This window comes from Glaciecola petra, assembly GCF_031846345.1.
GTDB lineage: Bacteria > Pseudomonadota > Gammaproteobacteria > Enterobacterales > Alteromonadaceae > Glaciecola > Glaciecola petra.
The window spans coordinates 1,499,461-1,557,131 of the sequence record NZ_JAVRHX010000001.1 but is presented as its reverse complement, the minus strand read 5'-3'; the positions used below and the strand labels follow the sequence as shown (position 1 = coordinate 1,557,131).

Here is a 57,671-nt window from a genome sequence, read left to right as displayed (position 1 = left end):
ATAACAATTTTTTGCCTATTCCCGAAATACAGTTTTTAGCGTATGTGCATAATGCTGAGGATCAAATAAGAGGCGAGGCAGCCACATTACCATTTTTCTCAAACGGTCAATACACAAACCCAATGGTGATAAGAATAGCAGGGCTTGCCTATCAAAAAGGCTTTGGTGGTCATTTCCATAACGACAACTCGTTTGCTGTGTTCAGGGATATTCCAGGACTAGTGATAGCTTGCCCTTCTAACGCAAAAGATGCGGTTTTATTATTAAGAGAGGCGGTTAGATTAGCAAATGAAGAATCACGAGTGGTTATATTTATAGAGCCTATAGCACTTTATATGCAAAAGGATTTATTGAGTGCGGGCGACGGTTTGTGGACTCATGAATACCATGCGCCCAATGCACAGCAAGATAAAAAACAAGCACAAGGGTTAGCAATTCATGCTAGTCACGCAGGTGAGGACAAAAATGAAGCCCTCAGTATCATTACCTATGGCAATGGATATTATTTATCGATGCAGGCGCAAGCGCGTTTGCGCGATAGAGGTATTAACATCAGAGTAATTGATTTACGGTGGTTAGCTCCTTTGGACGAAATCGGCATAATAACTGCTGTGAAAAACACCGTAAATGTGTTGATTGTCGATGAATGCCGTCAAACAGCGTCGATTAGCGAAGCTGTTGTTACTTTATTGCAAGAGCAAACTGAAGGTCATAAGCTCAGCCGAATTTGTGCTCAAGACAGCTTTATTCCTTTGGGCAAAGCGGCCTATGAAGTTTTACCGAGTTGTGAGCAGATAATTGACAAAGTATTAGTTGAGCTTGAATAAATTTGGTTAATACGACTAAGTAGACGAAAATAAAATAATGACGAAAAATATAGAAAGTAGCGTCCAAAAAAACAAACAAAAAGTAGTGGTGATTTGCCCAGGTCGAGGCACCTATAACAAGGAAGAACTTGGTTATTTCAGTAAATATCACTCTGATAAACTACACATATTAGATACCATTGACGCTCATCGTGCTGAGCAAAATCAAATCAGTATCCAAGCCTTAGACAGCGCACCCAGCTATCAATTAAAAAAACACTCTGCGGGTGAAAATGCCTCTGCATTAATTTACGCTTGTGCGATAGCTGATTTTGCCGCAATTGACCAAGATAAATACGAAGTTTCGGCGCTGATTGGTAATTCTATGGGCTGGTATATCACGCTTGCAGCAGCAGGGGTTTTATCTGCTGAAAATGCCATTAAACTGATCAATACAATGGGAAGTCTAGTGAGTGAGAAAGGCGGTGTGTCTGAAACCACCGGACAATTGATCTATCCCATCGTTAATGAAAATTGGAAAATTGATAACGATAAGATAGATTTGCTACAAAATGTTTTAGATGAGGTGAGTAACATACCTGAATGTGAAGCTTATTTATCGATTAAGCTGGGCGGTTATTGGGTATTAGGGGCTAATAAAAAGGGCTTGGCAAAACTAGAAAAGCTGCTGCCAAAAATAGACCAACGATATCCGATGAAATTGTTTAATCACGCGGCTTTTCATACACCTTTGTTGCAAGGCATATCAAAACAAGCAAAAGCCAAGTTGTCGCAAACATTATTCAAGGTACCACAATGTCCAATCATCGACGGAAGAGGGCATATTTGGCAACCTTATAGCACAGACACTGATGCTCTGTATGATTATACCTTAGGTCATCAGGTATATGATTATTATGACTTTAGTCGATCAGTGGAAGTGGTTCTGAAAGAATTTTCGCCTGACAAACTGATTGTTTTAGGACCAGGTAATACCTTAGGTGGTGCAATTGGGCAGTGTTTAGTTGAGCATAAATGGCAAGGTATAAGCTCAAAATCAGCTTTTTCTAAACGGCAAAAACAAGATCCCTTTTTACTGGCAATGGGAAATTCAGAGCAGCGTGCGTTAGTCATTAAATAAAACCTTATAAGCGCAAACAAAATAATTCATCTAATTCTTTTGTTTTAGGGCGCATTTAGCATAAACTTGCACCCTTAGATGCATGGGGCATTACTCGCCTTATCTGGGTGATAACTTAAATTGGAGAAGATAATCGTCATGGCTGCTTTTGGAACGGTATTTATGCCGGAAATGGTAATAGCAAAATTTGAAAATAATGTTTGGAGTGAAGCAACATTTGTCGACTCCAACAGCATTGCTATGCATCCTGGCGCACATGTGCTGCATTATTCAAGTACTTGCTTTGAAGGTTTAAAAGCTTTTAGGCATGACGATGGCAGTATCAATATCTTCCGTATGGACCAAAATATAAAGCGTATGGCACAAAGCAGCCGTTTGTTGAATTTGCCCGAAATAAACGAACAACAACTGTCTGACATGATCCAGTCAGTGGTTAAAAAATACGCAGAAGACGTGCCAGCGCCTCCAGGGTCGATGTACATTCGTCCCACGCACATTGGAACAGAAGCGTCTATTGGTAAAGCGGCTGCACCATCTGCGACTTCTCTTTTATACGTTTTGCTTTCACCTGTTGGAGATTATTTTTCTGGCGGAGGCAAACCTCTTAGGTTATTGCTTGCAAATGACGGTATGCGCTGTGCCGAACACATGGGCATGATAAAAAGTGGGGGTAATTATGCTAGTGCACTTGGCCCCATACTAGCCGCAAAGGCTGAATCTAATGCCGACCAAATTTTATTTTGTCCAAACGGTGACGTGCAAGAGACGGGGGCCGCTAATTTTATCCTTATCGACGGCAATGAAATTATTACCAAAGCCCTAGATAGTACCTTTTTACACGGTGTTACTCGTGCCTCTATACTGAGCTTGGCAGCCGATATGGGCATGACGGTATCGGAACGAGAGTTGTCGGTAGACGAATTACTGGAGCGTGCCGCTAAACCAGGTACAGAAGCAGCCTTATCGGGCACCGCAGCGGTATTAACGCCAGTGGGCACTCTTATTGTTGGTGAGGAAGAAATAGCTGTAGGAAGTGGTGAAACAGGACCAACTACCGTTAAATTACGCAAAGCATTAAACGATATTCAATGGGGCGCAGCCGAAGATAAACATAATTGGCTAACACGTTTATAGGCATCATCATTTAATCTTGGGTACTAAGGTGGGTCATCACGCATCAAGCTGTCACTGTCATCATGCATCAAGCTGTCATCACGCATCAAGCTGTCATCACCGCGTAGGCGGTGATCTCCCATAAACCTGTCATCACTGCGCAGGCGGTGATCTCCCATGAACTTGTCATCACCGCGCAGGCGTAATGCTGATAGGTTAAGCGAATCGTCTTTCCTGCGGAGGCAGGAATCTGCTTATTACGACCTTTTGGTTCCCATATAGATAGAGGATGTCTAAGGAGATCTCAGCTTCCGCTGAGATGACTGTTGAGGTAAAACTTTTAACCGAACACATCACCGCGCAGGCGGTGATCTCCCATAAACCTGTCATCACGCATCTAGCTGTCATCACCGCGTAGGCGGTGATCTCCAATACCACGACAATCCCGAATGAGAACTAGGTTTCGGTAACATCTACCTTAATGCGGAGCTTTTGACCAGGTTGCAAATACTTGTTTTTATTGAGTTTATTCCATTTTTTAATTTCAGAAATACTCACTTTAAACTTACCCGCTATTCTGGCCAATGAATCACCTGAACGCACTGTGTAAGTAATGTTACGTACTATGGGTGCATTTGCATTAGGAGTCGGCACGTTGTTTGTCCATACTACAATGTCGGCGTCTATTTTTAAGGTATCGCCCGGTGCCATTTTATTCCATTTGGCTAAATCTCTCACGCCAACTTTGTGCGCCATGGCGATGTCCCAAAGAGTATCGCCAGTACTTACCTTATGCACTATTTTATGTTCAGCTCTCTCAATAGACTGTATTTTAGCCAAGCGTTGGTCAGCAGACAAACTGTATTCATCTAGTTGTTTTAACGACACAGGCACTAAAAGATAATCGCCAATAATGATGCGATTACCTTTCATATTATTAACTTGCTGTATTACTTTTATACTGCTTGAATATTTTTGTGCTATTACGCCCAAACTATCGCCTGATTTAACTTGATGACGTACCCAGTTCAAGCGATCTTTACTAGAGGTTTTTGCTAATACTTGTTTAAAGTTTTCGGTTTTATCAAGGGGTAATAATAAAGTGTGGGGGCCATCAGGATCTGTCGCCCAGCGATTAAAGCCTGGGTTTAGCCCCTGTAATTCACCAATGCTCAAACCTGCCATTTTGGCAGCGAGCGCTAAGTCAATCTGTGAACCTACATCAACAATTTCGACTACCGGTGTATTAGGGATAATTGGCCAGGCAAAATTGTATTTTTCTTTGTCGCTTAGAATTTTACTCAGTGCCAGTAGTTTTGGTACGTAGGCTCTGGTTTCTTTAGGTAAAGCTAAAGACCAAAAATCGGTAGCTTTACCTGCTTTCTTATTCTTTCTGATCGCACGCATTACACGACCTTCGCCACTATTATAGGCAGCGAGGGCGTGCAGCCAATCACCATCAAACATCTTATGTAAATATTTTAAGTATTTTATAGCACCCTCGGTAGACGCAATTACGTCTCTACGACCGTCATACCACCAGGTTTGCTTCATGCCAAAACGTTTGCCTGTGCTGGGTATAAATTGCCACATTCCTGAGGCGCGGCCGTGGCTGTATGCAAAAGGGTCAAAAGCGCTTTCTACAATTGGCAACAAAGCCAATTCCATCGGCATGTTTTCTTGTTCTAAGCGCTCTGTGATGTAATACAAAAATGGGCTCGCACGTTTTGATACGCGGCCCATATATGCAGGGTGTCGTAAGAACCACTTTTTTTGTGCATCTAAACGCGGCTGTGCTTCGGGAATGTCAAACGTAAACTGAGAAGATATTCGTTGCCATAAGTTAGTTTCAGACTCTTCTTCATCAACTTTTGCTTCAGGGACAAGCGGGATTCTAATGGCAATATCGTTTAATGGATGAATCAGCGCGGCAACGCCTTCTTGGGGCTGTGAATGCTCTACACTGCAAGTTGTTTGGTTTTCATTGGAAGTGTTGTCTGTAGCATCACAGGCAAAAATATCATTTTTAACACCTGTTGATTCAGCAACTTGATTGGTTTGCGGTATTGTCGAATCGGGGCCGGCAGATTGCTGGGTAAACTGACAGGCGCTTAATAATAAGCTAATGGATATTATTGCTATGTACTTCATATTCAACCACTTCAAAAATTTGACTTTGTACTGTAACCGAATTGCGCGCAAATTAGAAATTGTCTTTTTGTTTTCTTAACCTAGCAAAGTTCGCAATTGCCTTGTCTTGATTGCAATCCATATCACACCTTAAAAAGGGGTTGATGGCCAACTCCTGCGCTATGCTAGAGGGCAATGTAATTTGATCTGCCTCACGTTTACTATCGACCCATGCAGAGTAAGTCTTTAAGGCTTCATTATGCGGGTCGACATGTTGGGCAAAAGCCAAATTAGCTTGAGTATATTCGTGGGTACAATAGACGCCTAAATGAGAAGGTAAGTTCATTAGTTTTTGCAAAGAATGCCAAAACACCGGCGGCGTACCTTCAAACATTCTGCCGCATCCACCGGAAAACAGAGTATCGCCACAGAATAAATGCTGTTCATCGAAATAAACAATATGGTCGAGAGTATGCCCTGGGGTTTCTAATATCGACAACTTAGCATCAATTTCCGGTAAAACAATGCTATCACCTTCTATCAAATGCTGTGTGATTGAGGTGATTTTCGGATTATTTGGACCAAAAACAGGAATGTTGGGGAAAGCGTGCAAGAGAGTATCAATGCCCCCTACATGGTCAAAGTGGTGGTGAGTCACTAAAATGCCGGTGAGCGTAAGTTCATTGCTTTCCAAATACTCAAACACAGGTTTTGCTTCTCCCGGGTCAACCACCACCGCGTTTTGGCCTTTTTGTAAACACCAAATGTAGTTGTCGGTAAATGCGGGGATTGCAGTCACTTTAAATGTGCTTGAATATTGTTTTTTGCTTTCGTCAGACATTGCGTTTCCATATTCAACGACCACAGGTAAACAATTAAAATCGTTATTACCAAGCCCGCGTATTTTCATCTTTAACCTTAAGTCCTTTAATGATAAAAGATGTTGAGTCGAATATAAAGTTGCAAAATTCCTAAGTAAATACCAATATACAGAAAAGTCGGCGAGGAGAGTGGTTAATGATAATGCGTTCAGCGCGCAGTAAAGAACAACCCGTTTATCCTAAAAATTGGTTTGAGTTGAGCCAAGGCGAATTGGCGCGCATGGAATTAGAAAAAGCCTTAATGCCTATTACCGAACGTATTTTTGGGTATTATCTTGTAAAAATGGGCAGCTTAAGTAGTCAAGTTAACTTGCCTAAATGCCAAGTAAAGCATCAATACGCCATAGCACCTCATACAAACAAGAATAATCACTTGTGTGGAGAGTCGGCCAAATTGCCGTTTCAAAATAATAGTGTAGATGCTTTTGTTTTGCTCGGCGAACTGGATTTTGCGCAAGACCCGCATCAGATAGTACGTGAAATCGACCGTTCTATTACCTCTGATGGCAGAGTGATCATTGCGGGCTTTAATCCGTTTAGTCTGGCTGGGGTGATGAAATACTTGCCTATAAATCGCAAAAATATTTTGCATCAAGGGCGATTCTTTACCAGTGCACGAATAAAAGACTGGCTACAACTGCTCGATTTTGAAATTGTGCAACACGAGAACTTGCTATATTCCTCTCTTTTTATGCGTAAAAATTTGGGTAGCGAGAGTCGCATTCAAAAGCTGTGTAAGCGATATCTACCTTGGTTTTCGTCCATGTATATTATTGTGGCGCGCAAGCGCGAAATTCCTTTGTCGCCAATCAAGCCAGCATGGAAGCTAAAACCAAAATTTAGCGCTCAGCCAGTGAGTGCGTGTAGCTCTAATGCTGCGCGCGAATCGTCTTACTTTACTCGCATTCCTGGTGATGCACCTGAATGCGGTTCTAAAATATATAAATCTTGACCACCGGGCCCAGCCGCTAAAACCATCCCTTCTGACATACCAAAACGCATCTTCCGCGGTGCAAGGTTAGCAACTACAACCGTATGTTTACCGATCAAATCTTCGGCTTTATACGCTGATTTTATACCCGCAAATACTTGACGAGTTTCATTGCCTATATCACATTCTAAGCGCAGCAATTTGTCCGCTTTTTCTACAGCTTCAGCATGCACGATTTTTGCGATACGCAAATCGACTTTGGCAAAATCTTCAAAACTGATAGTATCGCCAATAGGCTCAATGGTGCTTTTAGCTTCTTCAGCCTCTGCGTTTGTAGTTGATGGCGTTTGAGGAGCTGCAATTTTCTTTTCAGCAGTGGCCTTTAAATGCTCCTTTGAAGCTTCAACCATCGCCGTCACTTTGTCGGTATCGACACGTTGCAACATGGCTTTGAATTTATTAATACTATGTCCAATTTTAACTTCTTGTATACTTTCCCAAGTAAATTGGTCATTTAAAAAGGCTTGAGCACTTTCAGATAACTTAGGTACTACCGGCGTTAAATAAACCATTAAAATACGAAACAAATGAATGCCTAATGAGCATACATCATGCGTAAACACTTGTTTGGATTCGTCTTTAATGGTGACCCAAGGGGCTTGTGCATCGATATAAACATTTGCTTTGTCGGCAAGGGTCATAATGTCACGAATGGCTTTATGGTATTGACGGTTTTCAATGGCGTCTGCAATGCTTTGTTCAGCGTCTTGGAATTCTTTCAGTAGAGACGGGTTTTCTATATTTTCAGATAGTTTAGCGTCAAACTTCTTGGTGATAAAACCAGCACAACGAGAGGCAATGTTGACTACCTTGCCAACAAGGTCGGCATTGACTTTTTGCACAAAATCTTCAAAGTTTAAGTCGATGTCGGTCACATTATCGTTGAGCTTACTAGCGAAGTAATAGCGTAAATATTCAGGGTTTAAATGCTCTAAATAAGTGCTAGCTTTTATAAATGTTCCGCGAGTTTTTGACATTTTTGCGCCGTTAACAGTCACAAAGCCATGAATATTCACGCCCGTTGGCTTTCTAAAACCTGCGCCTTCAAGCATTGCTGGCCAAAATAAACAATGAAAATAAGTAATGTCTTTACCAATAAAGTGATACAACTCGGTATTGTTACCTTTTTGCCAAAATTCGTCGTCGTTAATGCCATGTTTGTCGGCGTAGTTTTTAAAGCTGGCCATATAACCAACCGGTGCATCTACCCACACATAAAAGAATTTACCTGGCGCATTTGGGATTTCGAAACCAAAATAGGGCGAATCGCGGCTTATATCCCACTGTTGCAAGCCTTGCTCAAACCATTCTTCGAGTTTGTTTGCCATTTCGTTTTTGATGGCGCCAGAGCGGATCCACTCTTTTAACATGCCTTCAAACTGTGGCAGGTCAAAAAAGAAATGCTCAGAATCTTTCAATATTGGTGTGGCCCCCGACACAACAGAGCGTGGATTTTTAACCTCTGTCGGACTGTATGTAGCGCCACACACGTCGCAGTTATCTCCGTTTTGATCTTCAGCCCCGCAATTAGGGCAGGTCCCTTTTACAAAACGGTCAGGTAAAAACATTTCTTTTTCAGGATCGTATAACTGGCTTATGGTCCGTTTTGAAATGTAGCCATTTTCGTTTAACTTATTGTAAACAAGTTCACACGCCGCTTTATTTTCTGGCGAATGCGTCACGTAATAATTGTCGTAGGATATTAAAAAGTCGTTGAGGTCTTTTTCGTGTTCAGTACGGGTTTGTTCAACCATTTGTTCTGGTGTAATACCGAGTTCTTGGGCTTTAAGCATAACCGGCGTGCCGTGTGCGTCGTCAGCACAAACACTGTAGCACTCATGGCCACGTAAACGTTGAAAACGCACCCAAATGTCGGTTTGGATGTGTTCTAATAAATGACCTAAATGAATAGACCCATTTGCATATGGTAATGCGCTGGTGACCAATATGCGTCGTTTACTCGTTTGCATGTATACTTAAACCTTGATTGCTTGTGACTTTTTAGTAGCCGCAAATGGTAGCCGAAACTCGTGTTATTTGCACCTCGATTTAGGCATAATTAACACATAAACTTGCTTTTAGTGTCTATAAAATGAGAATACTGATGCACTTTCATTAAAAAGCCGACTAAACATAGAGGTAACATGTTTTTTTCATCAAAAATATCTGGGTTAAGTGAAGCTGATATAAATCAACTAAAGGCATACATTGGCGAACTATTAGGCTTAGAAAATCATTCAGATTTAACCCTTTCGCAAAATACCGAGAAAACTTGCTTAGTTCGTTTGCCCTTTGTGGCAGATTCGATTTGGACCAGCGTGGCAGAAAAAGCCAGCGAATTCGTGCAGCATACCTTTGCGCACAGCATTCGTTTTGAAAGGGAATACAATGTGCCTATTTTTGAAGCTAAACAAAACCATGTGAAAAACGTTAAAAACATTATTGCGGTAGCTTCCGGCAAGGGTGGAGTGGGAAAATCAGCAAGCGCTTTAAACTTAGCGATTGCGCTGCAATTGGAGGGCGCACGCGTTGGCATTTTAGACGCTGACATTTATGGGCCATCGATTCCAATTATGCTAGGCACCCAAAACCAACGACCAGAGAGCCCTGATAACAAAATAATGCAGCCGATTGTTGCCCATGGTTTAGCGTCTAATTCTATTGGATATTTGGTGCAAAACGATCATGCGTCTATTTGGCGCGGGCCAATGGCAAGTAAAGCTTTAAGTCAGCTATTGAAAGAAACCGCATGGCCTATGCTCGACTATTTGATTGTAGATATGCCACCAGGTACAGGTGATATTCAATTGACAATGTGTCAGCAATTACCCTTAACTGCCGCTGTTGTCGTTACTACGCCGCAAGATATTGCGCTTAGTGATGCCGCCAAAGGTATTGCGATGTTTGAAAAACTAGCAGTACCAGTGCTAGGTATTATCGAAAATATGAGCTATTTTGAATGTGGGAATTGTCATCACAAAACGGCAATTTTTTCAGAAAAAGGCGCGCTTGGTTTATCTGAAAAATACGCTTTACCCTTGCTAGCGCAAGTACCTCTCAATCCTATTATTAGAGAATATGCCGATTCAGGTAAGTCCTTACTACACGAACAAGTGCAACACGATATTTCTGTTATTTACCGCCAATGCGCTATTGACCTATCGCGGCAGTTATGTGAAAGCGTTAAACTTTCTGCTATGGCGAGTAAATTAGCCGGTAGCATTCAAGTAACACAGCTAGACGCTTAAATAAACGGTCTAACATTTAGCCAGTTTTTGCCCTTGGTGCTTGCAAGAAAGGGCGCTTCACCGCATAATTTAGGCACCGCTCAGCTTGCCTTTGGCAATCAAATTATCAATCGACAACCATATAAGAAGTAAATCATGCGTTTATGCGACAAGGATATTAAAAAACATATAGCAGAAGGAAATATTGTGATTTCTCCTGCGCCCTCAGAAGTTAGCATAAGTGGCGTAACGGTAGATGTGAGGTTAGGCAACAAGTTTCGCGTATTTGAAGATCATCAGGCCCCATTTATTGACTTAAGCGGCCAAAAACATGAAGTACAAGCGGCACTAGACACTGTCATGAGTGACGAAATAGTCATTGATGACGACAAAGCGTTTTTCTTGCACCCGGGCGAATTGGCTATTGCGGTGACTCACGAATCAATTACTTTACCTGCAAATATGGTCGGTTGGTTAGATGGCCGTTCTTCTTTAGCACGTTTAGGCTTAATGGTGCACGTTACTGCACATCGAATCGATCCCGGTTGGTCGGGCAACATCGTCCTTGAGTTTTTCAACTCAGGTAAGTTACCTTTGGCCCTTAAACCCAAAATGAAAATTGGTGCGGTTAGCTTTGAATTACTGTCTGATTATGCTGAACAACCTTATAATTCTAGGGCAGATGCTAAATATCGCGGACAAGACGGCGCTGTTGCTAGCAGAATAGGTGCTGACGATTAATATTCAATCGACAGGCTCTACCAAGGAGTTCTCTACTCCAAATTACGACATCGTGGGCGATATCCATGGCTACTGCGATGCATTTAAGCGCCTGTTGGTTAAACTTGGTTACGAAAAGTTAGATGGCGTATGGCAACACCCAACAAGAACATTAATTTCTGTAGGCGATTTAATTGATAGAGGACCAGGGCAAGTCGAAATTGTCGACATTCTTCGCGATATGCAGCAAGCAGGCAAAGCAATAGTGTTACTTGGTAACCATGAACTTTATGCAATAGCGTGGTATGAAATGGATGAAGAGGGCACTCCAATGCGCCCTCACTCACCAAAAAATTTAAAAGAACACCAAGCCTTTTTAGAGCAATCCAGTTATAGTAACGACTGGTATTTAAGCACTATTGCTTGGTTAAAAACCTTGCCTTTGTTTTACGAGAATGATTATTTTCGCTGCGTGCATGCTGCCTGGCACGATACCCACATAGCCAAGTTAAAAGAACTAGCCGACGATAATAACGCCATTAGTAGTAAAGTGTGGGAACAACCAAAACGAGTGTCGATGGATTTTTTCAAAGCCATAGAATATTGCTTAAACGGGCCAAAAATACGTTTGCCTGAAGGCTGCAGCTTTACCGATTCTGCTGGTCGCAAGCGTTCAAAAATGCGTGTAAAGTGGTGGGGCTTTACACAAATGCCAACGTATCGTAATACGTGCATTTCGGTACCGGACCCAAGCGAATTACCTGACCAAGCTATTGATATTGCTCACCAACCCAAAGTAGATTTCAAAAAGCCAATATTTTTTGGACATTACTGGATGCAAGGTCAGCCTGTGCTAATGAACAACAAAGTAGCTTGTTTAGATTGGTCGGTCGTGCAAAAAGATGGTGTATTGGCAGCCTACAGATATAGTGGTGAAAGCGACTTAAAACCTGAAAATCTTGTTTGGGTGCCGCATAAATAGACAGGTACATCACAAAGCTTTAAAAACGCTGGATATTTACCAACAAATCAATATAATACGCGCTTCGGTCGGTGTGTGGCGCAGCTTGGTAGCGCACTGTCATGGGGTGTCAGGGGTCGGAGGTTCAAATCCTCTCACACCGACCAATAAATTCATAAAAATCAATAGATTAAATCATCCCTCTCTTTTTGTCACTACTCAAATAATAATCTGTGTAGCATATATGTAGCACATTATTCGCATTAGTTTATTTCAAGTAAATTATTTTCAAACACGCATAAAAAAGCCCCTCTGAGTATCCCACACAGAGAAGCTTAGTATCGTTTACAACGACCAAAATGGATGCAATAAAAGAAAATTGCATTCACAATATTGCATAAAAATGCAGTATTTGCCACATTTAATTGCATATATATTCATTATATGCACATAATATTCACTCTTGATGCATATTTACCCACATGTGAGAGTGTTTACAATGAAAAAATTAATAGAATTACGTCAAAAGAAAGCTGAACTGATTGCTAATAGTCGTTCAATATTAAATGCCGCTGAAACTGAAAAGCGTGCATTGTCTGATGAAGACAATACAAAGCTGAAAAGTATCAACACAGATATTGAAGCTATCAACCAACAAATTACCCATGAAGAAAGTGTATCTGATCATGAACGTTCATTGGTATCTGGTGATCAAGCTGCACCCGATAATACACCATCAAATGAAGAACTTCGCTCATTTGTGCAAACAGGTGATGCACGGTCATTATCTGCGGGTGTGCAAGCTGATGGTGGTTATACTGTTATTCCCACAGTAGACAATCAAATACACGTGCTATTAAAAGAACGTTCAGTGTTTAGGCAAAACGCCACAATTAAAAGCCATGGCTCTGAAGTGTTTAAAAAGCTGGTATCAGTTGGCGGTACTTCGGTTGATTGGGCGGCTGAAACCGATACACGAAACGAGACTAACACCAGTAAGTTAGAAGAACTCGAAATCAAGCTTAATAGCTTGTATGCCTATCCTAAGACCACACAAGAAATACTTGATTGGTCGAGCTTCAATGTGGCTGATTGGTTAGCCAGTGAAGTCGCCGCTGAAACTGTCCTAAAAGAAGAAGCGGCTTTTTGGAATGGTGATGCAGTGAAAAAGCCAAAAGGCATTCTGACATACACGCGTTCAACCGATAATGATGCGGCTCGTACCTTTGGTGAAATCCAAGAAGCCTTAAGTGCGACAACAGGCGTTATTGATTTTGATGATTTGATTACCTTCTTACATGCCTTTGCTGTCCCATATCGTAACAACCTTAAATGGTATATGTCCGATAGTATGGCTTTGTCACTGCGCAAGCTTAAAAACAATGACGGTGATTACATATGGCGCGATTCAGTGCAAGAAGGTCAAGCGACGACCTTATTGGGTAAGCCTGTCATCATCTCTGACCAAATTGCTGATGATGAAGTGGTATTGGCTGATTTATCGATGGCGTATTACGTGATTGACCATTCAACAGGCACACGCATGATACGCGACAATATTACGCAACCGGGCTACGTCAAAATGCTCACCACCCGCTATGTGGGCGGCGGTCTAGTTGATAGTAATGCCGTTAAAATCCTCAAAAAAGCGGCATAAGACGATGAACTTTGAATTACGTGCAAGTCATGATTTCAAAGTGTCAGGTAAAAAGATTGTGGGTCGGCCTGTTGTGTACGGCTCACGATCTGAAGACCTAGGCGGCTTTACTGAAATCATTCAACACGGTGCGTTTGGTGATTCTATTAATGGCGATATACGTGCCTTGGTTGAGCATGATTATAAAATGCTATTAGGGCGCACTATCTCAAACACCATGAGTATACGCAGTGATGACCAAGGTTTATTGGTGGAAATCTCGCCACCTGATACCCGCACCGCTGATGAATTGATGGTATCGATTGAGCGTGGTGATATTCGTGGTATGTCCTTTGGTTTTTCCGTCCCTACTGGCGGTGATAATTGGGATTATGACCAAGCCCCGCCACTTAGAACGGTTACGCGTGCAGTATTACATGAAATTACTATCACCAGTATGCCAGCTTATAAAGCGACGAATGTGGCAGTAGCGCAACGTTCTATGCAAGTGGGACAAGTAGTGCATCATCAACAGCGTCTTGACCTATTGGAGCGTATCTAATGTTCAGTTTCTTTAAACGGTCACGCCCTAATAATCACGATTTATTGTTGAGTCTAAGCGCGGATACTACGTCAGGTCAGGCGGTTAATTCACAAACCGCACAAGCATTGCCAGCGGTGCATTGTGCCATATCGGTATTATCTGAAGCGGTCGCCAGTTTACCCGTGCATGTATACCAACAAACCAATGATGTAAGAACGCGTGCACAAAACCATCATATCGAACGCTTATTAAACCAAGCACCCAATCACAACGGTATGACGGCCTATGATTTTAAATTGGCGTTGATACGCTCTATGTTGTTGCGTGGTAATGCATACGCACGCATTGAATATGATGGCACGGGCAAACCCAATCAATTGACCTTATTACACCCTGATAGCGTGATTATTCGTAAAGACAATCAGCGACTATTGGGTTATCAAATCGCACTAGAAACTGGCAAGTTTGCCAATCTTTTGAAAGAAGAAGTGCTGCATTTGAAATACCACACTGACGATGGCATTGAAGGTAAATCTCCTATTCAAATATGCCGTGAAGCGATTGGTCTAGGATTAGCACAACAAGAGCATGGTGCAAGACTATTTAAAAACGGTGTTAAACCTTCAGGTGTCTTTGAAACCGATAGTATGTTTAAAGACGAGAATTCGATTAAGCGTCTAAAAGATTCGCTATCTGATGCGCATTCAGGGACAAGCAATACAGGTAAAATTCTATTGCTTGAACAAGGGTTGAAGTTCAAACCTATTAGCCTATCAAACCAAGATGCTGAATGGTTAGCGGCACGTAATTTCTCAGTGGTCGATGTGGCAAGAATGTTTAAGTTATCGCCTATCTTCTTACAAGACTATACCAACAGCACATACGCTAACTTCACTGAAGCCAGCCGTGCATTCTTGGGTCAAACTTTGCGTCCATTATTGACCAATATTCAGCAAGAATTTAGTAACAAATTACTGTCAGATAGGTACCGTACCAATACCATTATTGAATTCAATACGGCTGATTTGTTGCGTGCGAATTCAACTGAACGGTATGAAGTCTATGATGCGGCTATTCGTAATGGCGTGATGTCACCCAATGAGGTCAGGCGGTCTGAGAATATGCCACCACGTGAAGGCGGTGATGAGTTCAGTCAATCATGGATCCAAAAGGGTCAATCGGTGCAAGACGGTGGAAGTTAAACGTTGTGCATTCACCGGTTGCCCTTTGCGTGTTGATGTATCAATAGGCAAATACTGCGCTAATCATAATCAACGTCCAAAAGACAAACGATTACCAGCCCACTATAAAGGCTACGATCATACTTGGCGCAGATATAGAAAGCGTTATCTTCGCGCTAATCCATTATGTGTACGTTGCAAAGATTACGACATTATCAATCTTGCAACAGTCGTTGATCACATTGAGCCTGTTAATGGTGCAAATGATCCGTTGTTCTATGTTGAAGATAATCATCAACCGTTGTGCCGTGACTGTCATGCTTGGAAGACAAGAGTCATCGACAAGCGTGGTTTTGGTGCTGTACGGGGGGGATCTGCTACGTGAGCCTACCTACCGTGCTATCGCCGTCTCCTTCATATTTTTATTCACGACACTTTTTCATTAGGGGGTGCTAGGTGAGAATGCCAAGCTATTTAAGCGACTTTGCCAAATCTCAATGGCGGTTGTATGCGCCTATATTGCGAAAGCGTGACGATGTGAATGATCAGGATTGGGCGTGGCTCGAACTGTATTGTCAAAACTATGCAATATACCGACAGTCCATGCATGACATTGAAGAACATGGTCTATTTCTAATGATGAATGCGAACAAAACACGTGGTCAAAACCCTGCCTTTAAAGTATTGACTGAAGCACAAAAGTTGATGATTAAATTCGGTGCATTACTGGCTGATAAATTACCGATTGATACCAAACGAGATCCGCTTGATGAGCTTATGGAATGACTACGCCTTATCAATACAACGTGGTGAATTGTTAGCGTGCAAAACTGTTAAACAAGCCGTTGAACGCTATTTTACCGACCTGAAAAACTCCGCCTATCTATTCGATGAAGTAAAAGCCAATCGTGTTATTAAATTCGCAAGCCTATGTCCACATGTAAAAGGCCATTTGCGTGGTGAACGAATTGAACTGCAAGGCTGGCAAGCATTTATACTGGCGAATATTTTCGGCTTTATTAGAGTCGATAACGGGCAACGAAAATACAGAACGATTTATGTGGAAGTGCCACGCAAAAACGGTAAATCAAGTTTAGCGGCTATTATTGCGAATTGGTTTTTGTTATGTGAAAAAGGTCAGCAAGATATTTATACGGCAGCGGTATCACGTGACCAAGCACGCATTGTGTTTGATGATGCCAAGCAAATGGTTAAACTAGCCTTCGATGAACGCATAAAATCTTTTCAGCATCATATGGTAGAGCCAAAGTGCAATTCAATCATGCGACCATTGGCGGCTAAAGCTAATACAATTGAAGGCACGAACCCAAGTTGTGCAATTATAGATGAGTTGCATTTACATCCTGATGACTCTGTATACAGTGCTATAAGTTTAGGCATGGGAGCGCGTCAAAATGCGCTCTTATTCGCCATTAGTACGGCTGGTACAAGTTCACTGTCATTTTGTAAAGAACAGCACAATTATGTGAAACAAATATTATCTAGTGAAGCAATTGATGAATCGTATTTTGGGATTATTTACACATTGGATGATGAAAAAGAAGTCGAACAGCCTAGTATGTGGGGTAAAGCCAACCCGAATCTAGATATTAGCATTTCAAAAGATGAATTAAGTACGCAAGTTGATAGGGCAAAAGGTATGCCCACAACATGGGTTGAAACATTGGTAAAGCGCTTTAATATTTGGCATGAAGGCGAACAAGAGTGGATCAAGCTTGCTCAATGGAAAAAATGTGGTGCTGATATTGATTTGGACGCGCTAAAAGGTTCTGAGTGCTATCTAGGGCTTGATTTAAGCTCTAAAAGCGATATTACAGCAGTGAGTATGATATTTCCGCAAGGTGATAAGGTGGTGGTATCTGGCAGATACTATTTGCCCAAGTCTGTACTTGATGATCCGAACTGTAAAAACCGTAATTTCTATCGTGCATGGGTAGCCGCTGGACACCTTCATTTAACACCGTCTGATGTTATCGATTATGAATTTATCGAACGTGATATTGCTCAACTAGGGCAAGATTATGATATTAAATCATTGGCGTTCGACCCGTGGAACTCGACGTATCTGGTCACGCAATTACAGCAACAAGGTTTCACGGTTGAAAAAGTTGGACAGGGTTATCGTTCAATGAGTCCAAGTTGTAAGGAAATTGAAGCCTACACCAAATCTAAGCGACTCGTGCATGATGGTAATCCAGTACTAAATTGGGCTATGTCGAACGTAGTTTTGCAAATGGATCCTGCTGGCAATGTGAAACTCGATAAATCCAAAAGCCCAAATAAGATTGATCCAATTGCCGCGTTAGTTACTGGGTTTTTTAGTTACATGACAGATCTTGAAGAACAAAACATTTATCAATCACGTGGTGCTGTGGTAATTTAACCATTACTATTTATAAACAGTTAGTACTACTTTGAAAAATATAACTTTCATAAAAAATCCTCTTACAATTATAGCTTTCTTTGCTGGGCTTTCTGAATCCATAAGCATTGGTGTTTTGCCTTTTTTAGATAAAGAACTAGCTTTCTATTTCATTTGGTTTGTAATGTTCTTTCCTCCTCTAATAGTACTTTTGTTTTTTTATACATTGTATACAAAACATGAAGTGTTGTACGCACCTGCTGACTATCAAAACGAAGATAATTTCACAAAATCTTATTCAAAAGCTGATCCTAAGGAAATTCAAAATAAGCTACAGGAAGATGCAAAAATCGCATTGAATGAAGAAAAACAAACGGTGAAGGTAGGTGATGTTAAACTACCTCAGGAGCAGGTTAAATCTGGTAGTGACATTTCAAATATCCGACTTAGAAAGGAAGCTCCACCGCCTCCGCCACTGCCAGCTAGTCTAGTTAAAGAGACTGCCGAAAAAACTTCTGAGATCAAAAATTCGCTTATATATAAAATTGAAAATGAAAAAGGACTTAGCTTTCAAACCGATGTGGTATTTGATGATGGGTCAAAGCGGGAAATACTAGACGCAATGACATTTGATATGAAATTTGTGCACGTTATGGACGTCAAATACTATAGAAAGGTACCAAATGAAAACGAAATATACGCGCAAATAGATCGCCTTATTCATCTTAACTTTAGAAAGTACAAAAAGACTCCATTCTTTTATTTTTATTTCGTAATTGACGAGCCGAACATTGATTTCGACAAATTAAATACTATTGCAACTGACCGAATAAAAACGGTGATTCCGTCAACTTATGGGGCTATGTCATTTGTTCAGTTTGTTCATACCTCATCTATAACTGGTTCTTTGTAGCGATAAGTTAAACTTTTTCACGGACAAATTAACTGGGTGACAGGGTGACAACGGTGACAGTCCTTTTCAAACTTCCTGTTGTTGCTGTTTTATAAGTATGTATTTCTCCTTTTATTACTTTATTAAAGTTTTTAACTATATATGCTGTCACCCTTGTCACCAATTGACTGAAAGGTAATAAATATAGGGACTGTAGAGATGACAGCATCTTGAGTATTACTGTCACCCAGTTGTCATCCCTGTCACCAAATGTGCAATATTTGCCTTAGAATCTTCTCTATCAACGTCTACTGCATGAAAATTAGTTTGAATTGGGGGGCATAAATACAAACGATGATGTTTCGTTCTCTTGAAGCTGTCACCCTCTGTCACCCCGTTGTCACTCAAAAGTTGCTTAATTGCATTTAACATTTTGTTTATTTCGGCCTTTTTTGAAGCATCTAAATTAAGTAATTGAGCTATTTGAGTTGATGTTTTCCATGACCAAAACTTTTGATCACTTTGCCAATTTAATTTGTTGGTTGCTATTTCAAGTACGGGATCAATTTGAGTAAATTCTTTGTTCTGAGAATTAAGTAAAGATAGTTCTTGCTCATCTAAATAATGTCGCTCACCTTGACATACCAAATTGTAAAATTGCGCCCATAATTGTTGCATATCAATTTCGTGGTCAACTTTTATCGTTTCAATATCAATTGTCCAAAACCGTCTATTTCCTGTGTCGTCAGTCAGAAAACGACTATCATTTACACTAGCAAAAAATACTGTACGTCTCTTCCATTTGCTAGCTGATTTTGCATAGGGTACTCGAACTTCATCTTCAGATTTTGTAATAAAACTTTTAAGTTGTGCTATGTCAGACTTTCGAAATGTAGCGTCTATTTCACCTAATTCGACAAGCCAATACGACACAACTTGAGTAATGCTGTCCTTATCTGATGGTTGAAGTAAAGCCCCATCTTTTGTAAGGCCTAGCTCTTTAGGAACAAGACTATTGAACCAACGGGTTTTACCAATACCTTGAGCGCCTGTGAATACCAAAATCCCTTGAGCGGCTTCATTTTCTTTTATTGCTAAAGTTACCGCCTGTATCGCCCATCTGAACATCAATATTTGCTTTAACTTTGGATCACTTTTACTAACCACTGATTCATAGAAACTGTCGAGTCTATTCTTACCGTCCCAAGGTTTACTTTTTATGAACTTTAACACAGGGTTGAAAGGGTTTTTGTCTGCAATCACAACCGCTTGATCACGTATTTTAGCACTATTAGTCCAGCCAAACTTAATAGCTTCACTTTCTAACGTAGTCAATGAGCAATTAGTGTTGTTATCAATAGAAAATTTTGAATCTGGTATGAATATCTCAACTTCTTTTTTTATCAAGTTATATCGGACTTGATATCCAAGTTGGTCAATGATGTATTCAAGATTTTCAATTACAGGTGTTGGCTTACCTTTCGAGTTTACAAACGGAAAACCAAATAATTTGTCGGTTTTTGTTTTGACACAATTTGAATCTGGAACAGGCGGAAATATATCGATAACGGGGCGGTGCTTTCGCTCTATCTCTCCAATATCTGCGCCATCACTGACCGCCATCTGTCTCAGTGTGCCAATGGTAATCCCACCATTGGGATCAGCATTGTCAATTTGATTTTGGCACTCTCGTTCATTGTATCGTGCTGAATCGCGTTGACTAAATTCATGAAATAGTTTACCCGCAATCTGAAGTTCGTTTGGAAAGTAACTTTTAAGCGCAAAGGCAATATTACGCCATTGTTCATAAGTCTGGTCACGGGATTCAATATGCGTCAATAGCTCCCTGATATACTCGATTTGCCATTCGCTACCGTCCGATATTTCAGCTTCGCTATTGCCCGACTTATTTCTTTGTAGAACTTGCTCATAACTAAAACTAAACGCTTCGCAAATATCGTCATAGCTGTAATCTTCATCGCCAATTTCACCAATAAGTTTTGATAGGTATGGTTTATTTTTCCAATGAATAGAGCCAGCCAAACGCATTACACGTGGTAAATCAGATACAGTTGGATCTGCATGGAATTTCTTTGCTAAGTGGCGCTGAACCGCTTTGAATTGATCTAGAGGCCATTGCTCAACAAAAAAATAAAAATGATATTTTTGAGGGCTTGAATTTATGATGATTGAAGGCTTGATTGCCATTGATTTTATTAGTGTACCTAAGTCACTTATCTGACGATCCATATCAATAAATAGCGCTCTTACTCCATCAATGTTTTCAGTTGTTTGGTCTTTTGCATTTTGCTTTAAACGATTAACTACAAAAAAGGCGTCATAACCTTGCTGATTTAACGACAAGCATTTATCAAGCGATGTAATTCTAATGGGGTTTTGACCTTGTTTGATTAATCGAAAATGGTGTTCACCATTTTTGTCAATTGCGTCTAAAAATTGTTCCGCCATATTTTTATCAGGAAAAACTTGCGGAACTGCAACCGGCAAAACCGGCTGTAAACTTGGGATACTTGGTTGCATTTTGTTCTTCTTTTGGGTTTATTTCGTGATCGAAAGCTCAAGCATTCTGTTGAAGATTGAATCGAGCCAAATAGTTGTATTTTCGGCTACGATTGGATCAAGTTTCTTCCCTTCTTCTATGCAAAATAAAACAGCGCTGAAGAACATATACTTATCTTCTGATATTTTAATTTTTAGTTCGATATATTTATCGTCATCAATTTTTTTCATAAGAAGAAAAATTTTTGATTCGTCAGATTGGTTTGGTGTTGGTAAAAGAGTAAGCGACCCGTTTGTCATACCTGCCGAATAACTAACTGTTTTTCCGTCTAAATCTGATGTTTTCAAGAATCTGTGTGATAATTTAAGCATCCTGTTTCACTCCAAATTGTATTAATATTTCAGCAAGTTCAAGACCAAAAAGTTTATTCGAAAAACGGCGTAATCCATCGTATCCGTTTTGTATATGGGACGGTGCAAGTCCGTCTAAATATAATTTGTCCAACTCTACCAGCAGGCGGTCAACCTGTTCTTCACGAATAGTTTGAATTGTTATAAATCCAGTGCAACGAGCAAGTTCTTTTTGTGCAATTTTCAGTGATTCAATATCAACCATCATTCCTTCCAATGCTTCGATTAGTTCGAGCATTGCATGACTGATAATTTTCAAATGACTTGTTTTAATTCGAGTATTCGGTTTCATTATGCTTGTGCTCCATCTATTTCATATTGCGCAAGATTTTCGATCCATGCATCAATAGTTGATTGACGATAACGAACTGAGTGGCCAATTTTTAGATGCTTTGGCGCCGCAATACCTAACAGCTTTCCTGTAACTCGACTTTGACGAATAGTAGTTTTTGAGCAATTTAGCTGTACAGCTAACTCTGGGTCTTTTAACAAGTGTGACATTGTATTTACTCCTAAATAAATTTAAATACAATGTCACGATACAGGTGATTTAGTAGTAAACAACGGAGTAACTAGTTACTCCTTGAATATATCTCCTGTTTCTTTATAACAGGTAATCCATTTGTTGATAGTTTTACTGTCGGGTTCTCGGTTAAATTCTGTGTGAATATGCTCCTTTAAAGCTACTTTGTTTTTGATTTCACCAGCTATAAACTTAGTTATCAAGTCGGTTAAAAATATCTCATGTTCTTTCCATTGTGAATTTCTGCCACCTTTTGAACGTTTAAACTTTTCAGATTCAATTTGAGCAGATTTATGTATTCGATCGATCTCAGAATCGATATGAGCATCCACCGAATATTCTTCAAACTTGTCATTGGGTATCGATTGCATTATTTCTAATACGTTTGTTTTTGGTTGTAAGTTATTAAAAGCAAGTTTCTCTAAATAGACAATTAATTCTTCTGCTAGTTTGAGCGATGCCTCAAAATCATTTTTAGTTTTGCTTTGTTCGAGTTTACCTTTAGTCTGTTTGGCTAGAATCGCCCACTTTGCGATATTAGTTCCACTCATAATTTATCCCTCAATAATCGGCTGCATGATATCTGACCATAGTTCTAACGCTTCTCTACGTTCATTCATATAATCATGAACATCGTAAACACGAAGCATCCCTTCAAGCTGATGCGACAAAAGTTTTTCGCAGACCACAGCATTAACACCAAGTCTTGATAAATGCGTCCTGAATGTTCGTCTTAAATCGTGCGGTACAAACTTTTGCATATTTAATTCTGGTGTTTCGCTTATAAACCTTCGTCTTAGAAACTTGGCTGGCGCTGCACGATCTATATTACCGTTGTTAGTTGAACTTACAGATGGAAAAATAAAATCCGTTTCAAGGTCAACAAACGCATTTTTCAATTCTAACAAACAACTTTTCATTAGTTCGGTCAACGGTACAAGGTGCTCTTTTGTTTGATTCTTTTCACCTTTTCGATTTTCTTCGGGGAAACACCACATATTTTTCCTAAAATCGATATCTTGCCATTTTGCTAATGTCATTTCTTGTGACCGACAACCAGTTAAGATTATTAACTTGAAGCATTGCTTAACTTGAATGCTTGCTGTCGAAGTTTTCAACCAGTCATAAAAATATGTCAATTCATCCATTGTTAAACTTCGCGTTCTAGCTCTCTCTACTCCACCTATATCGTTTCGTTTCGTGTTCTGTAGAGGATTACTTGATAGCTCACCACGAGCGACACCAAAACGATATACTTGTTTTAATAAAACCAATGTTTTATTTGATTGTACTAATGAACCACGATCTTTAATTGGGTCTAAGCAACGCTTAATTGTAAGTTTAGGATCTTCTTCTAAATCTATTAATTTTATTTTTCCGATAGTAGGGCGAACGTCTGCATTAAAAGCTCTCTCAACTTCTTCAGGTCGTTTTCTGTGAAGTTTTGCGTGTATCACGAATTGATCTAATAAGTTGTTGAGGATAGGTGCCGACTTATCTTGAACTATTTTTGATTTATTTTTTATTTTTTTTGCACCAATGTCTTCACCAGCGAGTATTTTACCAGTTTGGATATTAGCCTGTTTTCTGGCTTCTTTAGTCGATATCGTGGATGCTGATCCTAACAAGAAGTTACCTTGCTTTCCGTTTCTACCGCCAATGCGATAATAAAGGTAGAATTTCGTGCTACGGGTACCATCGTTCTTTGTTTTGCCGAGCCTTACATGAAAGCCTGATAATTCAGTGTCGTTAATTCGCTTTATAGAGTCATCAACATTTTTAAGTATTGAGTCAGAGATTTTGAGTTTTACCGTTGACATTATTCGTCCCTAAAACTTGAAGAATAAATTTCATGTAGCACCTGTGTAGCACATTTTTTAAATTGGAAATCTATTTGTCATGAAATGCATTTATATGTATGTAGTTGTTATTTTATACTTAATATCAATTAAAACAAGGGTTGGTGGCTTATTGGCGAGGTGTGTATAAATTAATATAATGATTACTAAATATGTGTTGCACTGTCATGGGGTGTCAGGGGTCGGAGGTTCAAATCCTCTCACACCGACCAATTATAAAGGCCTTTAGCAATCACCCTATTTTAGCATTACCTTTCCGTTACCTTATACAGTACTTTTTATTGTCAAGCAGCCAACGCTACTAAAGACACGATTAAAGCTATTATCGAAATTGCCATTGTTCTGTAGAAATAAACGTTAGTTCTTAGGCTACTGGCATCTTGATTACAATTATCTACTATTAAACTTGTGCCTAACCTAATAGAATCAATTCTTGTTAGCACTGGTGATAGGGTATCTGTGCCATACATTCCAGATACTTTTACGTCATCATAAAAAGCGTCAACAGCTTCTACAAAATCAATTGTTAGAATTGATAAGTCGCGCTCGATTTCTTTTAATTTTTCAGAGCTAAGCATTAACTTAAGTGGTTTAAGTTCCTGTAACGCTAATAAATTTTTAATCGCTCTTTTTCGAGTTTGATCGAGAGCGTCTTTAAACACTTTTAGATCCATCATTTTACCTTCAATTCTGCTACTGGAACCGAGCCTGTAACTAATTTTGTGTAACTGCCTATCATAAATTACTCTATTGAGAGTTACATTATAACTGTTAAAAGTTTCCAGCAAAATCTGGGAAGTCCAGTCCTAGTTATTTAGTAATATATGCTTGTATTTGAAAACGACTTTTACCATACGAAGACTTAAAGATAAGAAATTAACAATTATCATTTAAATTCCTTTATTTTTTCTAGATATATTGGAATGTGCTTCATTATATAATTTGCCATTCCAATATCTGGTCCACTAAAATCATATTCTTCAGAATGACTGCTTGTGGTAATTCTAACTTTGATATCTTTAGAACTGACTATGTTTTCAAACAATGAAAAAGGAATTGTGACCGCAGAGCCCGTTATTGTATAACTATTATTGGTAAGAGTGTTATAGCCACTATCACTTAGTAATTTATCGTTAAATTTGAAAGTTTTTATATCATCTTGATTGATTACTGATAAATCTCTAAAGTTCAAATAAGTACGAGCACGATCGATAGTATAGAGCGTTGAAATAAATAAAATTTTATCGGGGTGGTCGCTCGACCATGAAAAACCAACCTGATACTTTGGGGTCTCCAATGTAGCATTGGACACAGGTGCCCAGCATTCAGTTATGTTTACTACCTTCGCACCGGTAAGAATATCCCTAAACTCTTTTACTTTGCACATTTCGGTAGTTTCCGGTACTAGACTTAAACAACCAGTCAAACCAAACAGTATAATGATTAATAAACCATGCCTTTTCATTAAATTCCCTCATTGCTTGTTGTTATGTTTTCGCATGTCCCAAGGAGCTCAACATTTTTAAGCTTATTACAGATACCAAGTATTTATTATCCATTACTTAAAAGTTTTATTTCTCTTGTTTTTGTCCAACTTTGACTTCAATAATAGAATCTATACCAAAGTAAATTTCTGAATTCGCCTAATACCTTATAAGAAGCGCGTTTGTTTCTTCTGGCAAATATTCTATATAAAGTTTACAAACCTACAATAAAAACATTTATATTCAATATGGAGTTGAGGCTTTCTTGTTTATTGCTGACTAGCACATCAGCCTTTATGGTAAATTTTTCTTCATCGTGAGTTACGTTAGACAAAGATACATTTTAAAGCTCATTGTTGCTGTAAGAATAAGCAGGGCATGCAAAGCTCGTGATCAAAATGACTGAAAATATAGCTATTAAATTCCTCACAAAAATTTCCTTTTCTATATCAGCAATTTTTTCTAATTCGCTTTCATAAGTCTGTGCAAATGCCTCTGAACGCGCAAGCAGTTGTTGATTTGATAATTTGCGACTAGGTGCTGCGCATGAAATGGTGAACATCGCAAAAAATAGTAATAAGATTATCTTAGGCGATATTACATTTTTTGAGTTTATGCTGATATTGAATGCTTTCAAATTAATGCTCTATTTTCAGATGTCTTTCTGCCTCAGCAATATTGCCGCTAAACATGATAACGCAGCTTCTTCTACTTCGTTTGAGTTTAAAGTTAATTGACCAATGATTTGTTGGCGTAATAAATTTGTGCAGGGTTCAAATGAAATAGCTGCTAGCACAGCGGGCGGTAAGTTCCTAAACACTTTTTGTTGCACGCCTTCTTCATAGATTTTACCGAGAGGAGCAAAAAGGTTCCTAGCTAATGATTCTTCTTGCTGTTGAATAGTTTCAGGTAGTTTAGCAAATTCTGGTTTACAAAGAATGGATTCTGGATAAAGCAAACCAAACTCCCACATTCTATGCCACAAGTAAATAAAGCGCTTTTTTAAGGTTTGTGATTCATCGTAATTGTCAAACAAAAATGCTGCGAGGCTCATTAAGTTTTGCTGATGCAGTTCTTGGACTAAGTCATTTTTACTTTTGAAGCACAAATATATTGTGCCCGTTGCAATCCTTGATTTGGAAGTTTCTTGTTTCATCGATAAGTTATAGAGCCCTTTGACCGCGAGCAGTTTTTCGGCTAACCGCAAGATCTTTATTCTTTTTTCTAGCATTAAATTGACACCAACTGAACGAACGTTCATTATCAAATAAAAGCGGGAATCGTCAAACTTAGACCCTTTTTAACAAACAATGCAAAGTGATAAATACACAAAAAATAGCGTTATTGAACAGTCGAAAAGTAAGATAATTAAAGTCCGACCATTTATGGAAACTTAATGTTAGAGCAATTACTAATTGGCGGGGTGACTATTGCAGTCACAGTTGTCATCCAAGTCGTCTTCATTGGCTTATTAGTAAAAGGGCTGAGCGCTTGTGGGCAAATGCTGAGTCGACCACCACATACCGTTAAATTCATTTGTTCATTAGTTTTTATAGTTCTATGGCTATTTTTAGGCTTATCTGCTTCAAGCTGGGCGTGGGGTTTTTTATTTCTTTTATTAGGCGCATTTGAGACAATGGAGCCAGCACTTTATTTCTCAATAGTCACATTTACAACATTAGGCTATGGGGATATTACTTTACCCGGTGAATGGCGAATTTTAGGCAGTATTGCGGCTGTAAATGGTTTGATTATTGTCGGTTTGAACACCGCCTTTTTGGTAGAAGCAATTACTAGGATTAGAAATGGACAAACGACTAAGTTACACAAATAAATTTACTTATCGCTGTCAGTAGAAGACTGATTGAAGTAGTCTTCATAACATTATATTTTTGCCTTTAGGGGTGTAGATTTAGATTTCGAAGTTACCGTTGATAGCGACAGTTTTTGTTGATGTAACAAATGCGTTTGTCATCGGTTTCGCAATTTCGCTTTAAATAATTTAATGATAAATGGATATCTTATGTTAATTAGAAAAAACCTCATTCTTACAGTCACACTTAGTACAGCTATTCTAGCGGGGTGCTCTGATGCTCCTGTGGTCGAAGAAACTGAAATGGTGAGACCTGCAAAATTACTTGAAGTGACACAAACGTCTAATATTCAAACCCTAAATTTCCCAGCGGTAGTTGAAGCGTTAAGTTCAAAAGACTTAACCTTTCAGGTCTCGGGTCGAATAGAGAAACTGAATGTAAGAGAAGGCGATACTGTAGAAAAAGGCGATGTGATAGCCACGTTAGAGAAACGAAATTTTATAAATGAATTGCAAGTCATACAATCACAATATGACAGCGCCAAGCTAGATTTTGAAAGAGCGGAAAGGCTCATCAGAGAAAATGCAATTGCACAAAACGTATTTGATCAACGTAAAGCGGCTTACGATGTTGCGGCATCGCAGTTGGACTCAGCAAAAAAGGCTCTTGAGGATACTGAATTAACCTCCCCATTTAGTGGCGTTATAGCAAGTAAAATGGCCAATGAGCTACAAGTTATCTCACCTTCACAAGTAATTGTTACATTGCAAACACAAGGTGCAGCAGAGGCATTGATAAAAATACCTGCCGCATTGGTTACACGCTCTAAGCAACTAGAGCCTATTGAAACGCATATTGTGTTAGATGCAGCCGATGGCCAAACTATTCCAGTAACCTTTGTTTCTAGTACCTTAGAAGCAGACCCGACAACACAAACCTTTGAAGCACGTTTTGGTTTTGTGCCACCTAATAACCTTGTGATTTTACCAGGTATGACGGGTAATATTTCTGCTACCTTTGCTTTAAGAAGTCAAGATTCGGTAGAAGGTCAAATAAAAATCCCACTAAGTGCTATCAATACTGATAGTAATGGTCAGTTTGTTTGGAAAATAAACAAGGAAACAATGGCGGTTACTCGACAGGGTGTAGAAGTTGGAACGGGTATTGGTGAACAGCTTGTCGTTTCAAGTGGCTTAGTCGCCGGAGATACAATCGTTGCAGCAGGTGGTTCGTACCTGACTGAGGGTCTTGTTGTGCGTTCAATGTCGTTGTAGATAAGGAAAAGTAATGAATATAGGTATTTTTGCGGTTAAGAACCGTCTAATTACGACCCTAGTTATTATTGCTTCTTTGTATAGCGGATGGTTCGCTTATGAAAATATGGCAAGGTTTGAAGACCCTGAGTTTACGATCCGTACGGCAGTTATTGTTACACAATATCCAGGTGCTACACCCGAAGAGGTAGCCAATGAGGTCACGGATCCCCTTGAAACCGTTATACAACAATTGCAAGAAGTAGATGAAATTAGATCCGTCTCATCGGCAGGTCTTTCAATGATCCATGTAGATATTTTATATGAGTTTTCACCTTCTAAAGAATCCCTCCAAAGTATTTGGTCAAAACTCAGAAATAAAGTTGCAGACGCTCAGCAAAGCATGCCTCCGAATGCAGGTACATCTATCGTAAATGATGATTTTGGTGATGTGTATGGTGTGTATTATTTGCTAACGGGCAATGGGTTTACGTATAACGAACTAAAAGAGTATGCAAAAAGTTTACGTACCGGATTATTAACCGTCGATGGTGTTGCAAAGGTCTCATTGTCAGGGCTACAGAGTGAAGCGATATACGTTGAAATCTCAAGAGAACGAGCGGCAACACTTGGTTTATCCATTAACAATATTATTCAAGACTTGAGTAATCAGAATGCGGTGATTTCGTCGGGGAATGTGAAAGTAGGAGACAGCCGGTTAACTATTCAACCCTCAGGTTCAATTGATTCGGTTGAAGCGATAAGTAACTTGGTGGTAACAACAAGCACTGAAGGCACCCTTGTATATTTGCGAGACGTAGCAAATGTATATCGAGACTACGTTGATCCACTATCGCATGAAATACGCTACGACCAGCAACCCGCTATAGGTTTGGGAATTTCAAATGTGACTGGCGCTAACGTTGTCGCTATGGGAAATGCGATAGAGCAAAAGCTTAAGGAATTAGAAAACCAACGGCCACATGGAATTGAGTTACATGAGTACTACCATCAAGGAAAAATAACTGACTTAGCCGTTTCAAACTTTGCCTTAAATGTACTTGCGGCGCTTGTGATTGTTTTGGTTACCCTATTTTTCTTTATGGGATTAAAATCTGCACTCATCATTGGTTCTGTGCTTGTTATTACCATTGCAGCGACCTTAACCACCATGTACATGGTGGATATTCCTATGCATCGCATATCCTTAGGCGCTCTCATTATTGCCTTGGGTATGCTAGTGGATAATGCCATAGTGGTAACAGAAGGAATATTGGTAGGAACGAAGAAAGGGGAAGATAAATTAGCGGTCACGAAACGAATTATAGAACGCTCAATTTGGCCTTTATTGGGTGGAACACTGGTGGGGATTATTGCCTTTGCACCTATCGGTTTAGCGCCTGGAAGTACCGCTGAATATACCGGGCACTTATTTTGGGTGGTCATGATTTCTTTGTTTTATAGTTGGTTATTTGCTATCACGATAGTCCCATTTTTAGCAAACTTAATGTTTAAACAAGAAAACCCCGAGCAAAGTGAAGAAGCAGAGGGTAAGTTTCTTTCTGCCTATAAACAATTTTTACGAACAGTACTCAACTTTCGCTGGATTCCTATTGGGGCAGCCGTCGTCCTTTTTGCCGCGTCGGTTTGGGGCTTTCAATTTGTTAAAGATGGCTTTTTCCCTGCCTCTACTACACCGCAGATTGTAGTGGATTTTTGGATGCCTGAAGGAACTGATATTTCGCGTACTAAAAAGGACATACTTACTTTAGAAAATGAGCTCGTTAAAATAGAAGGTATCGAGAACGTACAAACTCTAATTGGAGCAGGTGCATTGCGGTATATGCTTGTATATTCGCCTGAAAGCAATAATTCCTCGTATGGTCAATTTTTATTAAAAGTCGATAGTTACAACAATATTGAAAAGTTAGTCCCAGTTATCCAAAATCTCGTCGACACGGGCTATCCAGAAGCACAATCTAAGGTCTGGCAGTTTCAGCTTGGTCCAGGGGGTGGGAGTAAAATTGAAGCCGAGTTTAGCGGGCCTGATCCAGTTGTGTTAAGAAAATTGGCGGAAGAAGCTAAAGCATTAATGATAGCCGATGGTGGTGCGATTTCTGTACAAGATGATTGGCGTCAGCCAGTAGCTATAGTGCAACCTGAATATTCAGATTCGATAGGTCGACGCTTAGGTGTATCAAGAGAAGATTTGTCAAATGGGCTGTTAACTAATTTCTCAGGCCGTTCAGTTGGTGTTTACAGAGACGGAGATACTCTCATACCTATAGTGATGAGAGCACCTGAAAATGAAAGAGTTAGTCCAAGAGATATTGGACAAATACAATTGGTTAGTACTTCGACTGGGTCAACAGTTCCCTTGCGTCAAGTTGTATCAGGTATTAATACTGCGTGGCGAGATGCGCTGTTAAAAAGAGAAGACCGAGTATGGAAAATTAAGGCTCAAAGTGACCCAGTATCGGGCACCTTAGCGTCTGATTTATTTGCGCGACTAAAACCGCAAATAGAAAATATGGATTTACCTCCAGGATATAGCCTTACTTGGGGAGGTGAATCTGGTAACAGTGCTGAAGCGAATGACGCGTTAGCAAGCACAATACCACTTGGTTTCTTGGCAATGGTGTTGGTGGTGGTTGTTTTATTTAATGCCATTAGGCAACCATTAGTCATATGGTTAGTTGTGCCTCTTGCGCTTATCGGAGTAGTATCGGGCTTGCTACTGACGGGAACACCGATGGAATTTATGGCGATATTGGGTTTACTTTCTTTGTCTGGTTTATTAATTAAAAACGGTATTGTATTAGTTGACCAAATGGACATAGAAATTGCTGAGGGTAAAGCACGTTTTGATGCTGTTGTTGACTCAGCTGCAAGCAGAGTGAGACCTGTAATGATGGGTGCTTTAACAACCGTATTGGGAGTCTTACCCTTGTTTTACGATGCCTTCTTTAAGTCGATGGCAGTCGTTTTAGTGTTTGGATTAACGTTTGCAACGATTCTTACACTTGTGCTTGTACCCGCTTTGTACGCTGTATTTTTTAGAATTAAATCCACTGAAAGTGAGGTTAACTAGTAATGAAAAAGCTAACATATTTAGCCGTATCGATATCAATCGCGACCTCCATAGCACTTCAAGGTTGCGTCTCTAGCCCAGATAGGCAAGAAACGGCAAAAACCGCGGTAAATGAAAGCTTGGGAGATGTGCCAACTAATTGGTCTAGCATTGCCGAAAGAGTAGGCACTGTCGAATCTGGTTGGTTGTCTTCGCTAAATGATCCTCTTTTAACGTCGTTAGTTATGGAGGCACAAAAAAACAATTATAACCTTCAAGCCGCGGCACAAAATGTGAATGTGTCTCGTGCGCTAGTGACTCAAGCGGGTTCAGCTTTGAGTCCTCAATTAGGTTTCAGTACTGGCGGGTCTGACGCTGGCGCGCTCGAGGGTTCATCGAGTGGTTCGCTTAACGCCAATTTACAAGCCAGTTGGGAACTTGATATATGGGGGCGATTAGCCGCTGGAGAAAATGCTGCCGTGCAAAGCCTTAAAGCGGCTGAAGCGGAATATGTTTTTACTCAATATTCGCTGGCAGCGGGCGTTTCAAAAGCGTATTTTGTATCTATTGAGGCTATTAAGCAAACTGAACTTACGCAAATGACATTTGATGCTGTAGCTGAAACGATGCGTATTACAAAGGTTCAATTTGATAATGGTTTAGCCGATCAACAAGATATTGCACTTGCAAAAGCAGAAGTTGCGTCGGCTGAAGATGCATTAATAGCCAGCAAGGGCGCACAGCGTGATGCCATTCGTTCGCTAGAATTATTACTCGGTAGATATCCGTCAGCTGAATTAACGATTGAGGCTAAGTTACCAAATGTACCAGCGGCTCCAAGTCCAGGTATTCCCTCCGAATTATTGGAACGTCGACCTGATTTAATAGCTGCAGAGAGACAAGTAGCAGCAGCGTTTAATAAGCTGGACCAAGCGCAAGCTGCAAAATTACCAAGTGTATCGCTGACGGGCAGTTTGGGGGGATCATCTAGTAGTTTAAGTAGCCTGTTGAATCCAGCTAATCTTGCGTGGCAAGCTATTGGGAGTATTGCTGCCCCTATTTTAGATGGTGGGCGGTTAGACGCACAAGTTGAAGCCGCAAATGCGGAGCAAAAGGCAGCTGTTGCTAGTTATGCGCAAACAGCACTTTCTGCATTTTCAGATGTGGAAACTGCTTTGGACTTGGGTCAAGTTTTACGCCAACGTGAAGTTGCCTTGGTGCAAAGCTTAGAATCGTCTGAAGAAGCCTTGCGTATTGCTAATCTAAGATACCAAGAAGGGGAAACGTCTCTCTTAGAAGTATTGCAAATTCAGCAACGAGTATTTAGTGCTAGGCGCAATGTCTTATCAATTAATAGGGCCTTATTGACGCAGTTTATTGACTTAAATCTTGCATTGGGTGGAAATTGGCAATGAATATAAAACGGATGCTTTCAGTTTGAGCATTAACCGCGTTTACTATTGACTATTCAGCCACAAAACCATCCCAACGCTTCATGTAAGTAATAAAAGTGGGGCTTAAGCCTTCGTTTGCTAAATGAGCCTCACTAACTGGCAAACTTATCGGTTCAAATTCAGCGTTAGCGATAACGCGTTTTGGGAAGTCATGATGCAGTATGCCTGAGCGTCCAATAGTCACAAAGTCCACGCCTGCTTCTAATATTGAGTTTACAACTTGACCTGTATTTATATTGCCCGCTACCGTCCATTTAACCGATTTAAAATCAAGGTCAGAAAAATGTTCAAGCAGCGTTTTGTGTTTATGTACTTCTTCTTCAGGGTGTTTGCTTACATCCCAGAGGGAGAGGTCTAAAAAATCAATATGATGTTGCTCAATGAGTAATTCACAAACCTGTTTAATTTCGCTTAATTGCATACCAAAGCGTTCGGGTGAGAGGCGCACGCCGAGTAAAAAGTGGTCGCCACATTGCGCTCTAATGCCATCTATAATCTCAAAAAGCAGTCTTGCACGATTTTGCAGACTACCGCCATATTCATCTTGCCGTGAATTGATAGTGGCACTTAAAAACTGAGTAAGTATATAACCATGGGCACCGTGCACTTCAACACCGTCATAACCGCAAGTTTTTGCTCTTAATGCGGCAGCAATAAAATCATCGCGTAGTTCTTTTACTTCTTTATTAGATAGGGCTCGGGCATTGTATTTAGGCATGTCAGAAGCAGAAACCGCCATTTGGCCTATTTCTTCTTTGGGAGAGCGCATACCTGCATGATGCAGTTGTGCAACAGCTAAGCTACCGTGCGCTTTTATTTCAGTGGCTAAACGCGTATGGCCTTCTATTTGTGCGTCTTCGTAAATACCAAGTTGTCCAGGAAAGCCTTTGCCCACAAATTGCACATGTGAAGCGCAGGTCATCGTTAAACCAAAACCGCCTTTTGCGCGCATAGTAAGCCATTTGAATTCGTCTTCAGATAACTTGCCGTCGGCGTAGCTTTGCGTATTGGTAAGAGGGGCTAACATAAAACGATTTGGCATTTGCACACCACACTGGAATTGAAGTGGTAAGTTAGCAGTGCTCATATTTATCGATAATTCCTATTTTGTGTAAACGCTCGACCTGCTGCTACAAAATTAAAAATATTGAATAGGGTCTGCGTAAAGTCTAGTATTGATAATGATACCTCACTTAAGAATCAATTCATGAAAAAAGTACTCATATTTGGCAATTCAGGTTCGGGCAAATCGACCCTTGCGAAAAAACTCAGTAAACTTGAGGGCTTAGCTCATTTAGATTTAGACTCATTAGCATGGATGGAAAATCAGCCGCTTACTAGAAGGCCCTTGGTTGCTTCTGAGCTAGAGATCAAAAACTTTGTGAGTGCGAATGAAGCATGGGTAATAGAAGGCTGCTATTCGGATTTACTATTGCTTGCTACACCTTTTGCCAACGAGCTAATTTTTATGAATCTACCGATAAATATTTGTATTGAAAATGCGCGCCAACGTCCATGGGAGCCGCATAAATATCCCTCAAAAAAGGCGCAAGACGCTAACCTTGATATGCTAATAGACTGGATTGAACAGTACGAAACTAGAGACGATACATTTTCGGCTAAGGCGCATAAAGCACTTTATGACAATTTTGCTGGCACAAAGACTGAAATTGTTATTAATCAGTAATTGATTTAAGTCTTTGTGGGCTTAAGGTGCTTATCTAAAAATGCTAAAAGTTCTAAAAACATACGGACACTTTGGTCACCTTCTGAAAAGTGGTGTCCTGCGTCTTCAAAAATGGAGAACTCAAAGGGTATTTGTGCTTTCTCTAAAAGTAATTTTGCACGATATGCATGCTCTACGTTCACCCTACGATCTTCAACACCATGCACCAACAATAAGGGGCGCGATAAACTATGAAGTTGATACAAGGGCGATATCTCAAGCAGTTGTTCATAATCAGTTAAAGGGTCTCCCACGTACTCCGATAACCATTTTTGTTGTGCTTTTGAGATATTGGGATTTTTGAGAAACAAATTCATATCTAATACCCCAGACACACTGGCAGCACAAACAAATAATTCAGGGTGTTTTAATACTAATGCTGCAGACGCATACCCACCATAACTCATGCCCACGGTGCAGGTTCGGCGAGCGTCTATATCGTCACGACTACTTACCTTTTTTAGAGCAGCCGTGAGGTCGACCAACATTTTGTCGCCCCATTGTTTTTTCCCGGCGTCTCTAAAGTCAATTCCATTTCCACCAGAGCCCCTAAAATTTACTCTAAGTACCGCATAGCCACGTGCAGCAAAGAATTGTGCGCTACTATCAAAATAAGGTGAGTCATAAATATTGATTGGCCCTCCATGCGGCAACAACACTAGTGGGGCAGGAGTTTGTGTAGCGCCTTCAGGTAAAGTCAACAGATAAGGTATGTCCAATTCGTCAACGGTAACACTATCCATGACTTGCTTACTAGGTAGTGGGGACGTAATGCTCGGAAAACGACTAAGCACAGGTGTTTCAGTCTTATCACCAATGGCAATATAGTATTGACCAACTTCATTATGCGACTCTTTATACAGCAATCGAACACTGGCATCTTCGTTTTCGCTCGAAACTATATTGAGTTTTGCTTGTTGATTTTTATTAGCAATATCGGTGGTATCGTCTCCAAAATATAGTTCTGTGTACAAGCCTTGCTCAACAACTATTACGCCAATAGCTTGCTCATCATTACCATATATCAAGTCTTTAATAGGCAAGCCAGGTGAAGTATAAATTTGAGTATGTTCACCTGTTTTAAAATCGGCTAAATATAAGCTAATCGCTTGTTCTTCGTTGATATCCATCGCGTAAAAGCTGTTTTCGTCTTTTGCTTTTGCCATAGGCAATAAATTAGGTGACTCTTTGTCTTTTTCGTCTTCAAAAAAAGAAGCTGGCCAAGTTTTAATAGTGACTGGTGTAAGTTCTTTGCCTTTTGTTTCAGGTTTATCAGTAGATTCTGGGTCAGATTCATATTGATAAACAGCTAAATCCATACCCATGTCCTTGTTGTACAATAGTACGGCGCTAGGTTTAGCCGCTTCATTGAAAAACCATTCCATAACATAACCGTCGGCGGTGGCTATTACGTTTTTCGCAACAAATTGACCACCGTCGACTCTGGTGAGTTTGTTTCTTTTTTGTCCAACTTTAAGTAATTTTTGCACTTCAATACGATAAACTTTAGAGGTGCGGTTATTGCGTGAAAAGTAAAACACACCGGCTTCCTGAGGAGCAGGTTCTACCAAATATCCAGATGTTGATACTTGGTAAATTAGTGCTTTTTCAGTTTTGGATTTGACATCGACAATAATCAGGCGAGTACTCATGTTACGCTCGAGTAAGGCGGTTTCGATGTCGGATTTATCTATGAGTATTGTGGCGATATATTGATTGTCTATCCATTGCATACCACGCAACAAAGTGTCTTTATCAAATACTTCTGCTATGTCTATAGTATTCTTGATTTCTTGGGAATAGCTGTCATAAACACTTATTTCGGTAATGGTGTCACTCATTCGGGCAATCGCATAATGCTTGCCGTTTGGCGACAGCCGAATATTACTAGTCTCACGCTCACCAAATAATATGGACGCTAGATTGTCGGCAAAACTTGGTAATGAAAACACCATTAAGCATAACAATAGAATTTTTTTCATGCCTAACCCCCTATAGGTTGTTGTAATTCAGCATAAAAAGGGTCTTTGTATCCTATACCGTTATTGATGGGCCATACTATGCTGGAAGCGGTCACTCGCGTTTGCAAATCTTCTAGGTTTTTCGCAAATTGATTTAGCCAAAGCATATCAACCGAATCTTTTGTTCTTACAGCACTTACAGCGATAGTGCCAAGGTAATTAATACTTTGTTGTTGAATAAGGAAACGCCATTTATCACTGTTGTTAGTGCTAATTTTAAATGGTAAATCGTAATGTGGCACATCGACTCGCACAATTTGATAAAGTCCTTCGGGTAAATTTACATAAACGATCTCGGTGCGATCAGATAGATCAAGCCTAAATTCTTTGCCGTTAAACTTTAATTTTTCAGGGTCTTTATTTGCGTTAGCAAGGCTATTTTGATTAATTTCACGCACATATAAAATGGTGTTTGATTGTTTAATGTCGACATAAATTGCACCAATGCCAAAATCATCTTGTTTGCCTGTGGGTTGGCTTAACGAGTCGCGCACCTTCCAGTTTTGTTGCGCAAGGCTTTGAAACGAAAAAACACTCAAAATTAATATTGCATAAAACGAATAAAGTTGGCTTGAATACCTTTTCATTTACATCCTAGTTTATATTTGCACTTCAAATACATAGATTTATATTATTACACGGCGAGTATCAAGGTAAAGAGCATAATTTTTCTTTGGCTCTGTGTACTTTACATGCCATTGATTTGTACGCTAATGTAAAGGAAGTATCGCAATAGTCGCGTATTTAGGAATAATAAACAGAATAATAAGGAATACTATGTATCTTCGTAAAGCGTATATGTTTGCATCAATCGCCATTATTTTACTAATAAGTGGTTGCGCAAGCAGTGTTAATGTTGCTACACAAATCAGTCAACAACAAGGCTTAAACCCTGAAGAAGGAATACTTACAGCAAGAGTCATTAATACGTCTAGTTATTCACTTCCTTTTAATCAAATTTATATCGCGCCCAAAGAAGTCAACAGCGCAAAAGAAGTCAAACCTTTTATTGCATATGCAGAAGATCGTCCAATAGGTGACAGTGCGCTGTTTGCCGTATCTTTGCCGCCAGGTGAATATAGTTTGAGTGTAGTTTCTTCATTTGTTTTTAGAGGCAATGGTTATTATTCTCGCGCTGCTTTTGCCGATCCAGAGTTTGGTGTATTCAAAGTAGAAGCTAACAAAGTTACTGACCTAGGCACTATTGTTTATTATCCTAAACCAGAAGGAGAACGCTACGCTAATCTGTTAGCTAGGGTGCCTGGTACTGCAGAAGGTAATTTATTGGGGCGGTATTTTCCTCAATATGCCGCTAAAGCCAACAATGTTCTAAGTTGGGATGAAGACGAGCTTGAAGAAGATAGATTTTTAACATACGCCACGATCGCACAAAACCCATTGGAGTTCAGCGACATTGTTGCAGCGCCTGACGGCAGCATTTATTTACTAGGCAAATTAGGTGTGATTTTACGCTATTCCAGCGAAGACGGTTTTGAAACACTAGCGGTAGAGACCGATTTGGCACTTAATTCCTTTGATCAAAATGATGCCGGAGCACGAATTACTGGAGGGCATGAGGGCGCGTTATTTTATCAAGACCCAGGCCAAGATTGGCAAGCAATTAATATTCCTGAAAAGGTAACCGTTCATCATGTTTCGTTTTATCAAGAAAACCAATTTGACGTTGTATATAGCACAAAGAATGACGTTAATATTGTTCGCTATAATACTGAAGATTTGAACACACCAAGCACTTTGAATACTTATACTTACAGAACGGGTTGGGATCTTTTGCAAGAAAAACAAATAACCGAAAAGTCCCTTAAAAAAATGGCAAAACGCAAAGCAGCAAAGAAAAGAGAAATAGGGTCTGTATTTGTTTCAGAAAAAGGAGACAAGCGTGAAATTAGTGTGTCTGTTTTTATATCAGGGCAATGGGATTATTTTAATGCAGGTGACCTAGATGGATTTGCTTATCAACCAGACACATGGGAAATGCGCGAAGTAGAAGAAAATGACGAGGAGATGGATATAATATTAAATGCTGGCATGGCTGAATTGGGCATTAAATTGCCCGGGTTTTGGTCATGGGATGGAATGCCCCAATATTATACTCGAGCTAATGAGAATGCTACTTGGCAAGAAACGGCGACCAGAATAGAGTCATGCGATAGCGGCAAAGAGCCAAACGCTAAAGGTTACTGTGTAGTTAACGGCAAAGTGTATGACCCAAAAAGAAAGAGTTTTTCTTTTATCTCTAAACCTTGGTTTTGGAATGCGCAAGAAGGCTTAGCAATTGTTAGTTTTTCTGATATTTCATTTTGGTCGGGAGAACGTTCGCAAGAAACAAAAATACTATTAACCAGTGATGGCGGCGCAAGTTGGGAAGAAAGTGATTTAAGTTTGCCAAATGAGTACTGCGTCACTATCGTGACTGAAATTAAGGATAGAATATTGCTTTCTTGCGATGGCGCAAGTAGTGATTTTTATGAGTCTACTGACCTTGGTGAAAGTTGGCAACACATTCGACAGCAACAAGCGTTTTAATGTTATGAAATATGAAAAGACGAATAAAATGAGTAGAGTGCCTGCTAAAACCCTGTCTTTGTTTGTTATTATATTGTGCATGAGTGCAACTGGCGTCAGTAAAAGTATTGCCAATGATCGCAAGATAGAAGTGGATTCGACGGTCATCACTAACCATAAAACTGAAATTAAAGGCAAGCGGATATCTTACTCTGCGACAACCGGCACACAACCTGTTTGGAATGATGAAGGTGAAGCAATAGCAAGCTTGTTTTACACTTATTACCAGCGTACTGATGTAAAAAACAAAAGCAAGAGACCCTTGGTAATGTCGTTTAACGGTGGGCCAGGTTCTGCTTCAGTTTGGATGCATGTGGCTTATACAGGCCCGCGTATTTTGAATATTGACGATGAAGGTTACCCAGTGCAACCTTATGGTGTGCAAACAAACCCTTATTCTATTCTTGATGTTGCAGACATTGTGTTTGTTAATCCTGTCAATACTGGATATAGCCGAGTATTGCCCAACAAAAACGGTGAAATGCCGTCGAAAGATGCGCAGCAAAAAATGTTTTTTGGTGTTAACGCTGATATTACATATTTGGCTGAATGGTTGAATACCTTTGTGACTCGTAACGAGCGTTGGACTTCTCCAAAATATCTGATCGGCGAAAGTTATGGTACAACTCGAGTGTCTGGTTTAGCCCTTGAATTACAAAATCGACAATGGATGTATTTAAATGGCGTTGTGTTAGTTTCTCCGACTGAAATTGGCATAGAAAGGGAAGGGCCTGTCGAATCTGCTAACAGGCTGCCATATTTTGCAGCTACGGCTTGGCACCATAAAAAATTGCCCGACGACTTGCAATCAAAAGACTTATACGAAGTGTTAACTGAAGTTGAAGACTTTGCGCTCAATCGCTATTTGCCTGCTTTGGCGAAAGGCGCATACATTGGTGAAACAGAAAAAAACGTCACAATAAAAAAAGTAGCTCGTTATAGTGGTTTAAGTGAAAAAGCGGTTAGACAAAGTAATATGGATATTAGCAATGCGTTTTTTTGGAAAGAATTACTAAGAGATGAGGGAAAAACTATTGGCCGATTAGACAGCCGATACTTGGGTATTGATGAAAAAGAAAGCGGCGACAGACCCGATTATTGGGCAGAGTTGACGTCATGGTTACATTCGTTCACGCCTGCAATTAACCATTATCTCAGCGCTGAGTTAGCGTATAAAACTGACCTTAAATACAATATGTTTGGCCCGGTTAGGCCATGGGATAGAAGCAATAATAATAGTGGTGAAAATTTACGTTTGGCGATGGCACAAAACCCTTACTTAAATGTGCTTGTGCAATCGGGTTATTACGACGGTGCAACCAATTACTTTGATGCTAAATATACCATGTGGCAACTTGATCCTAGCGGAAAAATGAAGTCACGCCTTAGTTTTAAAGGTTATCGTAGTGGTCATATGATGTACTTGCGTCGGGAAGACTTACGTTTGTCCAATCAGGATTTACGAGAATTTATTAACAAGACGCTTCCTAAAGAAGGTCAGCCGGCGCAATACTCACGGTAAACCTGCACAATAAATATCGGTCATAAATGCTGATAAAATTATTATCTACACAACTAAGTAAAACGGGCCTTCTGCTTCCTTTTCTATTTTAAGTCTAATGCTTCGTATACGGCGTCTCTAAATTTCTTGTGGGCATCATTGTTAAATGGTATTACTTGCCCAAAAAATATTACGGTAACATCGTTGAGAGGATCGACCCAAAATAAGGTGCTAGCTGCACCATCCCATAAAAACTCTCCTACCGCACCATAATTCTCACTTTCATCAGCTGGTGGGGCAATTCGAACTGCTACATTTAAACCAAAACCCATTTGCCCTTTTGATGGTAAAAACTCTTTTTCGGTAATATCTTCAGGCAAATGATCTTTTGTCATTAACGCTACGGTTTCAGGTTTTAATATCTGCTGTCCATCGTATGAACCTTCATTCTGGAGCATGAGAGCAAATTTCATATAATCGTCGATGGTTGACACGAGTCCATGCCCACCATTTGTTTGCACGGGGGCTTCTTTAAAAAATCCATAAACATTTTCATCTGTATCTCTTACAAGCTCTCCAGTATCGTACTTAATGTAAACAGCACTGATATTTGATTTTTCCTCAGCAGGTATGAAATAGCGTGTTTTTTGCATATTGAGCGGGCTTAATACGCGTTCGTTCACGAGCTCAAGATAAGGTTTGCCGCTAACAACTTCAGCTAAGCGTGCTTGTACATCTACCGACACGCCGTATTTCCATTGTTCACCTGGATGACAATATAATGGAATAGCAGCAAGTTCTTGGCTAAATTGAGAAAGTGGTTTTTTAGGATCTAATATTTCCTTTTCATTCATGATATTCGCCGAATACGTTCCTTCCCAGCCATACCCAAAACATGCAGTATGTCGAAAAATATCTATGACTTTAATTTCACGATTAGCGGTAACTAGCTTAACGCTGCCATCTTCTTTTGTACCATCAACCACCAACATATTGCTATACTCAGGTAAATAAGTTGATAAAGGTGCTTCTAAGTCAAACAATCCCTCTTCGTACAAAGACATTAAAACTGTGCCCGTAACAGGTTTGGTCATAGAATAGATATTGACCAGGCTATTTCGGGAAAAGGGTGTACTACTTTCTTTGTCGGCTAAACCGAAAGCGCCAAAATACACTTCTTCGTTGCCCCGATAAACAAGCGCCGAAACACCCATAAAATCGTCGTTTTCAATAAAATTGGATAATACTCGATCAATTTTAGTTGTATCCATATTGTTTATTACCTGTTCAGAACCTTTGACCTCTTCTTTTATGTCATTGTCTTTTTGTTGGCATGCAAAGAGTGTTAACAAACTCATACCAGCTATAAAAAAGTAAGTAGCGAACTTCATATTGCATAGTCTCCGTATATCTTTAGGATCTGAGCTAAATCCATGATTGTCATATAGTATTAACATGAGTTAAGCTAGAAGTCACTCGCTAGTATTAACGATTGCAATAGCAATGGATGCTAATATGAAAGTACAATGTGTATCACTTGTTCTCAAACAATATCGGTTTTTATTTTCTTTTATATTTTTTATGTCTCTTGGATGTGGTTTGGCTTTGGCAGAACCAATAGAAGAAGAGAATATTATCCCGGATTGGTATCAAACGTTAACGCTTCAAGATGGTCGCTACATTAAAATTTTACCAGCAGAATACGAAACGTTTGTTGTTACCGAAGTCGTTGAGCCTGCAAAAATCGTCACCAGAGAAATTCCTGCGGTGACAAAGCAGGTGTCAAGACAAGTGCTCAAATCACCAGCCCAAACAATAGAAAAAAGTTTTCCAGCGCAGACCGAGATTATTCAAAAGAGAGTAGTTAAAAGCACAGCTAAAACGTCTAGTAGAACTATTCCTGCTGTCATTCGAAATATCAAAGCTATTGATCCTAAAACAGGTCGAGAATACATTAAGGAGCTTGTAGTTCAGCCAGAATATAAGCAACTAACTTCTATTCCAGCCGTATTTGAAACAGTAAACGAGACAATTGTTATCGCCGAGGCAAGGACTGAGAAAGTAAAAGTGCCAGCGCAATTTGAAACCCTTTATGAGACGGTCATTGTCACGCCAGCTTCTCAAAAATCTGAGAGCATACCCGCAGTGACCAAAAAAATAGAAAAACAGATTATAACAATGCCTGCACGTATGGCTTTGTTCTCAGTTAACGATGAATTACTACATATTTTTACAAGTCGGGCGGAGTTTTTGAAGTTTAAGCAAAATCCGAGTTCTACTGAGTTTGTGTATGACCCAGCGCCGTTTGAGCAAGTAGAAGAAACCCTTGTGATTAAGCCTAAACAAACTGAATACGCTATTTTGCCAGAGCAAACTGAAACAATGACAGAAACTGTGGTTGTGCAAGACGTCAGCACTAATGTGGTGACTATTCCAGCTAGCTATCGCACAGTAACAGAGACCGTGGTTATTCAAGAAGCCACTGTCGAACATATTTCAATACCCGCACAGTTCGAAACTCATAAAGAAAGAATTATGATTGAGCCTGCCAAGAATGGCCAACCGGCAAAAATGCGAACTGTTGAAGTAAGAAAGTTGGTGAGGCCTGCTAGTATTCAAGAGAGGGTTATCCCTCCGGTGACAAAACAAATTACAACACGAGTCATTGATAAACCCGCATCCTACCAAGAACGCACTATTCCAGCTTCTACATCGGCTCAAACTCGACGGGTTGTCAAAAGGCCTGAACAAGTTGTATCACGTCAATTACCTAAAGAAGAACGCACTGTTAAACGGTTTTACCTTAAATCTAATGACCAAGCATATAGCTATGTGCCTGAGCTTATACAAGACAAATTTGTTTGGCCAAGTTCGAATACCCTTACTGAGTTTATACCCCCACAAACTGAGGTTAAAATGGATATTCCTCAACAGGTATGTGGATATACTCAAGAAGGTACGCAAGCGAGTTTAATGCAAGTGCATGACAACCTATCTGCAGTGCTGAACAAGCACCGCTATCAAAAACGAGTATTCAAATATCCCCATGGTTTTGCCATATTAACGCTACCAGAACGCATAGACGAACAAGCAGAAACTATTTTTACGCCGAATTCCAATATACGTATTGGGCTTGATGAACATCCCATCGACAGTTTAGGCAGCTATTTTAGTATTTTGTTTACTAAACCAAAAACAAAATATCGTTATATTGCCTTTATTGTAAGTGCTATCGACAATATCGAAAGTAGTGGCGAAAAGGCTTCTCCAGAGGGATTACAAGCCATATTTGCGGAAGGAGGCTTAACAAGCGACCTGCCACAAAGTTTGCATGACTATGGGTTTACCAATGAATATAAATGCCAAGCGTGGGTGTATGAGTTTTCGCGAATAGACAGGGATGACCCTGTTTCTTTGACAGGAGATTTATTTGTGCCCGCCGCACCAAGTTTGAGTGAGTTTTTGCATAAGAGCGGTTCTCCTGTTTTACGAACATTATTTACCACTGAGCAATAGGGGGGATTAACGAATGATTGAACAACGTAAAAAGCTCGCTATTTTGTGGTTTAGTGTTACCGGTTTATTCTTTTTAGTATTATTAATAATGAGTATAACCGACCGTTTAAATGGTAGTGAGATTGCCCATGCGTGGACAAAGTTTTTTGGGCCATTGGCTTTGCCATTGGGGATGATAATATCTACGTTTGTTAAAGATGAAAAAGCAGGTGTTAAATCTAAGCCAGCAGCGAGCCCTTTTTTGTTCAGAATGACTTATATATTGTCATTTATCTGTGTGTCCTTACCGCTGTTATTTTTACTTTACTTTCCTTTTGTAGATCCAGAAAATCCGATCGCGTACATCAACAGTCGCTGGGTAATAATTGCTGCGGTAGAAACTCTTCCATTTACCGCTATGGGGTTTTTCTTTTATGGAAATTGGGTAAAAAAGTAGCGCTTTTTAAAGCGCTATTTTGTGTTTAAACAGGCAACAATTTTATGCTTTAGTGCGCGCTACCCAAGCGTATATTTTTTCTTCAAGAATTGACATTGGAACAGGACCATCTTTCAAAATTTCGTCGTGGAATCCTCTGATATCAAACTTTTCGCCTAACTCAGCTTTGGCATTTTCTCTCAGTTCCATAATCTTGAGCTTGCCAACGAGATAGGCTGTAGCTTGGCCAGGCATTGCAATATAGCGCTCAATAGCTTTAGTCGAATCGTTCTCAGAATTTGGTGTGTTTTCGACAAGGTACTGGATTGCTTTTTCGCGGCTCCATTGCATTTCATGTATACCTGTGTCAACAACCAACCTGCAAGCACGCCATAGTTCCATCGCTAAGCGTCCAAAGTCAGAATAGGGATCTTGATAAAAGCCCATATCTTTGCCTAGTTCCTCTGTGTAAAGCCCCCAACCTTCAGTATAAGCAGTAAATGAAAGGTACTTCTGAAACTCCGGAATGCCCTCGAGTTCTTGGGTAATAGCTCGTTGCATATGATGTCCTGGAATGCCTTCATGATAGGCTAACGCTTCCATTTGGTAGGTGGGCATATCGGCCATGTTATAGAGGTTTGCATAATAAGTACCAGGTCGACTCCCGTCTTTGGCAGGACTTTGGTAAAATGCTTTTCCAGCAGATTTTTCTCTGAACGCTTCAACACGTTTGACTATCATCCGTGCTTTGGGCGTTAGGCCAAAATACTCAGGGATTTTAGCTTCCATGATATCGATGTATTCTTTAGCCTCGCGCATATATCGTCCACGGCCTTCATCGTCTGCAGAATAATAGAACTGCGGATCATTACGCATAAATACAAAAAACTCCGCTAAACTGCCATAAAATTCTACTTTTTCCATTATGGCTCGCATTTCTGTATGAATACGCTCCACGTTCTCAAGGCCTAGTTGATGCACTTCAGCTGCATTAAGCTCTGTTGTTGTAAACCAGTTTAAGCGATTTTGATACCAAGCCTTGCCTTCGGGTAGTCGCCACACACCATCTCCTTCAGGTGATAGCATTTGATGTTTTTCTAGTTCAGCAATCAATTTTTCGTAGCCTGGTTTTACAGAACTAAGTAAGGCGTTCGAAGCTCTGTCGAGCAAGTCTTGTTTCTCACTTTCTGGAATATCGAGGGCATAGATCTTGGTGAAGAAGTCTTCAAATATAGTGGAGTTAGTTTCACCACTATCAAATGGCTGACCTTTTAGCACATTCTGTGAAGCTTCAATCATTTGCCCATAAGACCACTTAGGTGGAAATACACCCAGTTCCTCACGTTTTTTAAGCTGCTCAATCACCTGATCAAACAAAGGAGATACTTTTTCGAGACGGCTGATATAAGCCTCGGCATCATTTTTGTCTTTCACTCTATGAATATTAATTAAAAAGCTCGGTACGGAAGTATGCCAAGCTCTAAACTGATGCATAATATAGCTGTGAAAAGGAAATTCGCTATTGGCTAACCGGCGTTCAATATCCGCAATGTATAGTTGAAGGCTGAGCCGTTCTGATTCTGATAGTAGCTCGGTATCAAAAGCCTTTGCTTGTGTAAGACGAGTTTGCCTAATTTCTTTTGTTTCTTGTTCAAAAGCGATGGAAGCATCGTTCCATTTGTCATAATCAGTTTTAATCCCTAGACGACTTTTTCGCATTGGAGATCGGGCTAAGTCTTGATTGTAGCTAGTTTGGAAAAACTCAGCTAAGCGTTCTGATTCAGCTGTATTTGCATCTGATGTGATTGCAGAGCCATTTTCAGTCCCTAAGTGCTGTTTTGATTGGCTTTGATTTGAAACAGGACTACAGGCACTAATAGAAATGGCAGTTGCTATAGCAATTGCTAATGGTGTCGCACGCTGTAAAGATAAATATTTTATTGTTTTTGAGATTTTCATTATTATTTTCCGCTTAAGTTTTGTCGTTAGTGATAACACTTATACAAAATTTTCTGTATTCTTTATTGTATAAGCATTAATTTAAGTATGTAAAAGGTCTTTACCGACTATTAATAGGTATGTGTTTTAAGGCTAATTTCAATGGTAAATTAATGGGGCAGAAAGTTTTTCATGAGCAACAAGTGGAGTAGTGATTTTAAATGACTGAAAACGCTTTAAAAAGTCACTTCATCGATAGAATCTTACTAGGCGATTGTTTTTCGCTTATGAATGATATTGCAAACACATCTATTGATTTAGCCTATTTAGATCCTCCTTTTTTCAGTGCTAAGACACATCAATTAGCGGCCCGTGAGACTGGTATTCGATATCGCTTTAGCGATCGTTGGAAAAATGAGCATATTTATGCCGATTTTCTGTTTACAAGGATCAGTCGCGTAAAAGAGTTGCTCAAAGACACCGGCTCAATTTTTGTGCATTGCGATAAAAGTGCCGAACATATTGTCCGCACCGTTCTTGATCAAGTGTTTGGTGCAGAGCACTTTCAGTCAGAAATTGTATGGACATACAAACGCTGGTCTAATGCGAAAAAGGGCTTAATGCCTGCTCATCAAAATATTTACTTCTATTCAAAAACGGATACTTTCAAGTTTAATCACTTGTATACGCCTTATTCTGATAAGACTAATATTGATCAAATCTTACAAAAACGACAACGTAGTAAAGACAATAAATCTGTTTATCTGATAAATAAACAGGGGGAGCAAGTGATTGGTGCAGAAAAGCGAGGTGTGCCACTATCCGACGTTTGGCATATTCCGTATTTGAATCCTACAGCAAGAGAAAGGGTAGGTTACCCAACACAAAAGCCCCTTAGTCTTTTACAACAAATAGTTGAGTTGGTGACAGAAGAAGGTGATATTGTGCTCGACCCTTTTTGTGGCAGCGGAACGACCTGCGTCGCGGCAAAAGCACTCAACAGGCATTATATTGGCATTGATGAATCAAAAGAAGCGTTTAAGTTGACTCAACAACGCTTAGAAACCTATATTAAGCCAAGCGTAAGGCGTTCAGATGCCACTAAGACACAAGCTTCGAAAGAGTGGATAGATAAATGTTTGGCTTTGTCGTTGGCGTCGATACCCTTTAATCGTATTTTGCGAAATAAAGGGATTGATGCAATTTTAGTTGAACATTTTAATAGTAAGCCCGTGCTTGTAAAAGTGCAGGATCAAAGCGAAACACTAAAAGAGGCGTGCGATATTCTTGTCAAAGCTATGCAGAAAAAGCAGTCCGAAAAAGCCTTTATTATTCAGACCCACAACTGCCATACAAATGAACAAATCCTGCCACTTTTGAATCAACACCTTAGCCTAATTGTTATGCCCGCTCTCACTATTAAGCAAGCATTACAAAGTTAAGCCAATAGCCTCAGACTTGGCTTTTGTCTTGGTGCAGTTACTGAAGATATATGTTTATTTATTTGACTTCTTCACCGGCTGCTTGTTTGTCAGCATGATAGCTCGAACGAACCATTGGTCCGCATGCTGCATGAGAGAAGCCAATTGATTTAGCATAATCACCCAATTCGTCAAATTCTGCAGGGGGCACATAACGTTTTACTGGAAAATGGTGCTTGCTGGGTTGTAAATATTGACCAAGTGTTAACATATCGACATCGTGAGCTCTAAGGTCATCGAGCACTTGTTGCATTTCGTCGTTTTCTTCGCCCATACCCATCATCAAACCAGATTTAGTGGGGATTTCCGGATGTTGCTGTTTGAATTTTTTTAGTAATTCTAGCGACCATTTGTAATTGGCCCCAGGACGACACTCTCTGTATAAACGTGGAATCGTTTCAAGGTTATGATTAAAGACATCGGGTACACCTTGCTTGAAAATTTCTAATGCGCGGTCCATACGACCCCTGAAGTCCGGAACAAGCACTTCAATCTTGGTGTTAGGACTATACTTACGAATTGCATTGATACAATCTACAAAGTGCTGAGCACCACCATCTCTTAAATCGTCACGATCAACGGATGTAATCACTACATAGCTCAAACCCATTTCAGCAATGGTTTTTGCCATTTTAACAGGCTCTTCAGCGTTTGGTGGAAGAGGCTTTCCGTGGGCAACATCACAAAATGGACAACGACGAGTACAAATATCACCTAGTATCATGAAAGTGGCTGTGCCGTGGTTAAAACATTCTGCTAGATTTGGGCAACTTGCTTCTTCACACACCGAATGTAACTTGTTTTTGCGTAGGGTCTTCTTGATGTGATCAATTCTGTCTGTTGTGCGTGGTAGCTTGACTTTTATCCAAGCTGGCTTGCGCAACATTTCGGCTTTTTCAGTCGGGACAATAGTGATTGGGATATGCTTAACTTTATCTTCATCACGAAGTTTTACACCTGCTTGTGGACGTGAATTACTCATCAAAACCTTCTTTAAATTCAAGTGTCTCTATGCTTAGTTGCTGACAAAAATATTGGACGACTAACTGTTTAGCATGCTGTATTGTATTTGGGCCATTTAACTGTTTACTATCAACCATTTCAAGTCCTGCATAACCACATGGATTAATCCGTTGAAACGGACTTAAATCCATATTGACGTTAAACGCCATGCCATGAAATGAACAACCTTTTCTAATACGCAAACCCAATGAACAAATCTTTTTTTCGTCGACATATACCCCTGGGGCATCTTTTTTCGCATAAGCGCTAATGTCGAAAGGTGCTAATGTTAACACAATCGTCTCTTCAAGCGCACTGACAAGATCTCTTACGCCTAATTTTTTTCGACGAATGTCCAACAAAATGTACATCATTAGTTGGCCCGGCCCGTGATAGGTAACTTGTCCGCCTCTATCGACTGGTACTACAGGAATATTTCCTGGAGCGAGTAAATGTTCATCTTTGCCTGCTTGGCCTTGCGTAAAAACAGGCTCATGTTCACATAGCCAGATTTCGTCTTTGGTTTGCGAGTCTCTGCTGTCTGTAAAGTCTTTCATTTTTTGCCAAATTGGCGTGTAAGCTTGTATTCCTAAATCTCTAACAACAACCTTTGAATGTAATGTTTGTGGATTGATGCTTTCAGAAGAAGGTTTATTCGCAATTAATTTGCTTGTAGCATTATTAATCGGTGATTTTTGATTGGCAGTTAAACCTTCAGTACCGCTCATAATTCTTAAATTACAACCCTAACAAGGTCCAACTTGGCAAGTTCAGTATATACACTTTCCATATGCTCTTTGCTAGTGACTCTAACAGGCAAAGACAAGGCATGGTAATTGCCTTTTCTACTCGGTTTTATTTTGGGTGCATAGTCACCGGGCGCTAACGATTGAATGCAAGAAACAACTTGCGCCGGAAGAGCAGGGTCAGCTACCCCCATAATTTTAAAATTTTGTATGCATGGAAATTCCAGCAACTCATCAAACTTTGTATCCATTAATCGTCTAAACCTAATTGCAGACTAACCCAATCCATCGCTTGACTCCAATACCCACCTTCTTGTATTTCTTCCAGTGTGACTAAAGGGTAAGAAGCAATGTCTTCGCCGTCTAGTTGAATCACCAAGGTACCAACTTGTTTACCTTTATCCATTGGCGCTTGTAATTGTTCTGATAATTCAAAATGCGCTTTTAGCTTGTCTACTTGACCGCGTGGTATTGTCATGGGGGTGTCTGTATTGATACCTAAACTAACAGTTTCTTTGTCTCCCATGTATATGCGCTGGTCAGCAAAACTATGCCCAGCCTGATAAGGATTCACCGATTCGTAAAACCTAAAACCATAGCGAAGAAGCTTTTTGTTTTCAGCTTTACGTGCTCTTTCACTTTCTGTGCCCATGACCACAGACACTAAACGCATATCTCCTTGCGTAGCTGAAGTTATTAAGCTGTAGCCTGCATCAGATGTATGGCCAGTTTTAATTCCGTCAACATTCATACTTTTATCCCAAAGCAGGCTGTTGCGGTTAAACTGTTTGATTCCGTTAAAAGTGAATTCTTTTTCACTATAAAGTGCGTACATTTCGGGTACTTCGCGAATAATAGCAGAAGACAGGGTGGCCATATCACGTGGTGAAGTGTAATGGTCAGCGTCATGTAAGCCATGACTATTAATAAAGTTAGTGGCTGTCATCCCAAGATTTTGTGCGTGTGCATTCATCATACTGGCGAAAGCTGATTCGCTTCCCGCTATGTGTTCTGCGATTGCAACGCAGGCGTCATTACCCGATTGCACAACAATGCCACGCAGTAAGTCTGACACAGAAACTTGTGTACCGACTTCAATAAACATTTTAGAAGAATCGGGGAAGTTTTTTGCCCATGCATTTTCAGAAATATTCACCATGTCGTCGAGACTAATATTACCGGCCTGTAATTCTTTACCAACAACATACATTGTCATTATTTTTGTTAAACTGGCAGGCGCTAGACGCTGGTCAATGTTTTTTTCCGCAATAATATGACCGGTAGAATGATCAACTAGTAAAAAGCCACCTGCGGCTACTGAAGGTGGCGGCGGAATAACTATGTTCGCAAACACAGTTTGGCAAACTAATATGAATAACAAACCTATAGTAGCTAATAAACGCATTCTCATTTTCCTGATAATTCTTTCATTTTACTTATTAGTAAAAGCTGACGCATTTTACTTTATTGCGTGAACAAACGACAGTTAAACAAATATTTTTAATAGTATTTTTACTTAGTCGCTTTTAATCGGCTTCAAAATGCACAGCAAATGCTTCATCAAAACCAATTTTCTTTAGTTCTTCGATTATTTTTTTGGCTTTTTGTTCATTCTTAAGTGGGCCTAATTGTAATTTATATATATTGTCGACTAACGGTAACTGGGTATTAACTTGCAATAAGTTTGATAAGCCTGTTGCAAGAGATTTGGCCTTTTCACTGCTTTGCAAGGCCATGACCTGCACAAATAAGCCGCTATCAAGTTGGCTGTTTGCAATTGACGTCGATTCATCAGTTGTTTTTTTATCAATCACAGCACCTTGAGCGACCATAATATTACTGTCTTTTGCATATTGGGTTGGACCATTGCCTATTGTGACATCGCCAACCTCATTAATATGAATGACTTCTAGTTTTATCTTTGCGACCCCTTGTTTGTGATAACCGAGTTTTTTAGCTGCGCCATAGGATAAATCGAGAACTCGATCATCATGAAATGGCCCACGGTCATTAACCCGGACGATCACAGACTTTTTATTTGTTAAATTAGTCACTCGGACAAAAGATGGTAAAGGGAGTGTTTTGTGTGCTGCTGTGAGCGCAAACATATCAAATACTTCGCCATTGGCTGTTTTATGCCCATGAAACTTTTGACCATACCAAGAAGCGTTACCTGTTTCTTCGTGTCCTTTGCCCGATTGTAAAGGTGTGTAGTATGCACCCAAGACTTTATATGGCCGACTTGTCCAAACATTGTAAGGCTCATATGCTGGAATTACTTCGCTATAAGTAATTTCACCATAATCAAAATTAGGCGCAATGTCTTGTTTCATCTTGTAACGGCTATTGTTGACATTATTGGTACTTGTTGCACAAGCCGCAATAACCACATACGTTAACACCAAGATATAAACTTTGGTCAGTTTCTTAATGATATTTTGATTTCGCATACACAAAATCATAGTTGCCTTAAAAAGAGCAACCATTGAGGTTTTTTTAGCGCTTAGCATTGTGTTTATCCTTCACAGTGCATTTATTATTATTATTTTATTAAAATAAGGCTCTTCGGCCTTTCTGCTTGTCACTAAGTACAGTATTTATATATTAATTTTGTACGCGTTGTTTACTTTTAGGGTTTATTCTACCTCGAAAGTAAGCGCTTTTGTGTACTTATGGCCATTAAGATACCAAATCCTGCCATTAAGGTCACCATTGATGTGCCGCCATAGCTAATTAATGGTAAAGGGACGCCTACAACAGGGAGTAGTCCGGATACCATGCCCATGTTGACAAAAACATACACGAAAAAAGTCAGGGTGATACTACCTGCCAATAATTTACTAAAGGTATCTTGCGCGCGATTAGCAATATACAAACCACGTAAAACGATACATAAATAGATAATTAAAAGTCCGGTGACACCTAATAAACCAAACTCTTCACTAAAGACTGAAAAAATAAAATCTGTATGGCGTTCAGGTAAGAACTCTAGTTGAGATTGGGTTCCTTGCAACCAACCTTTACCATCTATACCGCCTGAACCAATGGCAATTTTGGACTGAATAATGTGGTAGCCGGCACCTAAAGGATCGCTTTCAGGGTTGAGAAACGTAATGACCCGTTGTTTTTGATATTCTTTCATGAGAAAGAACCACATAATTGGTGCAAAAGCCCCCGCCATAATACTGATAACCCCAATAAGACGCCATGTCATACCGGCCAAAAATAATACAAACACGCCACTTGAAGCCACCAATAGCGATGTACCCAAATCCGGCTGTTTAGCAATTAAAATGGTGGGTAAACAAACTAGTAGGAATCCAATGAAAATATTGCTTAGGCTGGCAGGAATCCCTTTTCGGCTAATAAACCATGCAATCATCATCGGCATAGCTAATTTCATTATTTCTGAAGGTTGAAACCTAAAAATACCAAGATCTAGCCAGCGTTGCGCACCTTTTCCTGTAACACCAACAATAAGCACTGCAACCAGTAATAATATCCCAGCAGAATAAAAGTAAATTGACACACGTCGATACGCCATTAATGGTATTTGGGCCAGCACGAACATGATCACAATGGCCAAGCCTAAGCGAACAAATTGCCGATTGACTAAATCCCAATCTTGTCCACCAGAAGAATATATAGTGATAAGCCCCGTTAACATCAAACTAAACAAGGCAAATAATAAAAATCCATCTATGTGGATTCGCTCTAATAAACTTTGTTTATTTGCTGTAAATTGCGTCTTTTTCATTATAAAACTATCAAAACAAAAGGCTTATTCATTGACACGAGAAAGCATAGGCGCATCATCATTTTGTTGCACTTGCACTACTTGTTGGTCATTCAAAACTTGTGTCGCTGGGTCTTCAACGGGAATATATTGCGGATACTCTTCAAAATAATAATCCATGACTTTACGCGCTAATGGTGCTGCGTTTGATCCGCCGCCGCCTGCATTTTCGATGGCAATAGCAATACTGATTTTAGGTGCTTGGTAGGGAGCATAGCCGATATACATGGCGTTATCTCGGAGGTGCTCGTTAACATCTTCCTCCACATATTCTTCTTCTTGACCTATAGAGAATAACTGAGCGGTTCCTGTTTTTCCGGCTGCAATATAATTTGCGCCTGTGTATGCTGTGCGAGCAGTGCCATGTTGCCTATTTACCGTGCCGTAAAGAGAATCTAGTACAATATCCCAGTTACGTTCATCTTTCATGGCAATTGGAGGCAACTCCTCTATGGGTAAATCTTCAACAATTCCTTTGTTGATATAACCTTTCAAGATGCGCGGTGTAATGCGCTTGCCTTTATTGATTAAAATATTAAGTGAGCTTGCTAATTGTATAGGGGTGGCATTCCAGTAACTTTGCCCAATACCCACTGAAATCGTGTCTCCAATATACCAAGGCTCATTATGAGTAGCTCGTTTCCATCCTCTACTTGGCATGTTAGCGCGTGACTCTTCAAATAGATCAATCCCGGTAAATTCGCCAAAACCAAACTCACGCATAGAATCATGAATACGGTCAATACCAAGTTTATAAGCTAAATCATAGTAAAAAGTGTCGCATGATACTTCCACAGATTTAGTCACATCTACCTTACCGTGACCTTCAGGCTTCCAATCGCGCCAAACATGTGAGACGTTTCTTAATTGATATCTGCCTCGGTCATTGATTTCGGTTTCACTTGTAATAACACCTTCTTCTAAACCTACTAATGCGAGGTGGGGTTTTATAGTTGAAGCAGGCGGATACTTGCCTTGCGTAGCTCTATTTAGCAGTGGACTATAATTAGACTTTAGCAGTTTGTCGTAGTCATTTTGGCTAATGCCGTGGACAAATAAATTGGGGTCGTAACTAGGGCTTGAATATAATGCCAGAACCCCCCCGTCAGTGACATCAGTTATCACCACTGAACCTCGGCGCCCAGCCAATTCTTGTTGAGCTTTTTTCTGTAGTTCAATGTCAATATTGAGCATAATATCTTGCCCGGGAACAGGTGGTTCAAAATACAATACCTCAATCACGCGGCCACGATTATTAACCTCAACCTGCTGAAAACCAACTTTTCCATGTAGTATTTCTTCATGGAATTTTTCAACACCCTGTTTGCCTATATTATATGTGGCTGCATAGTTGGCTGCGACGCCATTGTCTTCTAGCTTTTGAAGGTCAAGTTTGTTAATGCGCGCCACATACCCGAGCATGTGAGTAAGAGTGTCTTTAAATGGGTAATATCGAGACAATCTGGCTTCAATTGCTGCGCCATGATAACGATGTTGATTTGCCGAAAATAAAGCCACATCGTCTGGAGTAAGTTGTTTTCTTAGAGCAATTGGTTTAAACCGTCGTTGTCGTTTTCGTTCTTTATGGAAGTTAAGCAGTTCAGCTTCAGTAATCGACATTAATTCAGTCAGGTCTGCTAAGAGTTGTTCCAAATCATCAACTTGTTCGGGGATGACCTCAAGGCTAAAAACAGGGCGATTTTCTGCTAAAATAACACCATTTCTATCGTAAATTAAACCTCTATTGGGGGCAACTGGCAGCACTTTTATGCGATTACCATTAGATTGAGTTTGGTATTTTTCGTGTTGCGTGACTTGCAAACTATACAAGTTTGCTAAAATTAGGCTCATCAGCATAATGACAAACAACACAGCAACAAAGGCTCTCCGCGAGAATAGATTTGCTTCAGCGCTATGGTCTCGAATTGTTTGCCGGGCCTTTGCCATTTTATATTTGCTTCTTATTGGTTATTCATAAATACATAATTGCATACACTTACTAATTGCGAGTCTACTCACGATGGTACGGATGATTTTGCGTTAATGACCATGCTCTATATAGTGCTTCACTAACAATCACTCGCACCATTGGATGAGGTAAGGTTAACGGTGACAACGACCAATGTAATTCGGCTTTTTCGCGGCATGCATCTGATAAGCCTTCGGGCCCACCAATTAACAAGCTAATGTTTCTGCCATCCATTTTCCAATTTTCAATTTGTTGTGCCAACTTTGCTGTTGTCCAAGCATTGCCTTTTACTTCAAGTGCAATTACTTTATTTGAAGGCTCAATAGCCTGCAAACATTTGTAACCTTCATCTATTTTGATTTTATTCAAGTTTGATGATTTTGTGCGTTTTAAGGGCGCTATTTCAGTCAATTTAACTTGAAAATCAGACGGAAAGCGACGTAAATATTCATTGCACCCTTCGACCACCCAATGCGGCATTTTGTTCCCGACGGCAACTATTTGCACTTGCATTTAATTCTCACCTGAACTTGCTAGCCAAAAACTGGCTTATTGCCAAAGCTTTTCCAATTGGAAAAAGTCGCGGGTTTCGTCTTGCATTACGTGTAGTACTAATTCACCTAAATCAACAAGAACCCATTCACCGGCATCTTTACCTTCGATACTCAACGGAGCATGATCACTTTGTTTACAAGCGATGATAACGTTGTCTGCAATGGATGAAATATGCCGCTTTGAATTGCCTGAACAAACGACGAGGGTATCGGTAATAGTTGATTTTTCTGACACGTCAATGATTACTATATCTCTGGCTTTCATGTCGTCTACTTTGTCGACAATAAACTTAATAAACTCTTTAGAATTCAATTATTTTCCTATTATTATTTAAGGTAACTATTCGTTACTAAATACTTTGCTTGTACAAATTATTAGCTTTTATATAAGCGTTAATATTATCGGGCAACCACGCGTTTACCGAAGCTCCAACAGCAATTTGCTCACGCAAAAAACTAGAAGACAAAGCAAGCCCTCTATTTTTAACTAAAAAGAGTTTGCCCGAAACTGATGACGCTATTATATCCTTAAACGAAGCCGATTTAATACACTGCTTTTTTTCATTAGTTTGGGCAAGTCTCATAGACAAAAATTGTTGGCACTGTTCGTCCATTTTTGTGCCAATAAGCTTATCTAACTCACACTGAGTCAAGAATATGTCATTCAAGTTTGATGCCAACGCAGTATTGGTCGGCTTCGTTTGTGCACTGGTCTTAGTGTTTTGCTCAAATTCTCTGTGCAAAACCAGCACACTAGCTAGACTAAATATAGTCTGCCACTGCTTCCATTTATGTATATTTTGCAAGCTATCTGAACCGATAATAAATACAAAATGAGTATTGGGTTCATTTTCCTTAAGCTGCAATAAAGTGTTGACAGTAAAACTCGGCTTAGCCAGTTCTAATTCAAGCTTATTGATACTAAGTCTTGGGTCTTCTTGGATTAGCATGTCTAGCATCGCTAAACGATGCCGATGATGACTCACATTACTTTTTAATGCCGAAACAAAGGTCGGCATAAGTTCTACATGACTAATATCGAGCTTATCCATTGCGTCTTGCAAGGGGCTCAAGTGACCATAATGAGGTGGATCAAAGGTGCCACCATATATGTATCTTATATTTTTTACCTTGCTAGTCAGTTTAGGCGAGTGCATATGCTTCAAGTTCAGAAGGCAAAAAAAGTAGCGCGAGGTGGCTTAAAACTACGTAGGGTTTTGCAACTGTTGTTGATTTGAATAGTATATCTGTGTAACTGAGCTGTTCTATGAGGTGATTGATATTATTGTCTGCCAAACGATTTAACGCGCTTTGATACAAATTTTGTTTGTTTGGCCACACACGCAATGCACGAAAATTAATCTGTCCCTGTGTATTTTGCATATCTCGCATTTTCGCCAAGTTTTGAGCCTCATTTACTAAACTC

53 protein-coding genes and 2 tRNA genes (2 of these 55 only partly in view) are annotated in these 57,671 nt (G+C 39.9%); 26 read left to right on the top strand and 29 right to left on the bottom strand.

From position 1 onward, the window contains the following. The 3 genes from RM552_RS06890 to RM552_RS06880 form a co-directional block, all read left to right on the top strand. Positions 1-827, top strand: partial view of a thiamine pyrophosphate-dependent enzyme gene (locus RM552_RS06890; protein WP_311368031.1) — the final stretch only. The gene continues 1,414 nt to the left of window position 1, outside the view; 827 of the gene's 2,241 nt are visible here — the last part of the coding sequence; its start codon lies off the left edge, out of view; it ends in the stop codon at positions 825-827. 37 nt (positions 828-864) lie between these two features. Next, positions 865-1,947, top strand: a complete 1,083-nt coding sequence (locus RM552_RS06885) for an ACP S-malonyltransferase (RefSeq protein ID WP_311368030.1) — start codon at positions 865-867, stop codon at positions 1,945-1,947. A gap of 138 nt (positions 1,948-2,085) precedes the next feature. After that, a complete protein-coding gene (locus RM552_RS06880; RefSeq protein ID WP_311368029.1) occupies positions 2,086-3,081 on the top strand; it encodes a branched-chain amino acid aminotransferase in 996 nt (331 codons plus the stop codon). A 23-nt stretch (positions 3,082-3,104) separates the two neighbouring features. Here the strand turns inward: RM552_RS06880 and RM552_RS06875 are convergent, their stop codons facing one another. From RM552_RS06875 to gloB, 3 genes are all read right to left on the bottom strand, one after another. Then, entirely contained in the window at positions 3,105-3,239 is a 135-nt protein-coding gene (locus RM552_RS06875; protein ID WP_311368028.1) for a hypothetical protein, read from the bottom strand. A 277-nt stretch (positions 3,240-3,516) separates the two neighbouring features. Then, a complete protein-coding gene (locus tag RM552_RS06870) occupies positions 3,517-5,211 on the bottom strand; it encodes a LysM peptidoglycan-binding domain-containing protein (protein WP_311368027.1) in 1,695 nt (564 codons plus the stop codon). Between the two features lie 52 nt (positions 5,212-5,263). After that, on the bottom strand, positions 5,264-6,100 hold the full coding sequence (gloB, locus tag RM552_RS06865; RefSeq protein WP_311368026.1) for a hydroxyacylglutathione hydrolase: 837 nt from the start codon (positions 6,098-6,100) through the stop codon (positions 5,264-5,266). Positions 6,101-6,207: 107 nt separating this feature from the next. Between gloB and RM552_RS06860 the strand changes: the two genes are divergently transcribed. Beyond that, entirely contained in the window at positions 6,208-7,023 is an 816-nt protein-coding gene (locus RM552_RS06860; protein WP_311368025.1) for a class I SAM-dependent methyltransferase, read from the top strand. On the opposite strand, the gene metG is transcribed toward RM552_RS06860, so the two are convergent. Then, positions 6,963-9,032, bottom strand: coding sequence for a methionine--tRNA ligase (gene metG, locus RM552_RS06855; protein ID WP_311368024.1), 2,070 nt, complete (start codon positions 9,030-9,032; stop codon positions 6,963-6,965). The genes RM552_RS06860 and metG overlap by 61 nt on opposite strands. Before the next feature lie 174 nt (positions 9,033-9,206). Here metG and apbC point away from each other — a divergent pair, with 174 nt between their 5' ends. The 11 genes from apbC (at position 9,207) to RM552_RS06800 (ending at position 18,627) form a co-directional block, all read left to right on the top strand. Further along, positions 9,207-10,310 (top strand): iron-sulfur cluster carrier protein ApbC, encoded by a 1,104-nt coding sequence (gene apbC / locus RM552_RS06850; protein WP_311368023.1) that lies wholly within the window; start codon positions 9,207-9,209, stop codon positions 10,308-10,310. 135 nt (positions 10,311-10,445) lie between these two features. Next, positions 10,446-11,030, top strand: coding sequence for a dCTP deaminase (dcd, locus tag RM552_RS06845; RefSeq protein WP_311368022.1), 585 nt, complete (start codon positions 10,446-10,448; stop codon positions 11,028-11,030). Next, positions 11,017-11,991, top strand: coding sequence for a metallophosphoesterase (locus RM552_RS06840; protein ID WP_311368021.1), 975 nt, complete (start codon positions 11,017-11,019; stop codon positions 11,989-11,991). Before dcd ends, RM552_RS06840 begins: the two co-directional genes overlap by 14 nt. A gap of 69 nt (positions 11,992-12,060) precedes the next feature. After that, positions 12,061-12,137: transfer RNA gene (locus RM552_RS06835), tRNA-Pro, on the top strand. A gap of 332 nt (positions 12,138-12,469) precedes the next feature. Next, a complete protein-coding gene (locus RM552_RS06830) occupies positions 12,470-13,627 on the top strand; it encodes a phage major capsid protein (protein ID WP_311368020.1) in 1,158 nt (385 codons plus the stop codon). 4 nt (positions 13,628-13,631) lie between these two features. Further along, entirely contained in the window at positions 13,632-14,168 is a 537-nt protein-coding gene (locus RM552_RS06825) for an HK97 family phage prohead protease (protein WP_311368019.1), read from the top strand. After that, a complete protein-coding gene (locus RM552_RS06820) occupies positions 14,168-15,352 on the top strand; it encodes a phage portal protein (protein WP_311368018.1) in 1,185 nt (394 codons plus the stop codon). Before RM552_RS06825 ends, RM552_RS06820 begins: the two co-directional genes overlap by 1 nt. Next, entirely contained in the window at positions 15,342-15,716 is a 375-nt protein-coding gene (locus RM552_RS06815; RefSeq protein WP_311368017.1) for an HNH endonuclease, read from the top strand. The genes RM552_RS06820 and RM552_RS06815 overlap by 11 nt, the downstream gene beginning before the upstream one ends. Positions 15,717-15,793: 77 nt before the next feature. Continuing rightward, entirely contained in the window at positions 15,794-16,117 is a 324-nt protein-coding gene (locus RM552_RS06810; protein ID WP_311368016.1) for a P27 family phage terminase small subunit, read from the top strand. After that, positions 16,101-17,735 carry a terminase large subunit gene (locus RM552_RS06805; protein WP_311368015.1) on the top strand — a complete coding sequence of 545 codons (1,635 nt, stop codon included), beginning with the start codon at positions 16,101-16,103 and terminating at the stop codon, positions 17,733-17,735. Before RM552_RS06810 ends, RM552_RS06805 begins: the two co-directional genes overlap by 17 nt. A gap of 31 nt (positions 17,736-17,766) precedes the next feature. Continuing rightward, the gene (locus RM552_RS06800) at positions 17,767-18,627 is read left to right on the top strand and encodes a hypothetical protein (RefSeq protein WP_311368014.1); all 861 of its coding nucleotides are present in this window, start codon (positions 17,767-17,769) and stop codon (positions 18,625-18,627) included. 222 nt (positions 18,628-18,849) lie between these two features. Here the strand turns inward: RM552_RS06800 and RM552_RS06795 are convergent, their stop codons facing one another. The 6 genes from RM552_RS06795 to RM552_RS06770 form a co-directional block, all read right to left on the bottom strand. Further along, on the bottom strand, positions 18,850-21,147 hold the full coding sequence (locus RM552_RS06795; RefSeq protein WP_311368013.1) for a VapE domain-containing protein: 2,298 nt from the start codon (positions 21,145-21,147) through the stop codon (positions 18,850-18,852). An 18-nt stretch (positions 21,148-21,165) separates the two neighbouring features. Next, complete coding sequence (locus tag RM552_RS06790) at positions 21,166-21,498, bottom strand: hypothetical protein (protein WP_311368012.1); 333 nt, start codon at positions 21,496-21,498, stop codon at positions 21,166-21,168. Beyond that, a complete protein-coding gene (locus tag RM552_RS06785) occupies positions 21,491-21,829 on the bottom strand; it encodes a hypothetical protein (protein WP_311368011.1) in 339 nt (112 codons plus the stop codon). The genes RM552_RS06790 and RM552_RS06785 overlap by 8 nt, the downstream gene beginning before the upstream one ends. Next, entirely contained in the window at positions 21,829-22,038 is a 210-nt protein-coding gene (locus RM552_RS06780) for a helix-turn-helix transcriptional regulator (protein ID WP_311368010.1), read from the bottom strand. Before RM552_RS06780 ends, RM552_RS06785 begins: the two co-directional genes overlap by 1 nt. Before the next feature lie 75 nt (positions 22,039-22,113). Next, entirely contained in the window at positions 22,114-22,611 is a 498-nt protein-coding gene (locus RM552_RS06775; RefSeq protein WP_311368009.1) for a hypothetical protein, read from the bottom strand. A gap of 3 nt (positions 22,612-22,614) precedes the next feature. Beyond that, a complete protein-coding gene (locus tag RM552_RS06770; protein WP_311368008.1) occupies positions 22,615-23,880 on the bottom strand; it encodes a tyrosine-type recombinase/integrase in 1,266 nt (421 codons plus the stop codon). Between the two features lie 157 nt (positions 23,881-24,037). On the opposite strand from RM552_RS06770, the gene RM552_RS06765 reads away from it, so the two are divergent. Then, a tRNA-OTHER gene (locus RM552_RS06765) sits at positions 24,038-24,131 on the top strand. A 72-nt stretch (positions 24,132-24,203) separates the two neighbouring features. Here the strand turns inward: RM552_RS06765 and RM552_RS06760 are convergent. The 3 genes from RM552_RS06760 to RM552_RS06750 all read right to left on the bottom strand — a co-directional run bounded on the left by RM552_RS06760 (position 24,204) and on the right by RM552_RS06750 (position 26,634). Then, positions 24,204-24,596 (bottom strand): hypothetical protein, encoded by a 393-nt coding sequence (locus RM552_RS06760; RefSeq protein ID WP_311368007.1) that lies wholly within the window; start codon positions 24,594-24,596, stop codon positions 24,204-24,206. Between the two features lie 209 nt (positions 24,597-24,805). Further along, positions 24,806-25,384 (bottom strand): hypothetical protein, encoded by a 579-nt coding sequence (locus RM552_RS06755; protein WP_311368006.1) that lies wholly within the window; start codon positions 25,382-25,384, stop codon positions 24,806-24,808. Between the two features lie 671 nt (positions 25,385-26,055). Next, the gene (locus RM552_RS06750) at positions 26,056-26,634 is read right to left on the bottom strand and encodes a TetR/AcrR family transcriptional regulator (RefSeq protein WP_311368005.1); all 579 of its coding nucleotides are present in this window, start codon (positions 26,632-26,634) and stop codon (positions 26,056-26,058) included. Positions 26,635-26,799: 165 nt separating this feature from the next. Here RM552_RS06750 and RM552_RS06745 point away from each other — a divergent pair, with 165 nt between their 5' ends. From RM552_RS06745 to RM552_RS06730, 4 genes are all read left to right on the top strand, one after another. Beyond that, complete coding sequence (locus RM552_RS06745) at positions 26,800-27,237, top strand: ion channel (protein WP_311368004.1); 438 nt, start codon at positions 26,800-26,802, stop codon at positions 27,235-27,237. A 189-nt stretch (positions 27,238-27,426) separates the two neighbouring features. Further along, positions 27,427-28,491: an efflux RND transporter periplasmic adaptor subunit gene (locus RM552_RS06740; protein ID WP_311368003.1), complete on the top strand. Its 1,065-nt coding sequence runs from the start codon at positions 27,427-27,429 to the stop codon at positions 28,489-28,491. A gap of 13 nt (positions 28,492-28,504) precedes the next feature. Next, positions 28,505-31,561 carry an efflux RND transporter permease subunit gene (locus RM552_RS06735; protein ID WP_311368002.1) on the top strand — a complete coding sequence of 1,019 codons (3,057 nt, stop codon included), beginning with the start codon at positions 28,505-28,507 and terminating at the stop codon, positions 31,559-31,561. Between the two features lie 2 nt (positions 31,562-31,563). Next, positions 31,564-32,955, top strand: coding sequence for an efflux transporter outer membrane subunit (locus tag RM552_RS06730; RefSeq protein WP_311368001.1), 1,392 nt, complete (start codon positions 31,564-31,566; stop codon positions 32,953-32,955). 49 nt (positions 32,956-33,004) lie between these two features. On the opposite strand, the gene RM552_RS06725 is transcribed toward RM552_RS06730, so the two are convergent. Then, positions 33,005-34,081: an NADH:flavin oxidoreductase gene (locus RM552_RS06725; protein ID WP_311368000.1), complete on the bottom strand. Its 1,077-nt coding sequence runs from the start codon at positions 34,079-34,081 to the stop codon at positions 33,005-33,007. Positions 34,082-34,201: 120 nt separating this feature from the next. Between RM552_RS06725 and RM552_RS06720 the strand changes: the two genes are divergently transcribed. Then, positions 34,202-34,681: an AAA family ATPase gene (locus RM552_RS06720; RefSeq protein WP_311367999.1), complete on the top strand. Its 480-nt coding sequence runs from the start codon at positions 34,202-34,204 to the stop codon at positions 34,679-34,681. A 5-nt stretch (positions 34,682-34,686) separates the two neighbouring features. On the opposite strand, the gene RM552_RS06715 is transcribed toward RM552_RS06720, so the two are convergent. Both RM552_RS06715 and RM552_RS06710 read right to left on the bottom strand, forming a co-directional pair. Further along, entirely contained in the window at positions 34,687-36,702 is a 2,016-nt protein-coding gene (locus RM552_RS06715) for an alpha/beta hydrolase family protein (protein ID WP_311367998.1), read from the bottom strand. A 2-nt stretch (positions 36,703-36,704) separates the two neighbouring features. After that, entirely contained in the window at positions 36,705-37,328 is a 624-nt protein-coding gene (locus RM552_RS06710) for a hypothetical protein (RefSeq protein WP_311367997.1), read from the bottom strand. A 190-nt stretch (positions 37,329-37,518) separates the two neighbouring features. Between RM552_RS06710 and RM552_RS06705 the strand changes: the two genes are divergently transcribed. Both RM552_RS06705 and RM552_RS06700 read left to right on the top strand, forming a co-directional pair. Continuing rightward, complete coding sequence (locus RM552_RS06705; protein WP_311367996.1) at positions 37,519-39,288, top strand: WD40/YVTN/BNR-like repeat-containing protein; 1,770 nt, start codon at positions 37,519-37,521, stop codon at positions 39,286-39,288. A gap of 28 nt (positions 39,289-39,316) precedes the next feature. Next, entirely contained in the window at positions 39,317-40,849 is a 1,533-nt protein-coding gene (locus RM552_RS06700; protein ID WP_432277199.1) for a S10 family peptidase, read from the top strand. Positions 40,850-40,932: 83 nt separating this feature from the next. Here the strand turns inward: RM552_RS06700 and RM552_RS06695 are convergent, their stop codons facing one another. Continuing rightward, a complete protein-coding gene (locus tag RM552_RS06695) occupies positions 40,933-42,219 on the bottom strand; it encodes a serine hydrolase domain-containing protein (RefSeq protein WP_311367995.1) in 1,287 nt (428 codons plus the stop codon). Between the two features lie 124 nt (positions 42,220-42,343). Here RM552_RS06695 and RM552_RS06690 point away from each other — a divergent pair, with 124 nt between their 5' ends. Both RM552_RS06690 and RM552_RS06685 read left to right on the top strand, forming a co-directional pair. Beyond that, a complete protein-coding gene (locus RM552_RS06690; RefSeq protein WP_311367994.1) occupies positions 42,344-44,344 on the top strand; it encodes a hypothetical protein in 2,001 nt (666 codons plus the stop codon). A 13-nt stretch (positions 44,345-44,357) separates the two neighbouring features. Continuing rightward, positions 44,358-44,780 (top strand): hypothetical protein, encoded by a 423-nt coding sequence (locus RM552_RS06685; protein WP_311367993.1) that lies wholly within the window; start codon positions 44,358-44,360, stop codon positions 44,778-44,780. 42 nt (positions 44,781-44,822) lie between these two features. Here the strand turns inward: RM552_RS06685 and RM552_RS06680 are convergent, their stop codons facing one another. After that, positions 44,823-46,718 (bottom strand): DUF885 domain-containing protein, encoded by a 1,896-nt coding sequence (locus tag RM552_RS06680; RefSeq protein ID WP_311367992.1) that lies wholly within the window; start codon positions 46,716-46,718, stop codon positions 44,823-44,825. A 200-nt stretch (positions 46,719-46,918) separates the two neighbouring features. Between RM552_RS06680 and RM552_RS06675 the strand changes: the two genes are divergently transcribed. Next, positions 46,919-48,139 carry a DNA-methyltransferase gene (locus RM552_RS06675; RefSeq protein WP_311367991.1) on the top strand — a complete coding sequence of 407 codons (1,221 nt, stop codon included), beginning with the start codon at positions 46,919-46,921 and terminating at the stop codon, positions 48,137-48,139. A gap of 58 nt (positions 48,140-48,197) precedes the next feature. On the opposite strand, the gene lipA is transcribed toward RM552_RS06675, so the two are convergent. The 11 genes from lipA to holA form a co-directional block, all read right to left on the bottom strand. Further along, positions 48,198-49,160: a lipoyl synthase gene (gene lipA / locus RM552_RS06670; protein WP_311367990.1), complete on the bottom strand. Its 963-nt coding sequence runs from the start codon at positions 49,158-49,160 to the stop codon at positions 48,198-48,200. Continuing rightward, positions 49,153-49,737, bottom strand: a complete 585-nt coding sequence (gene lipB, locus RM552_RS06665) for a lipoyl(octanoyl) transferase LipB (protein WP_432277198.1) — start codon at positions 49,735-49,737, stop codon at positions 49,153-49,155. The genes lipA and lipB overlap by 8 nt, the downstream gene beginning before the upstream one ends. Before the next feature lie 176 nt (positions 49,738-49,913). Beyond that, positions 49,914-50,177 (bottom strand): DUF493 family protein YbeD, encoded by a 264-nt coding sequence (gene ybeD / locus RM552_RS06660; protein ID WP_311367989.1) that lies wholly within the window; start codon positions 50,175-50,177, stop codon positions 49,914-49,916. Beyond that, entirely contained in the window at positions 50,177-51,331 is a 1,155-nt protein-coding gene (locus tag RM552_RS06655; protein WP_311367988.1) for a serine hydrolase, read from the bottom strand. Before RM552_RS06655 ends, ybeD begins: the two co-directional genes overlap by 1 nt. Positions 51,332-51,452: 121 nt before the next feature. Continuing rightward, positions 51,453-52,436: a septal ring lytic transglycosylase RlpA family protein gene (locus tag RM552_RS06650; protein ID WP_311367987.1), complete on the bottom strand. Its 984-nt coding sequence runs from the start codon at positions 52,434-52,436 to the stop codon at positions 51,453-51,455. Between the two features lie 131 nt (positions 52,437-52,567). After that, on the bottom strand, positions 52,568-53,683 hold the full coding sequence (gene rodA / locus RM552_RS06645; RefSeq protein ID WP_311367986.1) for a rod shape-determining protein RodA: 1,116 nt from the start codon (positions 53,681-53,683) through the stop codon (positions 52,568-52,570). 24 nt (positions 53,684-53,707) lie between these two features. Beyond that, positions 53,708-55,669: a penicillin-binding protein 2 gene (gene mrdA / locus RM552_RS06640; protein WP_311367985.1), complete on the bottom strand. Its 1,962-nt coding sequence runs from the start codon at positions 55,667-55,669 to the stop codon at positions 53,708-53,710. A gap of 64 nt (positions 55,670-55,733) precedes the next feature. Then, complete coding sequence (gene rlmH, locus RM552_RS06635; protein WP_311367984.1) at positions 55,734-56,204, bottom strand: 23S rRNA (pseudouridine(1915)-N(3))-methyltransferase RlmH; 471 nt, start codon at positions 56,202-56,204, stop codon at positions 55,734-55,736. Positions 56,205-56,240: 36 nt separating this feature from the next. Further along, positions 56,241-56,558, bottom strand: a complete 318-nt coding sequence (gene rsfS, locus RM552_RS06630; RefSeq protein ID WP_311367983.1) for a ribosome silencing factor — start codon at positions 56,556-56,558, stop codon at positions 56,241-56,243. Between the two features lie 37 nt (positions 56,559-56,595). Continuing rightward, positions 56,596-57,402 (bottom strand): nicotinate (nicotinamide) nucleotide adenylyltransferase, encoded by an 807-nt coding sequence (gene nadD / locus RM552_RS06625; RefSeq protein WP_311367982.1) that lies wholly within the window; start codon positions 57,400-57,402, stop codon positions 56,596-56,598. Further along, a protein-coding gene (gene holA, locus RM552_RS06620; RefSeq protein ID WP_311367981.1) for a DNA polymerase III subunit delta crosses the window boundary here: on the bottom strand, positions 57,389-57,671 show its end. It continues 746 nt past the right edge of the window; the window shows 283 of its 1,029 coding nt (coding positions 747-1,029); its start codon lies off the right edge, out of view; the stop codon is at positions 57,389-57,391. Before holA ends, nadD begins: the two co-directional genes overlap by 14 nt.

What these genes read in the sequence shown, in the direction of transcription:
- RM552_RS06885 (WP_311368030.1), top strand. Translation starts at nt 865, where the DNA reads ATGACGAAAAATATAGAAAGTAGCGTCCAAAAAAACAAACAAAAAGTA.
- RM552_RS06880 (WP_311368029.1), top strand. Translation starts at nt 2,086, where the DNA reads ATGGCTGCTTTTGGAACGGTATTTATGCCGGAAATGGTAATAGCAAAA.
- RM552_RS06875 (WP_311368028.1), bottom strand. Translation starts at nt 3,239, where the DNA reads ATGGGAGATCACCGCCTGCGCAGTGATGACAGGTTTATGGGAGATCAC.
- RM552_RS06870 (WP_311368027.1), bottom strand. Translation starts at nt 5,211, where the DNA reads ATGAAGTACATAGCAATAATATCCATTAGCTTATTATTAAGCGCCTGT.
- gloB (WP_311368026.1), bottom strand. Translation starts at nt 6,100, where the DNA reads ATGAAAATACGCGGGCTTGGTAATAACGATTTTAATTGTTTACCTGTG.
- RM552_RS06860 (WP_311368025.1), top strand. Translation starts at nt 6,208, where the DNA reads ATGATAATGCGTTCAGCGCGCAGTAAAGAACAACCCGTTTATCCTAAA.
- metG (WP_311368024.1), bottom strand. Translation starts at nt 9,032, where the DNA reads ATGCAAACGAGTAAACGACGCATATTGGTCACCAGCGCATTACCATAT.
- apbC (WP_311368023.1), top strand. Translation starts at nt 9,207, where the DNA reads ATGTTTTTTTCATCAAAAATATCTGGGTTAAGTGAAGCTGATATAAAT.
- dcd (WP_311368022.1), top strand. Translation starts at nt 10,446, where the DNA reads ATGCGTTTATGCGACAAGGATATTAAAAAACATATAGCAGAAGGAAAT.
- RM552_RS06830 (WP_311368020.1), top strand. Translation starts at nt 12,470, where the DNA reads ATGAAAAAATTAATAGAATTACGTCAAAAGAAAGCTGAACTGATTGCT.
- RM552_RS06825 (WP_311368019.1), top strand. Translation starts at nt 13,632, where the DNA reads ATGAACTTTGAATTACGTGCAAGTCATGATTTCAAAGTGTCAGGTAAA.
- RM552_RS06820 (WP_311368018.1), top strand. Translation starts at nt 14,168, where the DNA reads ATGTTCAGTTTCTTTAAACGGTCACGCCCTAATAATCACGATTTATTG.
- RM552_RS06810 (WP_311368016.1), top strand. Translation starts at nt 15,794, where the DNA reads ATGCCAAGCTATTTAAGCGACTTTGCCAAATCTCAATGGCGGTTGTAT.
- RM552_RS06805 (WP_311368015.1), top strand. Translation starts at nt 16,101, where the DNA reads ATGAGCTTATGGAATGACTACGCCTTATCAATACAACGTGGTGAATTG.
- RM552_RS06795 (WP_311368013.1), bottom strand. Translation starts at nt 21,147, where the DNA reads ATGCAACCAAGTATCCCAAGTTTACAGCCGGTTTTGCCGGTTGCAGTT.
- RM552_RS06790 (WP_311368012.1), bottom strand. Translation starts at nt 21,498, where the DNA reads ATGCTTAAATTATCACACAGATTCTTGAAAACATCAGATTTAGACGGA.
- RM552_RS06785 (WP_311368011.1), bottom strand. Translation starts at nt 21,829, where the DNA reads ATGAAACCGAATACTCGAATTAAAACAAGTCATTTGAAAATTATCAGT.
- RM552_RS06780 (WP_311368010.1), bottom strand. Translation starts at nt 22,038, where the DNA reads ATGTCACACTTGTTAAAAGACCCAGAGTTAGCTGTACAGCTAAATTGC.
- RM552_RS06775 (WP_311368009.1), bottom strand. Translation starts at nt 22,611, where the DNA reads ATGAGTGGAACTAATATCGCAAAGTGGGCGATTCTAGCCAAACAGACT.
- RM552_RS06770 (WP_311368008.1), bottom strand. Translation starts at nt 23,880, where the DNA reads ATGTCAACGGTAAAACTCAAAATCTCTGACTCAATACTTAAAAATGTT.
- RM552_RS06760 (WP_311368007.1), bottom strand. Translation starts at nt 24,596, where the DNA reads ATGATGGATCTAAAAGTGTTTAAAGACGCTCTCGATCAAACTCGAAAA.
- RM552_RS06755 (WP_311368006.1), bottom strand. Translation starts at nt 25,384, where the DNA reads ATGAAAAGGCATGGTTTATTAATCATTATACTGTTTGGTTTGACTGGT.
- RM552_RS06750 (WP_311368005.1), bottom strand. Translation starts at nt 26,634, where the DNA reads ATGCTAGAAAAAAGAATAAAGATCTTGCGGTTAGCCGAAAAACTGCTC.
- RM552_RS06745 (WP_311368004.1), top strand. Translation starts at nt 26,800, where the DNA reads ATGTTAGAGCAATTACTAATTGGCGGGGTGACTATTGCAGTCACAGTT.
- RM552_RS06740 (WP_311368003.1), top strand. Translation starts at nt 27,427, where the DNA reads ATGTTAATTAGAAAAAACCTCATTCTTACAGTCACACTTAGTACAGCT.
- RM552_RS06735 (WP_311368002.1), top strand. Translation starts at nt 28,505, where the DNA reads ATGAATATAGGTATTTTTGCGGTTAAGAACCGTCTAATTACGACCCTA.
- RM552_RS06730 (WP_311368001.1), top strand. Translation starts at nt 31,564, where the DNA reads ATGAAAAAGCTAACATATTTAGCCGTATCGATATCAATCGCGACCTCC.
- RM552_RS06725 (WP_311368000.1), bottom strand. Translation starts at nt 34,081, where the DNA reads ATGAGCACTGCTAACTTACCACTTCAATTCCAGTGTGGTGTGCAAATG.
- RM552_RS06720 (WP_311367999.1), top strand. Translation starts at nt 34,202, where the DNA reads ATGAAAAAAGTACTCATATTTGGCAATTCAGGTTCGGGCAAATCGACC.
- RM552_RS06715 (WP_311367998.1), bottom strand. Translation starts at nt 36,702, where the DNA reads ATGAAAAAAATTCTATTGTTATGCTTAATGGTGTTTTCATTACCAAGT.
- RM552_RS06710 (WP_311367997.1), bottom strand. Translation starts at nt 37,328, where the DNA reads ATGAAAAGGTATTCAAGCCAACTTTATTCGTTTTATGCAATATTAATT.
- RM552_RS06705 (WP_311367996.1), top strand. Translation starts at nt 37,519, where the DNA reads ATGTATCTTCGTAAAGCGTATATGTTTGCATCAATCGCCATTATTTTA.
- RM552_RS06700 (WP_432277199.1), top strand. Translation starts at nt 39,317, where the DNA reads ATGAGTAGAGTGCCTGCTAAAACCCTGTCTTTGTTTGTTATTATATTG.
- RM552_RS06695 (WP_311367995.1), bottom strand. Translation starts at nt 42,219, where the DNA reads ATGAAGTTCGCTACTTACTTTTTTATAGCTGGTATGAGTTTGTTAACA.
- RM552_RS06690 (WP_311367994.1), top strand. Translation starts at nt 42,344, where the DNA reads ATGAAAGTACAATGTGTATCACTTGTTCTCAAACAATATCGGTTTTTA.
- RM552_RS06685 (WP_311367993.1), top strand. Translation starts at nt 44,358, where the DNA reads ATGATTGAACAACGTAAAAAGCTCGCTATTTTGTGGTTTAGTGTTACC.
- RM552_RS06680 (WP_311367992.1), bottom strand. Translation starts at nt 46,718, where the DNA reads ATGAAAATCTCAAAAACAATAAAATATTTATCTTTACAGCGTGCGACA.
- RM552_RS06675 (WP_311367991.1), top strand. Translation starts at nt 46,919, where the DNA reads ATGACTGAAAACGCTTTAAAAAGTCACTTCATCGATAGAATCTTACTA.
- lipA (WP_311367990.1), bottom strand. Translation starts at nt 49,160, where the DNA reads ATGAGTAATTCACGTCCACAAGCAGGTGTAAAACTTCGTGATGAAGAT.
- lipB (WP_432277198.1), bottom strand. Translation starts at nt 49,737, where the DNA reads ATGAAAGACTTTACAGACAGCAGAGACTCGCAAACCAAAGACGAAATC.
- ybeD (WP_311367989.1), bottom strand. Translation starts at nt 50,177, where the DNA reads ATGGATACAAAGTTTGATGAGTTGCTGGAATTTCCATGCATACAAAAT.
- RM552_RS06655 (WP_311367988.1), bottom strand. Translation starts at nt 51,331, where the DNA reads ATGCGTTTATTAGCTACTATAGGTTTGTTATTCATATTAGTTTGCCAA.
- RM552_RS06650 (WP_311367987.1), bottom strand. Translation starts at nt 52,436, where the DNA reads ATGCTAAGCGCTAAAAAAACCTCAATGGTTGCTCTTTTTAAGGCAACT.
- rodA (WP_311367986.1), bottom strand. Translation starts at nt 53,683, where the DNA reads ATGAAAAAGACGCAATTTACAGCAAATAAACAAAGTTTATTAGAGCGA.
- mrdA (WP_311367985.1), bottom strand. Translation starts at nt 55,669, where the DNA reads ATGGCAAAGGCCCGGCAAACAATTCGAGACCATAGCGCTGAAGCAAAT.
- rlmH (WP_311367984.1), bottom strand. Translation starts at nt 56,204, where the DNA reads ATGCAAGTGCAAATAGTTGCCGTCGGGAACAAAATGCCGCATTGGGTG.
- nadD (WP_311367982.1), bottom strand. Translation starts at nt 57,402, where the DNA reads ATGCACTCGCCTAAACTGACTAGCAAGGTAAAAAATATAAGATACATA.